Below are 57671 nucleotides of genomic sequence, written 5' to 3'. Positions count from 1 at the left end.
TACCTGAAAAATCTCTTTAATTTTTTCATCTATATGCAGCTGCTCTCGCAATGCTACTTCTTCTATCTCCTTTCTTAGTATTTGTTCTTCCAGCAACTCTTTTTGGGTTTCTTTCAAAACCAGGTTCTGTAAAATATGCTTACGTTTTTGTTTGTTCCACACAGCTACTCCTATGAGCAATAATGTCATGGCCAATAAAGAAGCAATGGCAATATAAAGGCGTAGACGATTGGTAAGTTTTTGCTGTTGTATCTGAGTTTCAAACCGTTTTTCTGCCTGTTGTCGAGCTGTGGTCAGAGAGTCCTGGTATTTTCGGTATTTGTACTGATCTTCTGCTTGAGAGATTTTACGGATTATCTCTTTGTTTACCAAACTATCTTCCATTTGTTTGTATAGTTGGTAATGTGTGTAGGCCTTTTTAAAATCTTTGAGAGCTTCGTATGTTTTGGCACTTAAAGCGGCAACATCCCTGATGGCTGCCAAGCGAGCAGATTTTTGTGCTTTCGCCATTCCTTCCTTAGTAAAAACCAATACCTTATCGTATTTCTTTTGTTCATAGGCTACTGTACCCAATCCCAATAAAGTTTCACTTAACAGGGCATTTTCCTTTGTTTTTTTTCTCAAATGCAATGCTTTTCTGAAATATTTTTCTGAAACTTTATATTGCTTTTGGCTTAAATACACATTGGCTAAGCCCTGATAAGCAGCAGATTGTGTACTTTGTTCATTGGTTTTTTTTGATATACTGAGCGCATTCTGGTAAACCTGTTTTGCATGAAAGAATTCGTTTAATTGATGGTAACACTCACCCATGGCCACATAGTTGCTTCCCAATCCGTACTTATTCCCCAAGCGTTTATCAATCTTTACGGCTCTTAAGTAATATTGCAATGCTTGAGTATAGTTACCCAAGGATTTATACACATTGCCAATTTTACCATAATTAAGTGCGACAATCGTTGTGTCGCCAAAATTTTCGGCAACGGTTAATGATTGTTGGTGATACTTCAATGCCCTTGAATAGTACCCCATGTTTTGATAGGCAACCCCAATATTATTATAGCTCATTGCCTCAAAACGCTTTTCACTATATTTCATCCGTAGCTTCAACGCCTTGTAATGGTGTTTCAAGGCTTTTTTATAGTTGCCTTGCAAGGTATACACATTACCCATGTTGTTATAGCTATGTGCGATCAGGTTTTGATCCCCTACTTTTATTTTTACTTTCAGCGATTGCTGATAGTATTGCATTGCTTTAGTGTAGTTTCCTTGATTTTTGTTTACTACTCCCAAACCGTTGTAAGCATTTGCAATCCCTACCGGGTATTTTGCTTTTTGGGATATACTTAGTGTCTTGTGAAATAATCTTTCTGATTCCTTATAATGGTTTTTCATATAAGTAATCCAACCTAAACAGTAGTAAGCATCGGCTATGCCTTTTGGATAGTTGTTTTTCTGAGCCAGGTTGATAGCCAAGCTAGCATAGTAAGCTACCTTACTTGAATCGTTAAAACGATATTGTTTTGCCAATGAGTTGTACAAATTGATCTTATTTTTATCTTGTTTTGCCGCTGTTAGTAGATGTTTTAGAGAGTCGATAGTAGGTTGTTGTTGAGCAAAAGCAGGGTTTGTATACGCAAGAATGAAGAGCATAGAAAGCAATAGATGATATAGCATAAATTAACCAGTTTAATAGATTTAAAAAAGAGTATGTGGTATAGTCAGGAAGCAAAATATTTTATTACCTGATACTAATCTCTCATAAAGCTATACTTTTACAGGTGCTTTACATAAAAAAAACCGGGATTAGGGGTAGACAAACACAAGGACAATCTTGGTTTTTACTAAAGCTAATTCGCTTATAGTCAATATATTACAAAGGATTGCAAAAACATTGGGGGAAGACATCATATTCAGCAAACAATCTACATATTTCGCATAAAGTCTGACAAATCCTGATCAGATATTTTCATTTTTTTCCGCAGGCGAAAGCGGGCTTTTTTGGCACTGTCTAAAGTAATGTTGAGAATAGAAGCCAGTTCGCGTGACTCAAAACCCAGGCGCAACAACGCACATAGTTTGAGGTCATATTCGGTCAAATCAGGAAACTGTTGTTTAAGTCTTTTATAAAAATTAGGATGAGCCATTTCAAAAGTCTGGGTAAAGTTTTCCCAGGACTCTCCCTGTGACAACTCTTTTTTAATCCGTTTGACTACCTCTTTCAAACGGTTGCTCACTACCACATCTTTAGTCGTTTTTATCAACTCTCTTATTTCACGCAAGGTAAGTTCAAGCCCTTGTTGGTGCCTGATGTGATACAATGCTTGTTTGGTAAGTTCATGGTCTTTTTCTTCTATATGGTGTCTTACTTTTCGCTGTTCCTCCTGGTCTACCTGCAACTGTTCTTTGAGAATTTGCCCTTCTATCTCTTTACGCTGTAACTGCTCATTAAGTAATTGTTGTTGTACCGCTTTTAACTCCAGCACTTGTGCATTTTGTTTGCGCCTGTTTTTTTGGCGGCTCAACAACAACCCTACCCCCAGCAACAACCCCACTGCCCCAAACAACAAAGCATAAAGCCAGGCGCGGGTCGTTCGTCGTTTTATCTCAAGCGTGTTCAACTTCTGTTGTTGTTGTCTTTTCAAAGAATCTTGTTGTTGTTGAAACCTAAAAGCACTTTCTATGCGGGTTATTTTTTGCACTTCCTCTTTGTTCATGATCGAATCTCCCGCCTGGTGATAAATCTCAAACACCTGATATGCCTTTTGGTAGTCTCCCTGGGCTTTGTATACGTCTTTTAAAGTATAGGAACTGGCCGATATCTTGTCTAAATGGCCTGTTTCCTGAAACACTTTCATTGCTTTATCAAGGTATGTTACTGCTTTGGTATACTCTTTCAACCCATAGTATGCCTTGCCAATCATCATTTCTGTAGAGGCCATTCCCATTTTGCTTTTTAGCTTACGCCTGATGTTCAAGGCTTTTGTAAGTTGCGAGTGGGCAACATTGTATTTTTTTAGCTTATAATAATAACAGCCGATGTTGTGTAGTAGCCTTGCCACGCCATATTGATTGTTCAGCTTACGGTAAATACTCAATGATTGTTGATAATACCTGAGGGCGGTAGGGTAATCTTTTTGTATTTTATGCATCATTCCAAGGTGGTTATAAACACTGGCAACCCCTCTTTCCTGCTTAAGCTTTATTCTTATGTTTAATGCCTTCATAAAATAGGTTTGTGCTTGTGTATAGTCTTTCAGGTCTATATACAATAGCCCAATATTGTTACAAACCACTGCCACAGTTTTTTCATGGTTGGTGCGTTCCCAGATGTTCAAGGCTTTTTGGTAGTGATCCAGCGCCTTAGGAAAGTTTCCTTGATTAAAAAACACCCCTCCCAAATTATTATAGTTAGCCGCTACCCCAAAGTCATCTTTAAGCTGTTCTTTCAATTTAAGTGCCTTTTGGTAACTTTTGAGTGCTTGTGTATAATGCCCTTGATTTTTATAAATCCCTCCCAGTACATTGTGTATATTTGAGTTTACATTAGTGTCTTTTAACTGCTCGGCAGTAAATAATGCTTTGAACAAAGTAGCTTTAGCCAAAGAATCATAAGATAAACTTTCGTAGAGTTGTGCCAGCCAATAGTGTGCATTCATCTTACCTTTTAGGTAGTTATTTTGTCTGGCAAGTTGCAACGCTTTTTGTACATAAAAAACAGTTTGACTTGAGTCTGTTTGCTTGGCGTACACCTTTGCCAGTTGGTTATATACGGCTACTTTTTTGTGAGGAGAAACAGATTTTTCCAACGCTGCATTCAGAGAATCTATTTTCGAGAGCCGAGTTTGGGCTTTTGCCCAAAAACTACTGCAAATGATCATCAAGATCATACAAAACTGGTGAAACCTTACCATAGCTTTTATTTTGTGGTGAATAGGTGTTTTCTGGCAATTAAACTTGAGAGAATGTATAACAATTCACGGGATTTAAAATAGACAAACAAAGGGGATACATAATTTATGTATTCCAACCAGCCGATGATTTATCGGCTGATTAGAAAAAATTTACACATTCCGCATAAAATCTGACAAATCCTGATCGGATATTTTCATTTTTTTCCGCAGGCGAAAACGGGCTTTTTTGGCACTGTCTAAAGTAATATTGAGAATAGAAGCCAGTTCGCGTGACTCAAACCCCAGGCGTAACAAAGCACATAGTTTGAGGTCATATTCGGTCAAATCAGGAAACTGTTGCTTAAGTCTTTTATAAAAATTAGGATGAGCCATTTCAAAAGTATGGGTAAAGTTTTCCCAGGACTCTCCCCGTGACAACTCTTTTTTAATCCGTTTGACTACCTCTTTCAAACGGTTGCTCACCACCACCTCTTTAGTCGTTTTTATCAACTCTCTTATTTCACGCAAGGTAAGTTCAAGCCCTTGCTCGTGCCTGATGTGATACAAGGCTTGTTTGGTGAGTTCGTGGTCTTTTTCTTCTATATGGTGTCTTACTTTTTGCTGTTCCTCCTGGTCTACCTGCAATTGTTCTTTGAGAATTTGTCCTTCTATCTCTTTACGTTGCAACTGCTCGTTTAGTAATTGTTGTTGTATAGCTTTTAACTCCAACACTTGTGCATTTTGCTTGTACCTGTGTTTTTGGCGGCTCAACAAGGACCCTACCCCCAGCAACAACCCCACTACCCCTAGCAACAAAGTATAAAGCCAGGCGCGGGTTGTTCGTCGTTTTATCTCAAGCGTGTTCAACTTCTGTTGTTGTTGTCTTTTCAAAGAATCTTGTTGTTGCTGAAACCTAAAAGCGCTTTCTATACGGGTTATTTTTTGCACTTCCTCTTTGTTTATGATCGAGTCTTTCGCTTGGTGATAAATCTCAAACACTTGATATGCTTTTTGGTAGTCTCCCTGAGCTTTGTATACTTCTTTTAAAGTACCCGCACTGGCTACTATTTTGTCTAAATATCCTGTTTCCTGAAATACTTTCATTGCTTTATCAAGGTATGTTACTGCTTTGGTATACTCTTTCAACCCATAATATGCTTTGCCTATCATCATTTCTGTAGAGGCCATTCCCATTTTGCTTTTTAGCTTACGCCTGATGTTCAAGGCTTTTGTAAGTTGTGAGTGGGCAACATTGTATTTTTTTAGCTTATAATAATAACAGCCGATATTGTGTAGTAGCCTTGCCACGCCATATTGATTGTTCAGCTTACGGTAAATGCTCAATGATTGTTGATAATACCTGAAGGCTGTAGGGTAGTCTTTTTGTATTTTATACAGCATTCCAAGGTGATTATAAACACTGGCAACCCTCTTTTTCTGCTTAAGTTTTTTCCCTATCTCTAGCGACCTCCTAAAATAAGCCTCAGCCTGTGTGTAATTCATCTGGTCTATATACAATAGTCCAATGTTGTTGCACACTGTTCCAACATTTTTTTCCTGATTGAGGCGTTCCCGAATCCTTAACGCCTTCAGATAGTGGCTTAGAGACATGGGAAAATTTCCCTGTTCTGAATAAACATTTGCCATGTTGTTATAACTGACGGCCATACCAGAATAATTATTAAGTTTTGTATCTAACTGAAGGGCCTTTTGATAGCTTTTAAGGGCCTGTGCATAATGCCCTTGTTTTTTATAAACCCCACCCAGTGTATTGTATATATTTGAGATTTCAGTGGTATCTTGTAGTTGTTCGGCGCTAAACAATGCTTTGAACAGGGTTACTTTAGCTAAAGAATCGTAGAATAAACTTAGGTAGAGTTTTGCAAGCCAATAGTGTGCATCTATGGTTCCCTTTCGGTAGTTGTTTTGCCTGGCCAGTTGCAACGCCTTTTGTACATAAAAAACTGTTTGGCTTGAATCTCTTTGCTTGGCGTATACCTTTGCCATTTGGTTATATGCCGCTACTTTTTTGTGAGGAGACGCAGACTTTTTCAACTCCATATTCAAAGAATCTATTTTCGAGAAACGAGTTTGAGCTTTTGCCCAAAAACTACTACAGATGATCATACAGATCATACAAAACTGGTGAAAACTTACCATAGCTTTTATTTTGTGGTGAATAGGTATTTTGTGGCAATTAAACTTCAGAGAATATAGTTTACATAATAAATTACCGGATTTAACGTAGACATTCCAAGGGATTTTGGACAACTTATTTAAGCTTAAATCACTGTAAGTAAAGTGGTTACATATCATTTAACTGCAACAGGTAAAAAAACTCAAACATCCCGCATAAAGCTTGACAAGTCCTGCTCGGAGAGCTGTAACTTCTTCCGGAGACGAAAGCGGGCTTTTTTGGCACTATCTAAAGTAATGTTGAGAATAGAAGCCAGTTCGCGTGACTCAAACCCCAGGCGCAACAGCGCACATAGTTTGAGGTCATATTCGGTCAAGTCAGGAAACCGTTGCCTAAGCCTTTTATAAAAATTAGGGTGAGCCATTTCAAAAGTCTGGGTAAAGTTTTCCCAGGACTCTCCCTGTGACAACTCTTTTTTAATCCGTTTGACTACCTCTTTCAAACGGTTGCTCACTACCACCTCTTTAGTCGTTTTTATCAACTCTCTTATTTCACGCAAGGTAAGTTCAAGCCCTTGTTGGTGCCTGATGTGATACAAGGCTTGTTTGGTAAGTTCATGGTCTTTTTCTTCTATATGGTGTCTTACTTTTCGTTGTTCCTCCTGGTCTACCTGCAATTGTTCTTTGAGAATTTGTCCTTCTATCTCTTTACGTTGCAACTGCTCGTTTAGTAATTGTTGTTGTATAGCTTTTAACTCCAGCACTTGTGCATTTTGTTTGTACCTGTGTTTTTGGCGGCTCAACAAGGCCCCTACCCCCAGCAATAACCCCACTACCCCTAGCAACAAAGTATAAAGCCAGGCGCGGGTTGTTCGTCGTTTTATCTCAAGCGCGTTCAGCTTCTGTTGTTGTTGTCTTTTCAGAGAATCTTGTTGTTGTTGAAACTTAAAAGCACTTTCTATACGGGCTATTTTTCGTATTTTCTCTTTGTTTACCACAGAGTCAGCCGCCTGGTGGTAAATCTCAAACACCTGATATGCCTTTTGGTAGTCTCCCTGGGCTTTGTATACTTCTTTTAAAGTACCCGCACTGGCTACTATTTTGTCTAAATATCCTGTTTCCTGAAACACTTTCATTGCTTTATCAAGGTATTTTACTGCTTTGGTATGCTCTTTTAACCTATAGTATACCTTGCCTATCATCATTTCTGTAGAGGCAGTACTTATTTTGTTTTGTAGTTTGTGCTTGATAGCCAGGGAAGCTATAAACTTTTGGTAAGCACTTTTATATTTAGTCAATTCATAGTAGCACCAGCCAATATTATGCAGTGACCTTGCCATGCCATATTGATTGTTCAACTTACGGTAAATGTTCAATGATTGTTGATAATATTGAAATGCTACATTATAATTTTGACTTATCATATTCATCTTAGCCAAATTACCATATACATTCGCGATTCCTTTTTCTTGTTTGAATCGCTTTTTTATTTCTAATGACCTCATTAAATAGACTTGTGCTTGTGTGTAATCCCTCTGATTTATATATAATAGCCCAATATTATTACATGCTACACCTACCTCTTTTAGATGATTGGTCTGTTCCCAGATGTTCAAAGCTTTTTGGTAGTGGTCCAGGGACATAGGAAAGTTTCCCTGATTTGAATACACATTTGCCATATTGTTATAATTAGCCGCTACCCCAAAGTCATCTTTAAGCTGTTCCTTCAATTTAAGTGCCTTTTGGTAACTTTTGAGTGCTTGTGTATAATGCCCTTGATTTTTATAAATCCCTCCCAGTACATTGTGTATATTTGAGTTTACATTAGTGTCTTTTAACTGCTCGGCAGTAAATAATGCTTTGAACAAAGTAGCTTTAGCTAAAGAATCATAAGATAAACCCTTGTAGAGTTTTGCAAGCCAATAGTGTGCATTCATCTTACCTTTTAGGTAGTTATTTTGCTCAGCAAGTTGCAACGCCTTTTGTACATAAAAAACAGTTTGACTTGAGTCTGTTTGCTTGGCATACACCTTTGCCAGTTGGTTATATACGGCTACTTTTTTGTGAGGAGAAGCAGATTTTTCCAATGCCACATTCAAAGAATCTATTTTAGAGAGACGAGTTTGGGCGTTTGCCCAAAAACTACTGCAAATGATCATCAAGATCAGACAAAACTGGTGAAACCTTACCATAGCTTTTATTTTGTGGTGAATAGGTATTTTGTGGCAATTAAACTTGAGAGAATGTAGGTTACATAATAATTTACCGGATTTAACGTAGACATTCCAAGGGCTCTTGGACAACTTATTTAAGCTTAAATCACTGTAAGTAAAGTGGTTACATATCATTCAGTTGCAACGAGTAAAAAAAAAAAATTTAAATATCCCGCATAAAGCCTGACAAATCCTGCTCGGATATTTTCATTTTTTTCCGCAGGCGAAAGCGGGCTTTTTTGGCACTATCTAAAGTAATGTTGAGAATAGAAGCCAGTTCGCGTGACTCAAACCCCAGGCGCAACAGCGCACAAAGCTTGAGGTCATATTCGGTCAAGTCAGGAAACCGTTGCCTAAGCCTTTTATAAAAATTGGGATGAGCCATTTCAAAAGTCTGGGTAAAGTTTTCCCAGGGACTTCGCCGTGAAAACTCTTTTTTAATACGTTTTGCCAAGTCTTTTAGACGAGTTTTCGCTGGAGAATCATTTAGTTTAATCATTTCCTGAATTTCTTTCAGTGCCACTTCAAGCAGTTGGGTGTATTGAATCAGATACAACGATTGTTTGGTGAGTTCATGGTCTTTTGTTTCAAGTTTCTCCCTGATCACAAGTTGCTCATGTTGATCTGTTTCCAATTGCTGATGCAAAATTTGTCCCTCTATTTCTTTGTATTTAAGCTGTTGTTGTAACAATTGTTTTTCTGTATTTTTAAATTTAAGCAATTGCTCATTTTTTTTATGATTGTTCTTTATCAGCCATCTGAGCCAAACAGCTCCCAAACATAAAACACCCATTCCAACGGCTAAAAACAATACCTGTATTTGTTTATAGCGGTTTTGCTCTTGCAACAATTTATTTTCTTTTCCCTTCGCCTTTAACAACTCTTCTTTCTCTTTTAGACCATAATTTACCCGTAAAAACGCTGTTTGTTTTGCTTTTTTTATATCATTCAACTCTTGTCGAATCCTGCTATGTTTTTGATGGTTTTTCAATGCGCCAAAGAAATCTCCTTGCAATGAATCGAGCACATATTGATGGCGATAGCTTTCTAATAATATATCCTTGGCATTTAATTGTTCTGCAATTTTTACGGCTTCACTAGCATATTCTCTTGACTTTGGGTAGCGTTTCAAACGGGTCATTACTTTGCTTACATCATTGGCTACATAGGCCTTGTAGTACTTATCGTTGATTTGTTTGAATATGGAATATGCTTTTAAATAATGACTCAGAGCCTTTTGGTATTGCTGTTGCTCAAAATAGATGCTCCCTACTCCATGCAAGCTGGTTCCCTGTTGGTGAAGCATTCCTTTTTTTTCAAAATACATCAATGCTTCGTTGTATACTTCCAAAGATTTTTGGTAGTCCTTGTCAGCAAAATATAATACCGCAATATTGCTTTTGATGTTCATCTCAAAGGCTTTGTGACTTACCTTGACTGCCATACTTAAAGCTTTGTTGTACAGCTTCAACCCTTGTTCGTATTTTTCTAGTTTGGTATATACACTTGCTATACCTGTGAGGCTATATAACAACTTGGTGGTGTCACCTAACTTCGAATGTATCTCTAAAGCTTGATTGTACAGCTTAAGAGCCTCTTCGTGCACGCTCTGAAATTCATATACCTGCCCCTGAAGGCGATATATATCAGCAATGTTACTGGCATCACTTATTTCTTTAGCAAGCTCAAGCGCTTTTTTGCTATACAAAAGTGCTTGACCATAATCGGCTAAATTGCGATTAATTTGTATAAGGTTGATATAGATACTTACCTGATGTTTTTTCTGAGTTGACAGTTCTAAAGCCTCCAGGTAGTGTTTTTGAGCTTCGGCAAAGTTTCCTGTATTGCTGTATACATTGCCTAAGTTATTGTGTATTTTCACCTTCAACTTGACCAAATCTTGCTCTTTACTTGTGCTTACTTTTTTCAAAAACTCAAAAGCTTTTTTATAAGCTGTGGTAGCTTGTTTACTTTCATTTTGGTCGTCCATCATATTCCCCTTGAGCAAGTATACTTTTGCCAGGTCTTTAAAACTTTGTGCTTCTTCATAAAACAACCTTGCCTTATTTAGGTGAGTCTGGGCTTGTGGGTATTTCTTAAGTTTGGTGTACAATACTGCCAGCGTTTGATTACTTGCAGCAATTTGAGATGCTTTAGCTTGATGGGTGGCTATGTTCTGGGCTTTTTTTGCATACTGCAACCCTTTTTCGGGGCTAATGCGCCTATAAAGCATAGCTAATTGGTTGAGTATAGTGATTTGCTGGGTATGATCGGGGCGGTTTAACAAAAGTAGTTGAAGGCTGTCAATGGTTTTTCGCTGAGCCGGGCTTTGGTGAGATAAAAAGAAAAACACAATAAAAATGCTGCATATTGAAATCCGGAAATACAGTAGCATAGCAGTGTTGTAAATATGTATAGTGGTATATTTTAGCGTAATTCAATAAGTGAAAAATACTGAATAATTGTTATATTGCTAGAAATAACATCAACTATTTTTAGGCGAATAGTAAAATACAGTGTCCACTGATATACAACAGCTCACAAAAGCTCAATATCTTCCTACAAAAAACAATACCAATCTACCTACCAAATATCATATGAAAATTTAGCTGGCAGATTGGTATACACTCCTTGGTTATTTAACCAATTTATACACTTCTTTTCCTATTTTCAAGAAATACAACCCCTTACTAAAAGAGGAGAAGTCAATCATTCCTTGATACTGAAGTGTTTTCAAGACTTGACCTTGTGCACTCAAAACTTGAACTTGTGTCCCTTTTTTCACCCCTTTTACATAAAGTCTATCATCTACCGGATTGGGGTAAACAATAATTTTTTGTGATTGTTCTAATGTTGTAAATGCAGGCTCAGCAGTTTTCACTTCGGCCTTGGCAGAGCGATAAGACGCACCATTAATGGGACAGCCAACACATTGTGCTCTAATCCAGAAAATGTCAAAGGAAATATTTACTCCATTGACTGGATCAAGGCGTAAGCGGGTGATCTTGCCGTTCCAGGCAGCGTTAGCTCCCACATTAAAAGTAAGGGTTTGATAGTTACCATTGCCTGTATAATTTATAGAAACTACCTTACTTCCTCCATAAGCCCCATCGGTATTGGTAGTAAAAAACAACTGCACCAAGGTATTGACTGAAGCCCTCATGTGTACCTGAATGGTTTTGACCCTATCGGCGTTAAAGTGGTAAGGGTTATTTCTGATTTGGGCATCGCCACTGCCCGAAGATACCCCCTTCAGAAAACCGCCTTCGACTCTTAAATTGCTTACATTACTACTGCTTGTCCATCCTTCAAGATTGCCGGGAGTATTAAAATAAGCGCCCAAATCGCTGGCATCAAAAGGGTGTCGCCCTGCATTTAACTCGTCCAAATCTGACATTTCGTCGCCATCCGTGTCAATCTTTGCTACTGTAAAGTTAGTAGACCATTGAATGGTCACCTGTTCATCGGCTTCAGTACCAATCAATCGTGCTTTAGCCACTACTTTAAGGTACACATCAGTTCCGTTCTTATAATAGCCCGTGCTGGTTGCGCCTTGCAAAGCACTATAGCTACTATATGCTGGTACATTGCCCCCGTTTAGCTGAGTAGTAGTGATACTCAAGCCGCCTAACTTCCCAAAGTCTTTAAAACGTAACATGTAGTCGTCTCCCTCAAAAGCATCTGCCATTCTTAATATCACCTTTTTCTTGTTGGGCAATGACTCATAACGATAGGTATACAAAAAACCTTCATTGACAATTAAGGGCAATTGATGGTGTTCTTTATAAGAATGAGCGCCTGGAATATAATACACCGAAGCATCCGGTGTGCCACTTTTAGTACGGGTCACCACTACATTAGGGTTGCTATTGGCTTTTAGTTGATAAGAAAGTGCAGCAAAAGCAAAGTGATGGTCACTGCGATAGGCTCTGATCCAGTTGGTAGGTTTGTATTCATCACCTACCAGCAAAAAAGGATGATTGCTGACAATAGAAGTGTTGGCTTTGCCACTGATAGTGCCACTCAAATCACGGATCGCCATCGACCAAATCCGAGGTTGAAGGTTATTATGAGCAGTTATATAATCTGGTATTGGTTTAATGTCATAGTTAGGGAGCAAAATACGCGGGGTTCCGCCGTGGTTCAGGGTATTGCCCGCAAAGTAGTGATTGACATGTTTGTTGCCTGCCCCAATATTATCAAACAAATTGGCTTGGGAGTGATTCCAACCCACTAAATGGCAATTGTGCAACTGTCCAGCCCCATCGTACACTAGATAGGCAAAGCGTTCAGTATTGGCTGGCCACAGGTTGAGCCCAGCATGGGCTACAAACAACGAATTGCTGGCAATGCTATAGCTGGCAAACATCGTAGACTTTTTGTTGGCTACAAACATGTTCTTCTCAAAAATGAGGTTATTACTCTTTTTGTATGTCGACCTCTGACGACCAGTACCAGTGTATACCCCCAAATCATTGGCATACCATAAGCAATTGGTCAGCCAGTGTCTGTCTGTATGGTCCCAACCACCATTGCCACGAATAGAATGATCACTATTGAGTTGGTCAAATATGTCAAGTCCATTCATACAACTATGCGCAGTATTTCGGTCAAACTTGATAAGGGGAGCTTTGTAAGGTTCCAATGCACTAAAACGAGGATCACTTGCCGATTCACCCATAGGTTTTTGAGGAAAGGCAAACCAATAGCCAGTACCCTCAGTACCTGCGGCTATATTTTGCTCAAAAGTATTTTGAGGGTTGGTAATCCAGAAACTGGCTGGAGTACGATTTTGAATTGCATTAATGGACGGATTTGTTGCATCTTCAGAAAAGGTAAGGTGCTGCCCTGGAGCGGGACGCTTGGTTAATAAAACTACATTTTTACGGATGACATTGAAACGTTCGCTGCCATTTTCCAGAAAAACACCATGCCCAATATGATCATAACAAAAGTTGTTTTCGACCAAGGTGCTTTCTGTGCCATGAATGGTGATTGCGCGGTTGTAAGACTGGTGTACACTTGAGTTTTTAAGGTACTGACCAGCCCCTACATTGCCCAACATATGCCAATGATAAGGATAGCGCCCCAGAATAGCTTTTTGCCCCATATTAAAAAGCTCCACATCCTCTACATAAGCTTTGCCATTGTTCATAATCATGATATGCCCTCCATAGCCTTGGGCGTTTCCTTGTGGGTGCCCTTGGATTTTGATACTATGGCTTAACAAACCTACTTCAGGGCGTAAGTCGGCAGACCAGTTTTTTACTGCATGCGATGGCCTGCTGTAGTTTCTCACAGCACCCTGATGGTTATAACTAAGGTTTTGAGTAAAACGTAATAGCTTCCCACCTTCGCCTACGGCTTCTATAGTTCGTTTTTCGGCTTGGTTCCAATTATTAGTTTTAGAGGTAACCACTATTTGGTCACCTGCTTGCCAACTAGTGGCTTCGGTAAGCCTGATGTGGGCGTTCCCTAAGTCATCTTGTACTTTAGTCCAGCTTTTCTTTTGTACTCCATGCAAATGAAGTATGCCTCCTCCCATTACGCCTATAAAGTTGTTGCCCATATTAGGGTTCGCATTGCGGGCACTATAAGGAGCATTTAGTGTGATGCTCATTTTGTGGGGCTGAGGCACGCGTTCTTGCCCAAACTCCATCCGGGCATTGCCACCCATAATCATTATGCTATTGGTGGTAATGTTGGCATGAGAGCTTATACTTGCTTGTAAATGCCCGTTTACAGTAATGCTTTTTACCTGAAAATTGCCCACGGGCACCACTGCTGTACCTGCGCTGATGGTGACTGCATCGTTGGCGTTGGGTACTCGACGAGGCGACCAGGCATTGGCGTCACGCCAGTCGTGTACCCGCTGCAAACGAATGTCGTCTACAAAAGCGGTATGGTCACCCGCAATCAGGTTTACCCCTGTAAACTTGAAGGAGTGCCAACCTGGGTTGAGGTATACAGGCAAACTATGCATTTGGGTATAGTTACTACCAGGAATGGTAGCCTCCGAAATTTTTGCCCCACTGATCTCTACCCTTACTGCTTTGGTGTTGCCCGCCCGAACAGCCGATTTGTAGATAAGACGATAATAGCCCCAAGAAGACACATATATGGATCCTTGGACACTGCCACTGTTTTGTAAAAACAAGACCTGACTGCCTTGAGGCGCATTGGGGTTGTTTTTGGTAAACCCTGTATTGTTGCCCGATACGCCACCGCCATTGGCGAAAGTCATTCCCGAATGAGCACCATTGATGTACATAAAACCGCGTGAATCGGTGATATTGATTTGCTCGAAACCACCTGCAATTAATGCTGAGGCAGGGTTGGCTACTGAACTAATTTGAGCTTTTGTGGTGGTGCTATCCAAAGCTACCAAACAAAAGGCAAGACTACACAGCTTGAAAAAATGCCTTAAAAAAGAGAATGACCTAATGTTAAAAAAAGAATTTACACATTTCATAATAAGTGTATTAGAAGAATAAAAAAAGTGCTGGAGATGACCTGCTTTTGGGTAATAAGAATGTAACATACCTAGTGCACCAGGGACTAAGTTACTCACATATTAGCTTCGCAGAGCTCGCCACAGCAGAGCTGTAGGCTCGGTTATTTGGCGTCCCCGAATCAAGTTCGGCTCACAGCTCCGAGCTTGTTCTCGGAGGACTCTGAGCTTTTGCCCCCTGACTCCCTCGTAAAAAAGTTAGATAGCTAAGGTTCCGATATGCATCGGAATTCAGAAAGCGAACTATCCGTCATTTTCACGACTTGTCAGAAAACAAAACCGAGCTTTTCGCGAGCTCAACGTAGTTAATTCATCCAAATTAATAGGCAACTTATTTAATCCCTAATGCACTATGCAGGCAATATCCAGTATCTCAAAAATTTAAATAATCAGTTATTTGCCAAATTCAGAAATTAACCTTAGGTGAGCCTTTGGCAATTGGCTTGATAAATAGTGAGTATTTAATGAATATCCTTGTCGCTGGCGATTACTTGCGTTTTGCCTCGATTGACTTCAAAACGATGGCCAAGACAAGACCGGATGCTGTTAACTTTTACACAATCAGCCCTTTTCTCATGTAAGGTGAGTTGTTTTTCGAAGGAAGATTACCCTGATGTGTTGATAAGTCAAAGTAGCCGATCCTGGTTGGTTAAGACAAGTTTCCTGGGGGGATTTCTGAAGGACAATAAATGGGACAATGAACAGTTAAACTTCTTTCAAAGTACTGGTTGTCAGTGTATCACCACAACATTCAACGTTTTACTGTAGTACCTGCATACCAGATTATGCTTACTTTCAACCATCAGAAAAAAGCGGGTAATTATAATGATTTTCAAATGTACTACTGACTAACAAACTTTCCAGATGTACTCAAACCCGCTCTATTGATGTACATAATTGCCCAGCATTTTCAACACTGACCAAAATTGAATAAAATCAACGCCTGTGTTTTTAGAGTGTTTTTAATACTTTAATCAAAGCATCCACATTGGGTCGTTTTCTGTAATCAGGATCGCTTTCAATATATTTGATGATACCACCTTTGCCCACTAATACCCTGGCAGGCATTGGCAATGCCCATTCTTGGTCGCCATGATATTGGTTCAGGTTGATATTGAATTGATCTCTATAGAGCGATTTTAAGGGCTCTTTCATAAACCACTTAAGCCCTATTTGTGCAGCCAATTGATTATTGGAATCATAGAGAATACCATACTTTAGTCTTTGAGTGCTAATTATTTTTTGAGAATATACTGGCAACTCAGGAGAAACGGCGAAAAGTTTTGCTCCTAAATACTCAATCTCCTGGACGTGTTTGTTAAGATTCACCAGGTCGGCGTTACAATATGGACACCAAAACCCGCGATAAAATGTGAGTATCAACGGTCCTTGTTTCAATAATTCCTCAGAAGATTGTATGGACCCGTTTTGATCATGAAGAGCAAATAAAGGAATTTGGTCATTGGTTTTTAGCACGCCTTCCTGGATACCTGAAGCTACCAACTCTTGGGTGGCTTTGTGCATTATTTTCAAAGACTCTGCTGACATATTCCCTTCAATGCGTTCAACAAGCGATTGAAGTTTTTCTTGAAAATTCATTGCTGTATATATGATTAATGATACTGTACTTATTGATTTTGACGATACAAAATAATTGATAATCTTTGGTAATTAAAAACAGATTATTTTGATAACAATAATCTAAAAAAACGATTATGAATCTTCAGTTTATAAAATACTACCTGGTGCTGGCCGATACCCACAACTTTACCAGGGCAGCCGAGAAAATGAATGTTGTGCAATCTACTTTTTCCGCAGGAATAAAGAAGTTGGAAGAACAACTGGACTGTAAACTGTTTTACAGAGACAAACGAAATGTTCGTCTGACACCTGAGGGTGAAAAACTTAAGGATATGGCGAAGGAATTGATGGCTTGTTGGAATAAGATTGAGTTAACCTACAATCATCATGAAAGCAAGAACTTATCAGTGGGGTTACTGAAAAATATTTTGATGGATGCAATCCTTCCGAAATTCAATAAGTATAAAAACCAATACCCTGAGTATGCAATCAAAATTATTGATGGTAGTGCCGAGGAATTAAAGAAACAACTGATACAAGAAGAGTTAGATTGTGTGATTGCGAAGGAACATGACATTACCGACCCCGCTTTCTTTAGTAGCTTTTTGTATGAAGAAAGGTTAATGCTTACAGTTCATAAAGGACATGAGTTAGCTTCGAAACAAAGTATTTATCTGAAACAACTCGATGGTTTGCCATTTATTACCAGAACTGCCTGCACTCTGTATAATGATGTATATACAAAGCTGGCAAACGAACATATAAAGATTAACCCTGTTTTTGCCACAGAAAATGATGAGGTGGTGAAAGGGTTGGTAACTTCTGGTGTGGGGTGTACTCTCATGAGCAAACCCAATAAAGTAGAAGATAACCTGGTTTTTATACCCATTCGGGATGCTGAATTTATAAGCAATATTGTGATTTATTGGCATAAAGATAATCAAAAGAAAAATCTCGATTGTTTTTTAAGGTTATAGCAGTTATTACCTACCTTATAAAAGATTTTTTTAACTTCCGTTAAACTTACTTAGGAATGGTGAGAAATTAAATTACCATTCTTGAGGTAGAGGTTTTGTTTTGAGACGAGGCTATTTTTTGCGCCCATAGCAGCGCTACGGGCAATAACCGATGGCTACAACTTTGCTGTGCTGAGCTCTGCCAAAGGCTAAAAATAACGAAGTATCAAGGCGAAAAATAACCTCTCGGAGTGTAAATTTATTTTTGAACAATTCCTTAGTAACTGACCTTTCGCAGGTCAAAAATTTGTTTTCTGTGAAAAAATACCACTCAGCAAAATATGCTCATAAAAAGCAATGATTCGAGTATCTGTGAGCCATTACTTTTTTCTACAGGTAAAAAAGTAACCAAAACCGAAGCCCTTTTTGGGGCGAGCTCTGCCTTTTCGGCTAAACCCCGCAGCTGTAGTTTGTTTCGCCTAAATCTGTTGCACTACGCCGAAACAGCTCAAACTCGCTTCGCTCAAACAGTGATCTGTTTTTACGGCTTCGTTTCACAGATTCTTAACGGCAACAAACTAAGGCTGAATCCAGCTGACGCAACCTTAGTCCTAAACTGTATTTTTTTGCTTAAAAACAAAAATACATACTGCGAAAGGTCAGTTAGTAATGTAGTCAAAATAACTTCCCCATTTTAACTGTATATTTTAGTCGCTAGACAAGGCGAAAAAATATTTACTTAAATTTGCTGACATTATTTCGGCAACATTACTTAGGTGAAATTGCACATAGTTTTTCTTCAGGCTTTGCCCATACTTTAGGTATAATGGTCAGCCCCTACCTGTAATTTGTTTCACCTTTTTCCTTTTTTGTTTTACACAATTTATTACTCACTTCCAGACCTTTGTGCCCATAGTTATTTGTTATGTAAAAATCATCAAAGAATATGAGCATCCAAGTTTTTACAGTTGCTTCTTTAGAAGCAAAGGAAGGAAAACTCGAAGAGCTAAAACAAATTTTAGTTGGTTTAGCAGAGAAAACCCGCCAAGAGAAGGGCAATATCGAGTATTTAATTATTGAAGACCCCTCTAAGCCCCACTCCCTTTTTTCCATTGAAAAATGGGAAAATGAAGAAGCAGAAAGCAAGCACTGGAAAACGCCCCACTTGAAAGATACACTTGCCAAAGCAGAAGGGTTATTGGCTGGCGAGCCTACCATGCATATCAATAAAGGAAACCTGTTATTTTAAGCAATTCAATGGATTCATTAAACTTAGTTGAAAAATCAGAAGGCTTTATAAAAGCTTTTGAAGCAGGCGACACAGAGAAAATGAAGAGCTATTTGGCAGATGCTGAAGCAGTTTATAGAATGCCTTATGCTTCAGGGATGTTTCCAGATGTAATTGAAGGTAAAGAAGGGTTTCATGAATTTACAAAAGACTGGCCCTCAATTTTTGAAAAAATTGATCTCGAAATTGTCGAAATAATTCTGGATGAAAACGCTGGGAAAGTAGTTGTAAGAACGAAAGTGGAGTTAGTGGTTAAAGATGTAGGACCTTATCAAAATGCACAGATTTTCATCTTTCGTTTTAACAAAGAAGGCAAACTAACAGACGTTAGCGAGTATTATAACCCTGTTCCTACAGCCATTGGGTTAAAAAAGTTTGGAGCACACGCTAGTTTACTAGATAGCTTGCAAGCAACCAGTACCTCAACCATTAAGTAAATGCCAAATACCCTATTAGAGTAAAGTCAGAGGGCAAAAATCACCGAAATAACGGGGCCGGATGAGGCACCAGGTGACTTTAAGTAAACGATTAATTTATTACAGAATAAAGACTCATGGATTTATCAAAAAATATCAAAGGAAAAGTAGTAGTCATTACTGGAGCAAGCAGTGGCTTAGGCGAAACAACTGCACGCTATTTAGCCGCTAAAGGCGCAAATGTAGTTTTAGGAGCACGTAGAGTAGAGCGTTTGGAAAGCATTGTAAATGAAATCAATGCAGAAGGAAGCGGAAAAGCCATTTTTGTTAAAACTGATGTCACTAACAAAGAGGAAGTACAAGCCCTCATAGATAAAGCAGTAAGCACATTTGACAAACTTGATGTAATGGTTAATAATGCTGGTCTCATGTCTATTGCGCCAATCAGCGAACTAAAAGTAGATGAGTGGGACAAAATGATTGACATCAACATAAAAGGGGTTTTATATGGAATAGCCGCTGCGTTGCCCGTTTTCCAAAAGCAAAAGTCAGGGCATTTTATCAATATATCCTCTATTGCTGGCGTGAAAGTATTCAGCCCAGGAGGTACGGTTTACAGTGGAACAAAATTTGCCGTTCGCGCAATTTCAGAAGGCTTACGTCATGAAGTTGGAGGGAGTATTCGAACCACCACCCTTGAGCCAGGAGCCATTGAGTCTGAATTAAAGCATGGAACAACACATAAGGAAAGTTCAGAGGCAGTGAATGCCCTTTATAGTAACATGGCCATTTCTTCAGATTCTATTGCAAGAACCATTGCTTTTGCCATAGAGCAGCCTGCTGATGTTGACATAAACGATATTGTTATACGTCCCACAGTGCAAGATTTCTAAATAAAATTTGATTTAACTGATTAGTTTGGGCAAGGCTGTGAAATGTTTCCATATTTTACAGTCTTGTTAATTATTGATGATGTTACATTTCACTGAGATAAAAAACTATAACCATTACATTGGTTATAATACACCGAAAAAGGATTTAATTGATGTTGTAAGATATGGCGACTTTAAAAACCTTCGTTTGTCTTGTTCAGGACTCTCGACAGACTTTTACATGATGGCTTTTAAACGTGGAATGACTGATCTGGAGTGGTTCGGAAATACCGAGTTTGACACAAAATCTGGTTTTTTGTATTTAATCCAGCCTCATCAAGTCTATAAGTGGGAGACCGACCACCCCTGGGAAGGCTATCATATGATGGTTTCGCCCATTCTATTGCAAGAGTATAATATTGATTTTAGCTTTTTTCAGTATGAAATCCAAGAAGCACTTTTTTTAACCAAAGACGAGCAAACACAAATTGAAACACTGTATACCCAAGTCCATACTGAATATCAAAAAGACAATTACGAATTAGATTTGCTCATGGCCTATAGTAATCTAATTTTCACCTATGTAGGCAAATGCTACAAGCGTCAGTTTGAGACAAGGCAGCCTCTTTATAATAAGATCGTGGTTCAGTTTAAAAAACTATTGAACGCTTACTATAACAATCACCCACAACAAATGCCTTCTGTAAAGCACTTTGCCAATCAGCTAAATTTATCCTCAAATTACTTTGGCGACTTAATAAAACACAATACAGGTCAAACCGCTTCTGAAATCATTCAGACAAAAATCATTACAGAAGCAAAACGACAATTACGCCTAAGTGATAAAACAATTGCTGAAATTGGATATGACCTGGGGTTCGAATACCCAACTTATTTTACTCGCTTGTTTAAAAAACATACTGGAAAAACACCCTCACAATTTAAAAAATAAAGGCAAACACGGGTCATAATTGCTTACAGGTTATTTATATCACACCACTTTTTTCAATGCCTCTCACTTTTGTCATATTCAGCCTGGATAAACACCGGGAAAGGGTGTAGGCGACAGTGCGCGTCTATTTTTAACAAAACCCACAGAGAAAACACCTATTCTTTGTCAAACTCACATAAGGCACCCATACAGGCTAAATCTAAAAAAACGGCCATTTAAAGCCACTAAAGCCATCTACAATGCGCCCAAACAGGGTGATCTTTCCAGCCTAATCTCAAAGGGAAGTTGTGAGGAGTTATTAGCCATTTTTTAATTGTCGGCTTCTTTTGCCCTCTGACTTCTCTTTACAAAAATCGCGTAGCTTTGGCTATGCTCTATTTGTAAAGATCGCCAGCAAACAAAATAAACTCGAACTAAATAACAACTTACTTAATTTACAGTGTACTTAGTTTGGATTCACAAACCCCAAATCAATGGTGATGTTTTGTGCCATGCCTGCCCTACACCCAGTGCCGGGCAGGTGGCATCCTTTACCCACAAACCCAATATCTGGTGTGGGTTTCTTGTGGAAATTGTTGATAGTTGCATACTATCATAAACTTTATGAGTCCCCGTGTTGAGTGCTTTCTGTCGTCCAAACTTAAAGGTGCTTTGGCGGGGCTTTTTTGTATCCTTTTACGGCATCTTCGATGTGTGATTATGTAGTACAAATATCATCAATCGTAGTGAGGAAACGAGGGGAAAGAATGGTGGTTTTGTAGAGTTACTTAGTCACTAAGAGTTTAACCTTGCAGAAGTCAGAACAGCACTCTGTTTTGGGGTACATTTGGTTGTTTAATTTTTTTCAACAAAACAATCCAAAATTATGGCTAAGAAAGTGCCAGTAAAACCGCATAAAAGGTCTCCACCTTCGCCTACCCCGAGAAAAGACCCGAGTAAACCAAAACCAGGTCCTAAGAATGTACCGGTAAAACCGCATAAACGGAATCCGCCCTCCAAATAAAGGATGGCTGCTTATGTTTACTAATCAATGTATTGAATCAATTGCCGATGGAATTGATTCAATACTTACTACCAGCCAACAAAAAGTATTATCCGAGTTTGGAGGCTTTGAGGGAGCATAGAAAAAGGTTTGGAGTTGAGGCTTCCGGGCTTACTCTTTTGCCCCACTGCTGTTTCAAGTCTTCCCACAGGGCGACTTGAAACGATTGATTAATAGAAGTCTCCCGGCTTCTCTGCGAATGCAGCCTTACCCAAAAGCAATCATTTTCAAACGTTACTTTCTTCGCTGCATTTTGCTGCGCAAAGAAGCTGGAAAACTGCTGTTTATCAGGGCTTTCAAGTCTCCTTCGGAAGACTTAAAAGAGCGATGATACTCGGCTAATGTGCTTAAGGTATTCGCCACAAATTTCTTCTCCTATGTTGGGCGTATTGTATAAGGTTTAAAAGGATGCCATCAAAACATCGGGCAAATATAGCCCGATGCCTACTTTTATTTATTCACCATTGCTTCGGCTGCCGCCACACTTACCTGCCCGTTCATGAGCATGGGCAAAAGCCAGTCGCGGAGGGAAGTGAGTTGTTGGTTTTGTTTAAGGTTTGCTAAAATATTATTTAAAGGAGCTTTAGTAAACTTATCAAATTGTTGCAGTAACTTCTCATTGGGAATGACAAATTTTAATTCTTTGATTTTATCTTGTGATAAATTATCTCTAGCAGACCCCGAACTGAGAGTTACCAAATAATCATACAGAGTTTCAAGACCAAGTTTTAGATAAACCCGTAGATTACTGTGTGTATCTATTGCACAAATAGCTTGATTAGTACAAGCCTCAATATCCATAAAACTAACTTTACCAGCAGTGGCTCCGTACATCGCTATTAAGATTGTTCCTTTTTTAAAAACTTTTGCACTCGAATTATTTAAACCTTCTTTTGTGATAAACTTTTGAGAAGACACAATAAATGGTTGATTTAACTCCCCACTATTTATCCAAGGAATATTACCATTGTGATAATATTCTTTTTTTGACCTTAAGGGAGTTCCACCAGAACTCGTCTTTGCAAAGCTACTGATTTTTTTCACCTCCCACCCCTCTGGAACCTCTCTTTTCAACTCCTCATTATACACCATTTTACCACCCGACGATTTATAAGGCTTGCCGTTGGCATCGGGAAAGTCGAACTGCACAAACCAATAATCGTAGATGAGTTTTGCCATTGCCTCCAGTTCGGCATTTATTTGGTTGTTAAGGGCTATTTTGGCATCTAAATCTGAGAGGACTTTGGCTATTTGTTTTTGATACAATTTATTTTCTGTAAGAGATGTCATTAGATTAAATAATCTAACCTTATCTAGCTCCCCTTGCCCCGTACTTCCATCCATAAAAGTTTGAACAAGTTCCTCTATTGAAAAAATAACATAACTTAAACATTTTGCTTCAAAGTGGTTTTGAAACCTTAAAATTAAGATATGACTATCAGTGATAACTTTTTTGTCTTGGGGAAGTTTATCAACGAAAGCACACCTGCCAGCTGTTCCCTGCCCAGTAGAGTTTACTAAAATATCACCTGTTTGTAGAAATTTATGTTGACTGATGCTTCTAGTATCATCAGTATATCTTGCTAGTGTATAATCGATATTATGATTTCTGATACATTTTTGGTTAAGAACAATGATAGAACTTTCATCGACATATTTTGGTGTGATGCCTTTTCCTGAATAGCTAACTAAGTCTCCTAATTTACGCCATTTACTCATACCTCAACCCTTTCATATTTTCTACTATTTCTTTTTCCAACGCCTTGCTTTCGGCAAACATGCTGGCAAGGTTGGTTTCAAAACCCTTCATTTTCGTGGCAAACGCTTCGGGTGTAATGTCTACGTATTCAATTTTCACCTCAAAGTATTGTCCCGCGCTCAGCGAATAGTTTTTGGCGGCAATGTCGTCGTAGCTTACTATTACCGAAAAATCGTCTAACTCTTTTTTGGCGTTAAAAGTCTCAATAATCTGGTCTTCTTCTTCGGTAGACAACACTGTTCTTTGGCTTTTGCCTTCTTTTACCTTTTCGCCCAGCCCCGAGGCATCAATCAACACCACTTCGTCTTTATTGGCCCTGTCCAAAAAAACTATAGATACATTGGTGCCCGTATTGGCAAATATATTACTGGGCATACTGATTACCCCGGCCAGCATGCGCTCGTCTACCAGGCGTTGGCGTATTTTTTTGTCTATGCCGCTTTGGGCAGTTATAAACCCGGTGGGCACCACTATAGCCGCTTTGCCGTTGGGCTTCAGCGAGTGCATAATGTGTTGCAAAAACAGCAGGTAAATCGCCATCGACTCCTTCTTTTTGTTGGGTACCTTGGGCACCCCGGCAAAAAAACGTTCACGGTTGGCTTTGGTGTCCAAGGCATCTCTCATATCTGAGAAATCGAGCTTAAAGGGTGGGTTAGACACGATGTAGTCGAACTGGCGCAAAGCATTGCCCTCCTTGTGGTAGGGTTCGCTGATGGTGTTGCCTTTTACGATGTTGGGCAGCGAATGCACCAAGTCGTTCAGTATGAGGTTGAGGCGCAGCAAACCCGACGATTTTTGCGAAATGTCTTGCGAGTAAATCGTGCAACGGTTTTCGCCTATTTGGTGGGCAAGGTTCATGAGCAGCGTACCCGAACCCGCCGAAGGGTCGTAGCAGGTGACATTGCTTACCTCGCCGTGTACCATACAGCGCGCCATTATTTTTGCCACCGCATGGGGGGTAAAGTACTCGGCATATTTGCCGCCGCTGTTGGTGTTGTAGTCTTTGATGAGGTACTCGAAAATGGTGGCGTAAAAATCAAACTTCTCCTCAAAAATGTGTTCAAAACTAAAATCAACCAGCTTGTTTACTATAGCCCGGCAAAAGTCGTCGCGCTTATCGGTTACATAGCGGCTGAGGTTGTCAAACAGCACAATGCGTTCGTCCTGGCCTGTTTTTACCGAAAATATTTCGTTGTTTGCCTTGGCTATGTCCTGTAGGGTAGCATCAAAACTGTCGGCAAAATTTGCCTCGTTTTGGCGGGCATACAAGGCGGGTATCAGGTGGGCAGGCGCCAGCCGGGCAGTGTTGGCGGGCAGTTGCAGCAGCAGCAGCTCGTAGTCCTGGGCGGGGGTAGCTGCCAGGGCTTCCAGGGGTTTGTCGGCGTTGGCTATGCCCTCGTCCAGTTTTTTTACCTCATAGATAAATTTGTCGTTCAAAAACTTATACAAAAATGTTTGGGTAATGATCTTAAATTCGTTGCCGTCGTTGCCCAGCCCGTAGCTGGCGCACACGCTCTTCAGGTTGTCTATCAGTGCCTTGGTCTGGGTTTCAAATGCTAAGGTTTTTGTCATCTGTATATTTATATTCTTCCATTAAATTCATTAAAATATTCGGTGGCCAGCAGGGTATTCACCTTTTTAAGGGTAGTGGCGTCTGCCCCAATGCCCTTTAGCTGCTTTGCTACCAGGCTTAGCATTGCCTGTTCGGCAAAACTCTCGTTGCCCAGCATTTGCTGGTTTTGCAACACCTTTTGGTCTACGGCTCCCTTGAGGGTTTTCAAAGCTTCCATCAGTTTAAAATCTTTTACGTTCAGCATTTCCTGTTCGCGCAGCCGCTTGTATAACCTCAGGTATTTCTGGTCGTTGTCAAACCGCGCCTGTATCAGCCTGTTTTTGCGTTCCAGTTCGCGGGCAGCGTCATATACCCTGCGTAGTGCTGCCATGTTTGCCTGCATTTCTTCCTTGCTTACCTCGTGCAGGTTTTTTTGCTTAAACAAACGTTTCAATTCATCCATCAAAGATACAAATTCCGGGTCGGCCTGGTCAAAATTATCGGCTAAAGCTTCGCGGGTTTTTTGCAACACATTCTTAAGCTCATCGGCCAGCAGCATTTCCTCTTCGTTTACCTTGGTAAAAGCAAACCAAACGTCCTCCAGGGCCGTGTTGAGCAACTGGCTGCTGTCGTTTTCTATAGCCTGGGTTTGGTTAAGCAGGGCAAGGCGGTTGCTGGCATTGCGCGACAGAATGACCAGTTTCTGAAAGTCGAGGTGCTGCAGCATTTCATAGTTGCCCGAAGCCCTTATCTGGTTGTACAGTTCGCGGGCATTGTGCAACGCTTTGGTAAGCACCCGCATGGTGTCGGGGTCATCTATTTGGTTTATCTGGCGGTCAAACTCTTCGGTGTTGTCAGTGTCATACAAAAACAGCACTTCCTGTATTTCATCTATCTCCTCGTTTATTTCTTCGGCAGACTTAAAAATGTTCGAATAATGAGTCATTTCGTCGCCCAGCTCGTTTTGCAACTCGTCGAAATAAGCCCGGTTGGTTTTGTCAAACTCCGACTGGATATCGGCAAAATCTACCACATAACCATACCTAAAGTCTTTGTAGGTACGGTTTACCCTGGTAAGGGTTTGCAGCAGGTTGTGGGTGCGTATTACCCGTGTCAGGTAAAGCTTTTTCAGGCGTTTGGCATCAAAGCCCGTCAACAGCATATTGTATACAAACAACACATCAATCTTACCATCCTTAAAATCCTCTACCTGGTCTTTGCGGGTTTGTTTGTCGCCTTCGTCGTGCAGAATCAGGGCAGCCGTTTTTACCTTGCGGGCATCTTTGCGTTTTTGGGTAGCCTCCGATATTTTATACACTTCGGCATCTTCGGCAACCATTGTCAGTATTCCGGTGTTGCCTTCCTCAAATGTTTTCATGAGTTGCCTTGCCTGTTCCGACGAATCGCACACCACCATTGCCCCTATAGTAGGGTCGCCGTGGGTAGCCCTGGCTTGTTCTATGTCTTTTATAATGTATTCGAGCAATGGTTCAACAAACTGAGGATGGGCATAAATGTCTTTTTTGTTGAGGCTGCCCTTATACACCAAGGTGCGCTTTAGCTCGTTGAGTATTTCCTGTAGCTGTAGTTTATAGCTGGTTTCTATTTCTTCGCGGATAAGGCGCAAGGTGTAGCCATCGGCTATAGAAGCATTGTAATAATATTTGTGGATATAATCGCCAAAAACCGATTTAGAATCGTAGGTTTTGTCTGTGCCCAACAAAGGCGTTCCAGTTAACCCTATTTTTATAGCATTGGGGTCCGATTGGTTCAAATTTGCCAAAAAACTGCCTTTGGGGTTATAGCTACGGTGTACCTCGTCGAGAAAATACACCCGTTGAATGTCTACTGCATAGTCGTTGCTGCGGGCCACCTGGGGGTCGTCCTTAAACTTATGAATGTTTACCACCGTTATTTCAGGCTTGCCTTCGTTGTTGTGAATAGCACTCGCAGATTTGATAGTTTGCGCAAATTCGTCTCTGGAGCTTACCTCATGTACCCGCAAGCCCCGTTTCTCAAACTCGCCTTTTGCTTGTTTCAGCAGGTCGAGGCGGTCGACAATAAAGTAAAACTTTGCCACCTTGTTCTTTGCCCTGAAATAGTCGGTCAGAAACTTCACATTATAATAGGCAAGGGCGGTTTTGCCGCTGCCCTGGGTATGCCAGATAATGCCCTTGCGTATGCCCGCTTCGAGCTTGGTTTCTATAGCCTTGGAGGCAAACATTTGCGGATAACGCATGACGTGCTTCTCCAGCCCATGGCTTTCTTTGACATACGCTATAGCGTAGCGCAGTATAAAGGCAAGCCTGTTGCGCTGTAGCAGCGAGGTACAAATACGGTTGGTGGGCGTGTCGGGCTGTTTGTTGGTAGCAAACTCAGGTGTACCTTTGATAGTTGTCAGGTTGTTGTCTTGCAACACCAGGTCTTCGGTGGCACTGCTTACGGGGCGCAGCAACCGGCCCAAGTGGTGGGTTTCTTCTTCTCTGAAATAATTAAACACGGGTTTGCCATAACTGCTGCTGGCGTAGTAGCTTCCGGCAAGCACCACCAGCGAACCCTCCTGATACTCCATGTTGTTGGTGTAGAGCATGAGCTGGGTAAGGTTCATAAACTTTCTGAACTTTTTGTTGGCGTTGCGCCTTTCCATACGCTTATGCTCTGCCGCAATGCCGTTTTTGTTGTTGGGCTTTTTTACCTCTATAAATACCAGTGGCATGCCGTTAATCAGCAATATTATATCGGGGCGAAAGTTTTCGTCCTTGTTTTCGTAAGGCAGCTCGGTTACTACATGAAAAGAATTGTTGTCGAAATTGTCAAAATCAATCAATCTCGTGCCCGATTGGTCAACCAACATTTGATAAAAAGCCCTGCCCAATTCCTCGTTTTCCAGGCTCAAAGCTATTTTATCATAGAGTTGCTGTAGGTCGGCATCTGTCATTTTACGGTTAATCTGCCGGATGCTTTTGTCGAAAATATCTCTGAAAATATTGGTCGATTTATCCCAGGTGTGGGCCTTAAGCGAAAGGTACTCGTAGCCCAGGCTTATAAGGTGGAGTATGGCGGGTATTTTTACCCTGGTATCTTCATTGAAAGTCATGTAGGTGTTTGCCTTTAGTTGGTTGCGGTAGCATACCACAGTTTGTTGAATCTGATCAGGGGACAGCTCCTTGTTGCCCAGTTTGCAATATACGAATTTGCCCGAAACAAGCTAATTGTAAGGTGGCAGATTTATTTATAGTCCACAGCATTCGGTCGATAGCCGATAGTTTCTACAGCTTCAAGCTATTAGCTTTTAGCCATTAGCTTGAAGCTGTTTTACAAGCAACTAATCAAATTCGTAATACGTTGATTTTTAACTATTTATAAATTTGGTAGACGTAAGCCGTTGGGTGAGCTTATGCAGCTAATATGTTACTGAAAAATAGTAGTTCAAAGTCGTATTGTCAAACAATTATACCATCACCAACATAAAAGGCGTTGGCTGTTGATTGAAGGAAAATGGTCATAAAATTTATTCGGAAGAAAAGTTGAAGTATACAACCTAGAATACACCAAAACTTTTTTTAAAGCCTCTAAGCAATGTTTTCACCCTCTTGAGTACTTTCGTAAACTCAAGGGCACTTGTGAGCAATGGGGTAGGCAAGTAACTTTGTCCTCAGAGTTGAAGCAATAAGGTTTCTTTTTCGGAAAAAACAAAAGCTAACGTAATGGCTAACGTCAAAACGGCTTTGAATGAATGTTCAGGGGCGATTAGGAGGAAAAGCTAACAGAAGGTAAGCAGGGGCGCATTTTTATACCATTTTTAGAGCCATTATTTTTGTAGCATTAGGTCGAAAAAACTTTGTCCTATCATTTTTTTTCACGCGCCATTATGTTTGTAAAAGATTTTTGAAAGAGCAGAAAAAACAGCGACTGCTCGACAAAGGTTCGCTGTGTGATTTTAATAAAAAAAATACAACTTAATGACTTTATTAACCATTCTAAAGTTGGTCAATTTGGTTATAAGCATTGTCAATAACACTGTTGCCATTGTGAAAAACCTGAGAAAACCCAATGAGGAGAATAATGAAGAAAAGAAGATTGTTAAAAAGAAAAAAGCTGAATAGATTACCCTATCAGCTCTTTTTAATTTTCGTGATGCATTGCCCAGGAGTGAAATGTCGACAAACAGTTAGAACTCTGGGCTCCTTATAATGGAGTAACACCTTTTATTTAAAACGAAGTTAGGCAATTTTCTGTTCATTTGGAAGCAGAATTTTGCCTTTGCTTTGTAACATTACTTGCCGCAGGTTATACCTCACAGCTCTTCCAGTCTTTGCCCGGTAGCAAAAAATCGATTATAAAACATGTGATGTGGATATACAAGTCTGATTGAAAACCCATACAAACTCACTTGTAGTGGTCTTAATGACAAGGCCAACACAATGCACGTTCTTCGCTATCGTTCCCCGCTCTCTTGGTCAGCTGTGCTTAAAGAGGAGGGACAAGCTTGGTGATGGCTTTTAGAGGTAGACATACAAAGAATTTAGTGTACGGATAATGGCAACGATTTGGTATAACTGCCGAGCAACGAGCAGAGTTGAGCCTCGCTTGTTCCATGCTTTTGCAGGTTGGCTTTTATTTGTTGGGCAAGGGGCAAATAGTCGGTAAGCAGGAGGCAGTGCTTACTTTGACAAAGCCTTTTTGAGGCGTTGCGCTGGGGGGTATCAAACTTAAATTCGCGGCTAAAGCTTGCAACATGGCTTTCATACCTTGCAGGGCAATTGTGGACTTGAGCCTTGAACACGAAAAAAAATGAGAGACTACCACAAGGCAGCAGTAGAGGGCTATGGCCTAAAGGTAAGCGACCCAACCAAAAACAGTACACGTGAATAATCCTTTCTTTTTGGATCATATAGCATCACTTTTTTTTGACAATAAGGGCAGTCATTTTCTTGCCCCTTATATTTTGCTGTTTATGACGAAAAATTTAGTTTTAGCCCTCATCAAATACAAGCCTTCTTATGACTGTAAGCCAATACCTTCAAAAATTCAAAAAATTAAATGTGAATCACGCAGAGAAAAACAAAAAAGGCAGCGTGGCACCACATAAGCCTATTTTGTTGTTGAGTATAATTAGGTTAATTGAAGATAAAGTCATTACATCTCATCAGATATATCTCACGCCCGAGCTACTGTCAACTTTTAAAAAGTATTGGGAACTACTTGCCAACCCTAACTATCACCGGGAAATTTCTCTTCCTTTTTTTTACCTAAAAAGTGATGGGTTCTGGACACTCGTTCCCAACCTGGGACATGAAGAGTTCTTTGCATCTAAGAAAACAATCAAGACTTTTCACCAACTGACTACTAAGGTAGCCTATGCCGAGTTAGATGAAGCATTGTTTCAGTTTTTACAAAACAAGCAACATCGCCAGGACTTTTGCCAGATATTACTCAATACTTACCTTGCCTACAGTAAAAACAAATTTACTGAGCAACTCAACTATAAGCAATATATTCAAGAGGTAGGTAAAAGTATTGTAGAAGAAGATTTTGAGGCATACTATACGCGTTTGAATCAGGTAAAAACAAGGCTCAAAGCCGGAAGTAAAGCCAGGGAACAAGTAGATGAAGAAGAGTTTATACGAACAGCTAAGTTTTCAGAGTTTATTTTAGAAATATATAATTATTCGTGCTGTGTTTCACAATTAAACATACAGGTAAGCCCCAAAGTCAAAAGAAAAATCAGTATGGTAGAAGGCTGCCACATAGAACCCTTTCATGTCCATGGCAACAATAGCGTAAATAACGGCATTCCGCTTACCTATACCATACATAAGGCGTTTGATAAGGGTTTGATTGCCATTGATGATCAATACCGGGTAATTGTGAGCAATAATTTTAAAGAAAATAAGACCTCACCCTATCATTTGCATCAGTTTCATAAACAAGAAATTCTATTGCCACAAAACCCCCAATATTACCCAAGCCTGAAAGCTCTCCAGGCACACAGAGTAAAATTTGGATTTCCCAGGTCATAAACCAATCCTCGCCCAAACCCCTCAAAACCAACTAATCATAAACCCCACTGGTGAAGAAACATAGCAGCTTCTTTCAGCAAAAAGCTATCACTCCTTAAAACAGGGAGATTTGATAAACACCCCAATAAAAAAAGCCGAATAAAGTATCCGGCTTTTTCTGAGAGATTTTAGGAATCTATTGCGTACTAAACACAGTTTTAAAAATCTTTGAGTCAAAATTAAATTGTTCTCTGGGCTGCCTTCTATCACAGTGGACTAAAAGTAGTGAATGCCCTTTAGTGATCTTTCATAAATAATTTGAGCCATTAAAGTGTATCTATTGCCCTCATTCTTCTCAAAAAAAAAAGCCTCATAGCTTTGGCTATGCACCGTTTTTTTTGAATTGTCTGAGAACAATATATTTTCTTAAATTGGCACATCTTATTTTTTCCAGATCACTTACTAAATTGGTTATATGGTTTGTTTTCGTTCCAATATTTCCTGATAAGTAGACAGCCTTCGTGCTTACAACCAGAGAAGCTTCACTTTATAAAAAAGGTTACTTGGTGCGCTTGTAAATAAATGACGCACCACCCCTTCTTTCATTACAAGATTACCTAAATATTTTTTTTACGTTTATCTTGCTTTCCGCGCTTTTACCGTTCAAGTCGCTCATTTTAACCGTCAGCACCATCAAACGAGGAATTTTTGCCGATTTACCGTCGTTATCGTAGGAATAATGACCACGCAGACGCACATTAAACATGAGCATTTCGTTGGCAGGCACATTACGCAAAGTTCTGCCATAGTCTACCATATGTTTCTTTAGGTCTTTTTCCAGCTTTGCATACGCCTTCTCTGTCAATTGTTTGTATTCAAGACGTGCCTTCTCACGCTTTTCTTTGCGTTGTTTTTCGCTCAGCCCTTTGGTATTATCATCGTCACATTCGTTCACTATCACAGTTCCCCCTCCACTTACCACGCTATAGCTGTGTCCGTGTCCTTTGTGTCGTTTGGGCTTTCTTAACCTGAGGTCATAAATCACCCCAAAACCTTTCAAATGAGCGTAACTGCTTCTACTGCTTCGATAAAAACTCTTGCCATCGGTATTTCTACGCTCAAACAATTCATCTAATATCTTCTTAAATACTTCTAGTTGTAGCTTATTTGCGGGTGGTATGTCAAGCGAAGATACCTTCATTTTCTTTTCGAGTGCTTTTCCCTGGTTGGCTTTCACATCTTTGTAAGTAACCTCTACTATCAACGAATTTTTCTCCTTGAGTTCAGGTTTTTGTCTAAACAAACGGTTCATATTCAACACTCTGTCATAGGTTACCACAATCTTGTCATTGTCAGACAATTGACTCAACAACGAACTATAGTCTCGTATGAATACCTTAATCAGGTCCAAAGCTTTAGCTCTACGGCCATTCAACACACTGTCAATACTTACCCCACGCACTTGTTTCCGTTTTCTTACCCTATTGCCTACTACTACTGGCGCCAGTGCTACCGCCTGTTTGTCTAACCAGTAAATCACCTCACCCGATTTATAATTATCAATATTGATCACCTTTACCCGGTCGCGCATCACTTGTTTTGTGCCTTCGTCAGACAAGTACACCACACCATCGCTTATATTATTAAAAAACACTTGTGGTATTCTAAACAACACCCCATAGTTGGGAATATAAGTACCTCTGATGCTGCTTGTACCGCGTATCATATGGTGGCGATGGTCGTCGAGTGAAGTTTTAAACAAAGTAGACAACACTTTTTCGGTGACTTTAATGTCACGGTTCATTCTTTCTTCATCTATCTTTTGCGCCCAGGCAAACTGCATACTGGCAAGACCTGCCACAAAAGCCAATAAAAAAAGCTGGGTTATTTTATGAATATGTTTCATTTTGTTTTTGTATTTCTTTGTTAAATAATTCGGTTCTTCAATTAATTAATACTTTTGCAATACTACTTGACTTTGTGCATTCTCAGCGGTCATTCTCCCCGCTTTTACATTTTGTAGCACGCCCGCTTTTACACTTACTTGTACACTATGTGGCACATTGGGGTCATCTTTGGTATACCACATTTTGGGCAACGACACCTGCAACACTAGCCACTTGTTGGCGGCAATGCCCTGTAGCACCTTGCCATACTCTACCAAATATTGCTTTATTTCTTGCTCAAACTTTTGATATGCCTTGCCATAAGCTTGCTGCCGCGCTGCTTTTACTTGTGCATAGTTGCCACTCTTGCGTGCCCTTATACTGTCTGAATCTATCACTTTGTTATCTTTAATTATTACATATTTTTCATCATGCGACACATTTACTCTTTGGTTTAACTGAAGGCTATAGAGCACTCCCATATCTCCTAATTGATGGTACCTTACGCGGTTGTACCCCTGAAAAGACTGAGAAACGCTGCGTTTGAACAAGCCCTCTATAATGCCCGACATTACTTCTAATGACCGATTAGTCGTATTCAATCTGGTTTCTTTGCTAAAATTTACCTTGTCTGGATTGTTGCTCCAGGTTTGTTTATCAATAGAGGCTACCAAAAAACGGGGCATCAATACACTGTATTTTTTGCTTCTGCTTTGGTAATAGCGTTTGTTACGATGGTCGTATACCAGCTCTATTTTTTCGTTGCCTGTCAGTAGCGTCATTAAGCCACTGGCTTTTGCCAAAAATGACTTCATAGCGGCTTTTAGGTCGGCTTTGCGTTTTTTCACCACCTCATTTCTATCTACAAGTGTATACTTATAATCAGGTTTGCTGCCCGAACGCATATAATGCACTAACCTGTCGTTGATGTTGTATTTACTTTTGTCAAGTGCTACTCGTGTGTTGCCTCTAAACTTGACATACAATTTTCCCGTTTTGCGGTTACGCCTCACCCGACGGCTACGCACCCCAAGCATTACTCTGGGTAACGTTATTACTACTCCATACCCTTTGATATAAGCCGCAGTGGTGTTGGTTTCTTGCCCAAGGTATACATACCCATGTATGTTCATCCTTGCCGGGTTGCGCAACTCTTTGAACGATTGGGTCAATTGCTTTTCGGCTTTCCTCAGTTGGGTAGCCATTGCCTGGTTTACTGGTGTCTGAGCATTGGCCCACAGGCATAGTACTAGCAGCCCAGCTACCATTAGCCAGATTTTATACGGTTTTCTCATGTCATTATTAATTATATGGTTTTTTGGGTATTCAATAGTCCACAGCACTCATGGGGTTCTAGGGACTGGGTTCTAGGGATTAGGTACACCCTGCCTCCTAAGTAATCATACTTTTTATATCACGCTGACTTTTAGCAACTTATAAAAATCGCAATTAGAAGTCCCACCTTGTAGATTCAGCCAATCAACGTTTGGTCACATCATCAACGGCTGACTTTCTGTTTACTTTTTCTATCACCTTTGCCAGCAATCGGTCACTTTGCAATTGTTTACTGTTGGTATTATCGGCAAGGGTACGAATACTCAGGTGAATATTTTTCAAGTCGCTTTCACGCTGATCGTCCACATAGCGGGCGTAGTCGGCAATGGCTCTGCCCACGTAATCTTTTTGGTTTTTGTTAGACAACCTGATCAAATCAACCATTGTTTTTAGGTGGTCTTTTTTTAGGTTATCCAACATCATTTGTACTTCAGTAATGCTAAACCTTTGGTTAGAGGCTACCTTTTTTCGTGTGGGCAACGCCTTCAATCGCTGATTTTGTCGTACAATTTTGTTTTCCAGTCCACCCAGTTTATCCGACAAACTATCGCCGTAAGACGCCATATAAGCCGACAATAGTTTTTCTACCTCTTGGCGGTCAATGCCTTTGTTAATAATAGTGGGAGGCACTTTCCTGGGTTTTACCGTTGGCTGGGTAGCTTCTTTGCCAAAGCTGATGGCAAGCCCTTCGTTGCCCGACTTTATTTGCAGGTTGGTGAGCGCCCCCATCAAAAACACCAACACTATAGCTGCTGCCACCCCAATCAGGGTGCGGGCAAAACCCATCGTCATCAGTTTAGCTTTTGGGGCAGGTGTTTGCGCTATAGGCGTAGCGGCAAAAGCATTGTTTTCATCTATCAAAATCAACGGCTGCCCTGCCTCTTTGTCGCTCAGTTTACCCATGATACTTTGGGTACTTCGCATTTCCTCCAGCGTTGCCTGAGCTTCAGGGTTTTCAACAAGGTAAGCCTCTACTTGTTGTCGTTCTGCCCCCTTCAGTTCATCATAGAAGTAAGCCATCAATGTAGCTTCATCGGGTGTATAACTTTTATGATTCATAGTGTATAGTTTCTTTGTTAATGTTCCACTTGTTCAATACTTTTCTGAGCGCATTCAAACCATAATACATTCTTGATTTAGCGGTATTTTCTGAGATGGCTAATGCTTCGGCAATCTCTTTGAACTTAAGCCCCTCATACTCTTTCATAATGACTACTATGCGTTGTTCTTCGCTCAACTCTTTGAGCGCCCGGTGCAATACCTGTTCAAGTTCAGTTTTTTGGTACTGTTGGTCAGGGTTGGCAAAACGGTTGGTGTCTTTTTCGTATTTGCCCCAAGGTGGTGCCTCCTCCCCTGCTTTCTGCGCTGACTTAAACAAAGATACAGTCCAACGGCGTTTGTTGCGGCGTTCTTCTTCGTGACAGTTGTTACTGGCTATGCGATACAACCACGACCTAAAACGGGCGGGTTGTTCCAGCTTTTGCAGATTTTTGTACACCGCAATAAAAGTGCGTTGGGTAGCTTCCATTGCCAAATCGTGGTCGTTAAAGTATTTATAAGTAAAATTATAAATGCGATTGTTCCACAGATTTACCAAATGGTTAAATGCCTTCCGATCTCCATTGCGTGCCTTATTCACCAACATTTCGTCATGCACCATTTGCATTATCTATCAAGGGGTTTAAGTGTGCTCAGTACTTTTACTATCTCTTTTTGTTATTGGTGAGATGATGTGGGCTTCAAAAAAGTTTTAAAAGGAGGATTTTTTTTCTGAAAAAGTGCATTTAAAAAATCTTATCTGCAGTAATAAAACAGCAATAACCAAGGCAAAAGCAACTTAATCACCTCATCCTAAGCAATTTACTATTCTCCTTTTTGTTTTTACAAATCAAGAGAAATGACAGGCCTATTACGATCAAAAAGTTGACGGTCAAAAACTCAAACCAATAAAAAAAGCTTGCAATGTGTTTCAGCAAAATTAAATACTGCTCACCATAGATTTAACACATATTTATATTATTTTAGAAGTGATTTCACCCACTAAACTATCAATCAATTTTTGCAATACATTACAATATGTCGGAACAAACCACAATCCCTACAAGACCACTAGTCTCCTCAACTCGCGAGACCCTCAATTTAACTCTGGAAGTAAAGTCTGGTACACTGCCCAATGATTTATGCGGCTACGTATACATCAACACTCCCAATGGTACTGTCAACTCTGCCTTGCCTTATCCCAAAACCCACCCTGACGGCAAACCCAACCAAGAGTACAGTTCGCCGCTTTTGGGTGGTGGTGGCTATATTTTTAAGTTTGACCTTACCCAGCCAGGCACAATCACCCTGAAGGCAAAGCTGCTAAAGCCCCCTTCTTATTATGCAGACAAGGCCACCAAATATGGCACCACCGGACACACACTGCTTGGTTTTAAAAACCTGGGCATCGCCCGATTATCTTTTGTATTGGGGGCTGCCGAACAAATAGCTACCGCTATAGTGCCCGTAAAATTTAAAAATGATCAGGCTACGCGTTTGTTGGCTACCGCCGACCTGGGCAGGGCTTATGAGTTTAACCCCAAGCTACTAAACGTTACCCAACCCATTGGGCAATTGAGCGATTATGTAGCTGCCACTCCTGCCATTGTTCCCTGGATTTTTAAACTCATTCAAGGTACTGCTCACCCTACCTTTGACCCTGTCACCCAAGAACTTTTCACGGTAAACTATACCAAGTCGGTAAAGACCTTGCTTCAGGCTTCGGGGTTATGGCCTTTGTTGCAAAGTGCTCCTGAAACAGTAGAACAGCTATTGGAAGAATGTATAGATGAACTAGAAGAAAAAAACACCCACAGCAAAAACAAGCTTAGCTTTGAAGATTTCGTTGAGCACCTGGAAAAAAAACTTAGCCAAAAACAAAGTAAGCTTCAGGAAGCCGCCCAATCGGTCAAGACTCATGTAGAAGTAAACCAAAGCATATTTGATAAAATAAAAGCGTTTTTTATTCATCTCATCAATAAAATATTTGGCAAAGAGGCAAAGGCACTGGAAGAAAAAGTAGAAGATACCATTGTAGAATCTATAGAGTCAAGCACGTCTATAGAAGATGAGGTGTACCTGCTTCGCTTTAGCGACACCAAAACCCACGACCGATGGAAGGTGGTAGACGAAAATGGGGATAATATAAAAATTCTTCAATGCATGCACCAAACCAGCATTAGCAAAGATTATGTGCTCTTGATTGATGCAGCCTTTAAGCTTTCGCTGGATGTGTTGATGAATAATCCCTTTCCTAACAACGAAAAGTTGAACAGGTTTTTGCGACAAATTACTACCCAGCCTCAACTTGCCAATACTCCTCTATACATTATCAAGCGTGCCGACCTGATTGCAGGCAATGAAACCGTGGTAGCCAAAAGCCTGACACTCAAACCTGAGTTTATTCATTTTACGGCAAACTATAGCAATGATAATCAACTGATTACAATTTATACTGCGTCCAATGCAGCGGCTTGTTTGGCCGAGTGGGTCAGGTGTTATGATGAACTTATGCCGGGCACACCTATTGAAGAAGGAACTGAGGGTATTTTATGTGTGGGGTCGATGGATGTAGGTAGGGTAGGAAAAATTGTCATTGATGCTGAAACGGCTACCATTAAAGAAGAAATCATGACCTATGAAACCGGTAACCCAGACAAAAACGGGGGTACTGCACCGCATACGTGGCTTTCGGGGTTTTATACATTCAGAGATTTTATTTCTGCCGAACAACCAGTCAACGAAATCAAAAATATTTATTGGCAATTTGGCGCCCTGGAAAAACGCCGACTTACCAAGTTTATTTTTGACTTATACAAAGATTACCCTAACCGCATAGTACCTGCCGAAGACATAGAGAAGTACAGCGAACAGGGAGTACCCTTGCAAATTGCTCGTTTGAATACTGACACTATGAAACTAGAGGATTATTATCAATATCCTGACAACTATACCTTAGGCGCTATTCAGTTTGTACCTAAAAAAACGGCTACTCCGGGGGTAGAGCCCAGCATGGACGGCTACTTGTTTACGACTATGATCAATGGGATAGAAGAAGCAGGCGATCATATTAACTACCTGCGTGAGGTATGGATTTTCGACGCCAGCAATCTAGCCCAGGGACCTACTTGTGTATTGACTCATCCAGATTTTGACTTTGGTTTTACACTACATTCTTTGTGGATAAATGACATAGGAGGGGATGATTTGGCAGACCATTTGAGCACTGATATAGTAGACGAATATCAGCATTTGATAGATGGGGTACCCCCTCAACATAAAGCTGCTGTACAAGCTATTTTTGAGAAAGAGGTATTTCCGAATTTTACTTCAAAATAATGTGACAAGTCAAACAAACTTGTCTTATCTACCTCCCCATTGCCTCACCTGCCAGGGCTTGCTTATAACGTAAGTTTACCCAAACCCTGGTAGAATTAAGCGGTCTGTGGCGGAGCATCAACAAAACATAAATTATAACACGGTTAGGTACTATGAAGAATATAGCGAACTATCAGATTACCGACACGCTTTACAAAAGCGATAAAACGAGTGTATTTTTGGCTTCCAATGAGGAAAACGATCAATTTGTGCTAAAAACTACCACCAACCCTTACCCTAGCCCCGAAGAACTCAAACGCTTTGAGCGAGAATTTAAAATTAGCCAAGACCTGGAAATGCCAGGCATACCCAAAGCACTGTCTCTTATTCCGCAAGGCAACAGCTTGGCTATATTGCAAGAGTATATTGCGGCACCTACGTTGGGCAATGTCATCAAAACACAAAAGCTCAGTGTAAGACAAGTGTTACAAATAGCCATTTATTTGGCCTCTACTCTTGAAAAAGTGCACAAAAAAAATGTGATTCACAAAGACCTGAATTGCAACAATATTTTGCTCAACCCTGAGACTTATCAACCTACCATTATTGATTTTGACATTGCTACCCAGCTTTCGACAGAAAAAACCGATATAGGCAATGTAAACAATCTACAAGGTACCCTTCCTTATATTTCGCCAGAGCAAACCGGCAGAATGAACCGTAGTATTGACTACCGAACCGATTTGTACTCGTTTGGCGTGGTGTTGTACGAAATGCTTACAGGCAATTTACCTTTTCAGGGCAAAGAACAAATGGAAATTATCCACGCCCATATTGCCCTCAAGCCCAAACCACCTCATCTTATAAATTCAGAGATACCCCCGTTTTTATCTGAAATTGTACTTAAGTTGCTTTCTAAAAACGCCGAAGATCGCTACCAGTCTGCCAAAGGGCTAAAAAGCGATTTATCAGACTGCCTGGAAAACCTGGACAACAACAATGCTCACCAACTTGTATTGGGCAAAGGCGATTACTCTGATAAATTTCAGATTTCGCAGAAATTATACGGAAGAGAACAAGAGCGCGAGAAGCTATTGTCGGCTTTTGACAAAACATGTGAAGAGGGCAACGCACAGCTGGTACTTATCAAGGGGTATTCGGGCATAGGTAAGTCGGTATTGATACAGGAAATACAAAAACCTATTACCCAAAAAAACGGGTATTATATCAAAGGTAAATTTGAACAGTTTCAAAGAAATATACCTTACCTTGCTATTATTCAAGCTTTTGATGTATTAATAGATCATATACTTACTGAATCTCAACAAAAGCTCACAAAATGGAAAAACGACTTGTTGACAGCCCTAGAGGGTAATGGACAAGTAATGGTAGATGTAATACCTAAATTAGAATTGATTATAGGCGAACAAGCTCCGGTAGAAAAACTCCCTTCTACTGAAACCCAAAACAGGTTTAACTATACATTCGAAAACTTTATCAAAGTATTTACTCAAAAGGAGCACCCCATTATGCTTGTCATTGATGACTTGCAGTGGGCAGATAACGCCAGTTTGCAATTGCTTGAGCTGTTTTTGAAAAATGCCCAAAACCAATATTTATTCATTGTAGGGTCTTACCGCGACAATGAAGTTGATCAAACTCACCCTTTGACAGCTACCCTCAAAGAAATAAGTAAATATGCTGAAATACAAAGCATTGCGTTGTCGAACCTGCGTATTGAACATATACAGTCTATTGTAGCTGATACGCTTAAAACCGACATCGAATCGACCGAAAGTTTAGCCCAGCTCATTTTTAACAAAACAGAAGGGAACCCATTTTTTATCAATCAGTTTTTAACTAGCTTGTATCAGGATGGCTTATTGTTTTTTGACTATACACACTATCAATGGCAATGGAATGATGCCAAGATAAAGTCGCAAGACATGACGGATAATGTAGTGGAGTTATTGGTCAAAAAAATTGAAAAACTGCCTGCCCAAACCATTGATTTACTGAAAGTTGCCGCTGCCTTTAACAACCAGTTTGACAAAGAAGCACTGTTGGCATTTTACCCGGAAAGCAGCCTGGAAGAAATAGAAACAGCACTCAATGAAGCGCTCAAAGAACAATTGATTTTGAGCAATCAGAAGGGGTATAAGTTTCAACACGACCGCATCCAACAAGCCTCTTATTCTTTAATTGCCCCAGAAAATATAGCTCAAGTACACCTCAATATTGGTCAAACATTGCTGGACAATACCCCCGAAGAACTACTGGAACAAGAGGTTTTTAGCGTGGTCAATCAATTAAATAAAGCTCAATCGCTTATTACTACTCCTGCTTCTATTGACAAACTCAGACAGCTCAACTTTAAAGCTGCCCAAAAAGCCACCAGTGCTACCGCTTATAATAGTGCTATAAATTACCTGAATACAGCCTACGATTTACTCCCTACGGCTCCATGGGAAAACTTATATGATTTTACGTTTTTGCTACACAAAGAGCTTATCGAGGCAGAATACCTTAACGGAAACTTTGACAAAGTGGAGGAATACGCACAAAGCACCCTCCAAAACGCGCACACTTCGGTTGAAAAAGCCGATATTTACAATACACTGATCATACAAGCCACCCTACAGGCAAAGTATACAGAAGCTATAGAGGCTGGAAAAAAAGCCCTAGAGTTGCTCGATTTTGGTATACCAGCAGATACCGACCTGGAAGCAGCCATTGGTGCCGGGTTTGGGGCTGTAGCACAGCATTTGGGAGAACGAAAGGTTTCCAGCATTGTGGATGCTCCAGATGCTGAAGTAGCTGAAGATATTTTGGTTGCCAAGATCTTGTCTAATATGGCCTCGCCTGCTTATTTGTCTAACCCTAATTTATGGACATTTATCATTGTACAAGCTACAGCGCTTGGGCTCAAAAAAGGCAATGTACCTGAGCTTTCTACCATTTATAGTTCTTATGGAATTTTATGTGGAGTAGTTTTTAGTGATTATACCACGGGGTATGAGTACGGAGAGCTTGCCTATAAGCTAAGTGAAAAATACAATAATCTTCAGCAAAAGTGTAACTCTTGTTTTGTGTTGGGCTCTTTTCTAATATACCCTGTAAAGCCCGCCCACCATATTATGCCTGTATTAAAAGAAGGAGAACAACTGGGTTTTCAATCGGGCGAACTGCAATTTGCCACTTACAATACTATGATTGCTCCTAATGTAAGCTTTATAAAAGGCGATGACATTCAAACATTTATAGAGCATAGTGAAGCTAATTTATACATTAGTCTAAAGTACCAAAATAGCTTTGCCACAGACATTATTTTGCCTATGTACGGCCTGGCAAACGCTTTGTCAGACTCGGTATACACGCCTCCCAATCACTTACCCCAGGAGTTTGATACCATACTGGAGCTTACTACTAAAAACCAAACGTTTGTAAGTATCTATATGAGTCACCTGTATCAAGCAATTGCTTATTTGGTGATGAATGATACAAATAACGCCATAAAAAGCACAAACGAGGCCTTAAATTGGCTCCCTTACAATGTAGGCAATGCTCAGTATATGTCTACCCAGTTTTATTACCCGCTTATTCAACTGCAACAGGTAAAACAAATGCCGGATAAAAAAGAGGAGGTACTGAACCAAATCAAAGATTTTATAGACAAACTAAAGTTATTGAGTGAGCTTAACCCGGCAGATTTTCATAATAAGTACTTACTGATTAAAGCCGAAATAGCACAAATAAAAGGCGAGCATCTGGAAGCCATGGACTACTATGAAGAGGCCATCAATAAAGGGCAGGCACAAGGCCTTACTTTTGAGAACGCCATTGCGGCACAGATGGCTGCTTTGTTCTACGAAAGTATCAACAAACACCGCATAGCTCAGGTATATTGGCAACAGAGCCATCAGGCTTATAATATATGGGGGGCAAGCAAAAAAGTAAGCCAGCTAGAGCAAATGTATCCCTTTTTGCTCAAAGGAAACACGGGCTATAAAGACTCTCAAACTATAGTAACTACTACAGGTAAATCGGGAAACATTGGCAAAAAACTCAATTTTGATACTATTCTCAAAGCGTCACAAATGCTTTCGGAAGAGGTGGTACTATCATCATTGTTAGAAAAAATGATGGCAACCCTCATAGAAAATTCAGGAGCCCAACGAGGCTTTTTGTTTTTGTACAACCAAGACCAACCTTATTTAGAGGCTGCCGTAGACGTAAGCACTCAAGCCATTACCACCCTACAGTCGATTCCGCTGGAACAAGTAAATGCTCAGGAAGTAATTTTGTCGGAAGAGATCGTAAACTATGTGGTGCGTACCAAGCAAACCCTGGTGCTAAACGATGCCAGTAATGAAGGACAATTTACCCACTTACCATACATCAGTACCACCCATACAAAATCGCTTTTATGCACCCCTTTGCTCAAAACAGGTCATATTGTAGGTATTCTTTACCTTGAAAACAACCTCAGTACAGGCGCATTTACCAGCCAACACCTGGAAGTGCTCAATATCCTGTCTTCTCAAATGGCTATTTCAGTAGAAAATGCCCTCTTATATGAAAACCTGGAAGATAAAGTAAAAGAAAGAACCAAACAGTTAAATATTGCCTATCAGCAAATCAAACAAAAAAATGATGACATTACCGCCAGTATCAATTATGGACAGCGAATACAAGCCGCTATTTTGCCCAATACCCAACGTATAAAAAGTATTCTGGACGATTGTTTCATTTTATTTAAACCACGTGATATTGTATCTGGTGATTTTTATTGGTTCAATCAAAAAGACGATAAAGTAATTATTGCGGCTATAGACTGCACCGGACACGGAGTACCAGGGGCGTTTATGTCTATGATAGGTCATGCACTGTTAAGTGAGATAGTATCGGTAAAAAACATAGTGACACCTTCACAGGTATTGACCCAGCTGGATAAAGGGATTCAAGCGCTGCTTAAACAAGATAAAACCAAAAACCGTGATGGAATGGACCTTGCCCTGTGTGTTTGGGACAAAACCAATAAAGTACTTACGTTTGCGGGTGCCAAAAACCCATTGGTGTATATACAAAACAATACGATACACGCCATCAAAGGCAATAAGTTTAGCATTGGTGGAGAGGTTAGAAAAACCGAGGTCACGTTTGAAGAACATAGTATAAACATAGACGCCCCTACTTGCTGTTATATAGCGTCTGATGGGTACCAGGATCAGTTTGGAGGGCAAGAAGATAAAAAGTTTATGAGGAAACGCCTAAAAAACCTATTACTTGACATACACTCTCAAGATATGGATAGCCAAAAAAACATCCTTGATCAGACCCTTCAGGAATGGACAGGTGCTAAGCATCAAACAGATGATGTACTGGTAATAGGTTTTAAAGTAGAATAACACTTAGATTTTATTCAAAGCGCCTAAAAAAAACAAAAGACCTTGAAGAAGCACTTTTGCTAAGTGTACAATAAAAAACAAACTCTGTCAAGGAATGATCAACTGCTGTACCTCTTGCATAGACTCTTCAAGCGATATAAAGGTTTCGGTACGTTGAATGCCAGTGACTTTCTGTATTTTATCGTGTAGCACCTCGCGTAAATGCTTGGTGTCTCGACAACGTATTTTTACAAAAACGCTATAGATCCCCGTGGTGTAGTGCATCTCTACTACTTCGGGGATTTTTTGCAACTGTTTGGCTGCATCTTCATACAAGGAACTCTTGTCCAGATAAATCCCCAGAAAGGCAGTAATGTCCCAACCTAGCTTGGCATAGTCAATCATCAATTGTGACCCCTTGATAATTCCCATCTCCCGCATTTTGCGCATGCGCACATGCACTGTAGCATCTGACACAAACACCTTTTTGGCTATTTCGGTAAATGCCATGGTAGCATCCTGCGTAAGCAAGGCCAATATCTGCCGATCTACATTATCGATTTCTAAATTTTTAGCCATTATTTTTACCAATATTAAGACTTTCTACATAATTAATTCATAAAATTAAGGATAACGTAAAAATAAATCAATTTTATTAAGACATTTGGAATATAAAATCTTTTTCCCCTATCTTTGTAATGTCAATAAAGATAAATGACAGACCAAAAACTTGACATACTTACAACTTACACCTAAGTAGAAATATGGTGTTAAAAATCATCCCCCTGATTTGTCAGGAATGACGCGAATAAGACAACAACGCCAAGACCTATGTGATACAAATTATGTGTAAAAAATGTTGAAAAGTTGTAAGTATCAAAGTTTTTGGAATAAGTACACACACACTGTAAGGTGATGAAATTGGCAGACATGCCCTCCCGTCTCGGGGGTGAAGACAAAGGGACAAATTCCAGCAGGGACTAACCGCTTCGTGGAGGTTCGAACCCTCCCCTTACAGCTTTTTAAATGGCTTCAAGTAGGAAGCTTCAAGCGACAAGTTTACCCCAAAAGAGGGGTAATAACAAACACACTGTAAGGTGATGAAATTGGCAGACATGCCCTCCCGTCTCGGGGGTGGAGAAATGAGTACTTTTCAATTTTTGTGTCAGGCAAAACATGAAAGGTATTCTGAAGGGATAAATTCCAGCAGGGACTAACCGCTCCGTGGAGGTTCGAACCCTCCCCTTACAGCTTTTTAAACGGCTTCAAGCAACAAGTTTACCTCAAAAGAGGGGTAAATAACAAACACACTGTAAGGTGATGAAATTGGCAGACATGCCCTCCCGTCTCGGGGGTGGAGAAACGAGTACTTTTCAACTTTTGTGGTAGGCAAAACATGAATAGTATTCTGAAGGGATAAATTCCAGCAGGGACTAACCGCTCCGTGGAGGTTCGAACCCTCCCCTTACAGCTTTTTCAATAGCTTCAAGTAGGAAGCTTCAAGCGACAAGTTTACCCCAAAAGAGGGGTAAATAACAAACACACTGTAAGGTGATGAAATTGGCAGACATGCCCTCCCGTCTCGGGGGTGGAGAAATGAGTACTTTTCAATTTTTGTGTCAGGCAAAATATGAAAGGTATTCTGAAGGGATAAATTCCAGCAGGGACTAACCGCTCCGTGGAGGTTCGAACCCTCCCCTTACAGCTTTTTCAATAGCTTCAAGTCATTAGATACCGATGCATATCGGTGCAACAAGTTTACCCCAAAAGAGGGGTAAATAACAAACACACTGTAAGGTGATGAAATTGGCAGACATGCCCTCCCGTCTCGGGGGTGGAGAAATGAGTACTTTTCAATTTTTGTGTCAGGCAAAATATGAAAGGTATTCTGAAGGGATAAATTCCAGCAGGGACTAACCGCTCCGTGGAGGTTCGAACCCTCCCCTTACAGCTTTTTTGATTATATATATGTGAGTTATCCTACAATCAGTTACTTGCTTATGCTTCTCCAATAGTTTGGCTATTGGGGACATAAATATTTATATAATACACACTGTAAGGTGATGAAATTGGCAGACATGCCCTCCCGTCTCGGGGGTGAAGACAAAGGGACAAATTCCAGCAGGGACTAACCGCTTCGTGGAGGTTCGAACCCTCCCCTTACAGCTTCATAAGTAGTCTATTGAAGAGTCCATTATCTGCATAATGCTTATTTTTAACAAACATGCCTGACCCACCAGAACGGGGTTGGGCATTTTTTTTGTTAACCGCCCATCAAAATACGCCAAGAAAAGATACCTTAAAAAAGCAACCTACTGCCAATGGTACAACAATTAGTTGAGGGGGTGGTATGCTTGTGGAAAAGTTTTGCTAAATTTACTTTTTAGTAAACCTACAAAAATAACCTGATCCAGTTGGATTACTTTATTTTTTCCGTTTTACTTACAATACTCCGCAGTGATTTTAGTCAAAGTTGATTACTGATTACCTTCGGTGAGCTCACCAGAGGCTCGGTTATCAAATGGTTATAAGTTTAAAAACTATTTAATTTAGACGTAAAACTGAAACCCTTTGAAAAATAAAGCAAGTAAACAAATTTAATATACGCCATTGGTTTACAATGATTAATAGGGTAAACATTTACTCGAATCCGCTATGGACTACGGACTAAATACTATGGACTATTGACTTAGGACTGACACCAATATAAAAAGTAAAAATAAATATGCAGGCTTTTCTACATCAATGCATTACTCAGCTGATTGACCACCACGGTACCGAGGGGCTAAAAGGGCTTTGTGTGGTAATGCCTACCCGTAGAAGTTGCCATGTATTGCGTCACTTTATGGTTGCTCAAAAAGTCGACGCAGAAGATTTTCCTACCATTCTAACCATAGACGATTTTGTAACTGAAACTACCCAAACCGATACATCGAGTGCCATTGTGCTGTTGCTGGAGTTGTACGATGTTTTCCGTAAAATTGACCCTGAAATTAAGCTGGAAAAATTTACTAGTTGGGGGTATGTACTGCTGAAAGACTTTGAACAAATTGACCGTAATCTGGTAGATGCAAAAAAATTGTTTAGCAACCTGAGCGACATTAAAAACATTGAGCGCTGGAACCTGGGCGAACAACAGATAACTACCAAAATATCGCGTTATTTTAAACTATGGGAAAACCTGCAAGAGACTTATACGCAGTTTCAGGAAAGACTCACTTCTAATGGACAGGCATACATGGGCATGCTTTACCGCAAGCTGGCCAATGAGATAGACGAGTTGCTTATACAACCTGACAAGTACAATCAATTTGTGTTTATAGGGTTCAATGCTTTGACTAAGTCTGAAGAAAGTATTTTTAAACAATTGGTAAAAAAAGGCAAAGCAGAGGTATTCTGGGATACCGATGATTATTACATGCGCGAAGGCATTGAGAATAAGGCGGGAATGTTTCTCAAGCAATATAAAAAAGACTGGGCGGGCGATGCCTGGAACTTTCAGGGAAACCACTTGCAGGAAACTAAAAAAGAGGTACAAGTAATAAGTGTGGCCAATGCCAGTTTGCAAGGCAGGGCTACCAATCAGCTGTTAGAAAACTGGGCAATTAACCCGCTCAAAGCCAATACAAACGGACAAGGAACAGGCGGAAGTGATACCGCCATTGTGCTGTCGGACGAAAATATATTGGTCCCATTGATTCATTCATTGAGTAAAGAATATGCTGGAATGAATATTACAATGGGGCTTGCTTTGCGCAATTCGGCTTTGTTTAACCTGGTAGACGCATTGTTTGAGCAAAACCAAACCAAAATAAGGGTGGTGCTTGAGCAGGAAGAAGAAAAAGAAGAGGAAGAAAAAGACCAAACCGCAACTGATGACAAGAAACCCGAAAAGGTCTCTAAGTTTAGCTACCGAAGCATTATTAAGTTGTTAAATCACCCTTTTATCCGGCAGTTTGAGCGCAAGGTTGAAGCAGAAATTACTACAGAAGGTGAAACCCGCCCTGGTTTTATTCAGGAGGTGGTGCGTTTTATTAATAAAAATAACCAGATTTTTTTATCACAGGCAGCACTGCTCGACTTTACAGAAACGCCTTTGTTTAAAGAAGATAAAACCGACGATGAGCTTGCCCGCATTCACCAACAAGCCCCTGCCTTTCGTCAGCTATTTGAGATTTTGTTTAGCAGTTGGAAAAACGCCCTTGATGCCATTGCTTGTTTTGAGCAATTGATGGAACTTCTCAACTTTGAAACCAACCAGTTTGAAATTAAGTATGCCGAACAGTTTCGAGAGATTTTAAATGACTTAAAGTTTTTTATTCGTACCCGTCGTGGCTTTATCAGTATTCATACCTTCAAAATTTTTCTTTACCAGGCGTTTCGCGAAGCTAAGGTAGCTTTCGACAGCGAAAAATCTACCAGCTTGCAAGTATTGAGTCTGGTAGAAACCCGTAACATTGATTTTGACAACGTGATTTTGTTATCGGTCAATGAAACGATCTTGCCCAAAGGCAAAAAAAGTAATTCTTTCATCCCCTTTGATATTTCGCAAAGCTATGGACTGCCTACTTATGTAGACCAGGAGGCTATGTTGAGTTATCATTTTTACCGTTTGCTACAGCGTGCCAAAAAAGTAGCCATTTTACACGTGTCACCTTCTGATACCTATGGAGGCTATGAAAAAAGCCGTTTATTGCTTCAGCTTCAACACGACTTGTCGCAGTACAACCCTGAGATAAAAGTAAAAAATCAAGTGGGGCGCTTTCGCAAATCTGACGAATACGAAGAGCAGGGGCTGGTCATTCAGAAAAACACCCAGGTAATGGACAAACTGATGCAAAAGTTCAAAGAAGGTTTATCACCGTGGCATATCAACGCATTCATTAGTTGTTCGCTTAAGTATTATTTTAACCAGATTGCCGAAATAGGTAACTCAATTGTAGTAGAAGAAAGCCTGGGAGCAGATAAGTTTGGAAGCATTGTACACGAAATACTAGAAGATATTTACCGGGAACTGTCGGCAAAACACAAAGAAATAGAAGCCCCGCATATAGAAGCCGAACTGCCCGAAGTACAAAACCGGGTAAATGAAAAGTTTTTGCAAGAAGAGTACGCCAACTACCTGCAAACTGGTGAGAATTTCATCACTAAAAAGCTTGCCACCAACTTTGTGACTAACTTTCTGAAAAATCAGGCAAAAGAAGCTAAAGAAAATGGGGCGCCGTTTGAAATTTTGAGCCTGGAAAACAAAAACCGTTGGACTGACCCTCAAGAAGCTTTTAGCCCGGTACTATCTGCCCAGTTTGAGGCGGAGGTAAATGGGCAAGTGACAGAGGTAAAGATCAAGGGGATTACTGACCGTATAGACAAAATTGGCGAAAAGGTACGTATTATTGACTATAAAACAGGGTTGGTAGAAAAGAAGGATGTAAAGCTAAGCAATGATGACCTGGAGCGCTTGGTATCGGACACCAAAGCCGACAAAGTAAGGCAGCTTTGGTTGTATAAATATATTTTGTCTAAGCTAATTATAGAAAAGGGAGAGTATTACATTGGCGAACACAAGCTTACCGAAAAGGAACCTATCAGTGCAGGTATCTATAGTTTGCGTAACCTCAAAGAAGGACTGCTAGAGCTCAAAAGTAGTGTAAAAGATCAGGAATTGTTTTCTGAAACCCTACACGAATATGTGCACAAGTCAGAAATATATTTGCAAGAGATTATTCATAATATGGCAGACGAAACCCAACCTATAGAACGCACTCCAGATATTAACACTTGCGTGTATTGTGCCTACAAGGGTATTTGTGGCCGATAAACCCTATAATACTCACAGACCGCGCTGGAAGCAATGACCGAAAACTACCGAGTAGAACTGTCTGGTTTTAACATAGAAAACTGTATTGTCGGTCAAGGTGTCTTTCATTGACTTTACTAAGCGTAACTTTGAATATTAGATTATTTCAGGATTTAACTATACAACAGGATTATTCCCACCATATCACCATTCGCCAAACAAGTTTTTTTATTTTTTTAGAACACTTTATTTCCTCCGTTTTACTGATGAATAAAGCGTTGGTCAGGGTGAGGTATTTTCAATCTTTTATCTTGAATACACACCAGATATTTACCCACTAGGTGCTCCTCGGCTAAAATACTTACTTACAAACCATTACCTCTTGTAATAATTGCAACTAACAAGGTCGAATATGTGTCTTAAAGACAAAACATGTTGTATATTTTGCAAACAAGATCTCAGCATAACAAAAATGGGTGATGTAACTCCATATAATCGAACAAAATTTATTAAACATTCAAATTAATGCAGTACAAAAAATACAGTAGCAGGCTTTTATACATGTTACTTTTTCAAGCAGCAATCATTTGTCAGGGCTTTAGTCAAACTTATTATCCTTACCGGAAACACGAATACAGACACACCAAAAAGTGGGGCTTTTCTGATAGTTTAAAAAAAATGGTTATTTCGCTTCAATACGATCAAGTAGACCCATTTAATGACGGAGTAGCCCGGGTAAAAATTGATGGTAAATACCGGTTCATTGATAAGAGGCAACGGTTTATCAATGATATAAAATACGATTATGCCACAAACTTTGACAATAAACGGGCTATAGTGAGGCGCGGTAATGGATGGGGAGTGATAGACAATACAGGCAAGCCCGTGACAGCGTTGATGTATGACTATGTCGCGGGATTTAGAAATGGCTTGGCAATTGTTAAGTACAATGGCAAGTACGGGTTTATTAACTACGAAGGTAAACTCGTCATCAAGCCTGAGTATGACTATGTACACCCTTTTGGCAAAAAGTATACAGGCGTACAAATCAGAGGTTTTTGGGGGTTTATCAATAGGCAAGGTAATATCGTGATTCCGACAAAGTACAAAGATGTAAGCAATTTTAGTGAAGGGTTGGCGTTGGTAAAATATGAAAATCTCTACGGGTTTATCAATACCGAGGGAGAGCTTGTCATCAACTATCAATTTGATGCTGCAGTAAGTTTTCGCGAGGGCCTGGCAAGAATAGAAAAACGAGGATATTCGGGCTTTGTAGATAAACAAGGTTGGCTAATTAAGCCTAAGTATATGGGAGTAGTCAGCTTTCGTGAAGGATTGGCCAGAGTAAAAAACGCGGCATTTTGGGGTTTTATAGATAAACGTGGCGACACAATCATACCCTTTAAGTATGAAAAAGCCTCTAGCTTTTATGAAGGGTTGGCAGGTGTGAAAAATGGAGGAAAGTGGGGGTTTATCAACAACAAAGGAAATATGGTGATTCCTCAAAAGTACGACAGAGCAGATGTACCCCGCAATGGTTTGATTAGGGTGAAGATGCAGGGAAAGTGGGGATTTATCAACAAAAAAGGAGAAGAAGTAATTTCTATTAAATACGAGTTTGTCAATGGTTTTAAATATGGACTTGCCAAAGTAAAATATAAAAACGAATGGATTTATATAGATAAAAATGGTACGGAGTATGTAGATTATTGAAAAGCTCAATTTGTATTTGTATTATTGTATTTTTAATACACAGGTGTGTCAAAAAATAAAGCAATGGCACGATTTTTTACTATAGAAAACACATTAATTGTATTTTTCTAAGAGTAGGCATTTCGCAAGACTTAAGATGTCATGATGAGTAAAATTAGAAAAGCGTTCATTTGTATACTAGTAGCATCATTTGCATGCACACTAACCGCAGAAAATGGGTTTGCGCAAAAAAACACGAAAAACCCGGCCAAAAAAGATACCACCAAAAAGAAAAAACCTCTTTTTGTGGTTATCAAACCCTCATTAATTCCTTTCCGAAAAGACTCCCTATGGGGGTATGCTGATACCAACAAAAGACTAAGAGTAAAACCTCAATATTCAGAGGCGCTTCCTTTAGTAGGTGGAATGGGCAGAATCAGAAAAGGTAAAAAATGGGGTTTTGTCAATAAACAAGGGAGGGTTACTATTCCCCCAAGGTACGACCGGGTCAATGATTTTAAAGGCAATGTTGCGATGGTAGAGTCTAACCTTAAGTGGGGCTTTATTGATAAACGAGGCAAAGTAGTAGTGCCTATCAAATATGATTTTGTCTATGACTTTAGCGAAGGGCTTGCTGCCATTGGGCTCAACGGAAAACTAGGTTTTGTAAACAAAAGAGGGCAACTGGTTGTACCCACTGTTTATGACGGAGCCAGTAGCTTTAATGAAGGACTTGCTGCTGTAGGTAAGATTGTAAATGACCAGGCTAAGATGGGTTTTGTTGACAAGCGAGGCAAATTAGTGATAGGCTTTAAATACGAAAATGTTTACGACTTTAACGAAGGACTAGCACTGGTTTACCACAATGGTAAATGGGGCTATATCAACAAAAACGGCATTGTTGTAATTCCGATGCAATTTGAACTTGCTTATGACTTTAGCGAAGGCTTGGCAAAAGTAAATAAAAATGGTAAATGGGGTTTTATTAATAAGAAAAACCGCGAAGTAATTCCATACAAGTATGATGAGTCATCGCATAGTTATGGTACTTTCAAAGATGGTATCATTAGAGTAAGGTTAAACGGTAGAGAAGGTTGGATTGATCGCAGAGGTCGTGAAATGGTAGCGTTGAAATACCGTGATGCCAATGACTTTAGCGAAGAACTTGCTGCCGTAAACTACAATGGTAAATGGGGATATGTAAACAAAGTGGGGCGAGTAAGAATTCCATTGAAGTTTGACAAAGCCCAAAACTTTAGTGAAGGCTTGGCCGCAGTAAGGTTGCGAGGCAAGTGGGGGTTCGTAAACCATAGAGGAAAAGTAATCATTCCTTTTAAATACTCAAGAGTAAAAAGTTTTAAAGAAGGCGTAGCAGAAATTAACATTGGTGGCAAAAAAGGGTTTATTGACCGAAAAGGCAAGCAATACTTTTAGCCCTACCTGTTCTTTAAAAGAAAATATACATCAAAAAACGGACGCCCTTAACAGAGCATCCGTTTTTTATTGATTAAAAAAATTAGATCTATTTTGCTGCCTACTTTACCACCAACATTTTTTTGGTCTCCACTTTTCCTCCTGCTTCTATGCGATAAAAGTATACGCCTGGCACTAGTCGCGAAGCATCAAACTGTACCCTAAAATTACCTTTCGGATGATTTTTATTGTCTACCAATATCTGAATCAACGATCCTTTACGATCTATAACAGATAACCTCATCGCAATATCATCTACCAAGTAAAACCTAATGGTGGTAAAATTAATGACCGGGTTGGGTGTATTTTGGTACAAGTAAAATTTAGGCAGGTTTTCGGTGGCACTTCCTTTAAAAGCTTGGTTGATAATGGGCTGTTCTTGTCCATTGGTGCCAGTAATCGGGTCATACTTTTTAAGCAAGTGGTCTTCCAACTGCGCATCATTCACCGAAAACCAATCTTTCAATACCGAAGTATACACCTGGCGATAGTCATATTGTACACTTAAGTTCCCCCCCCTATTCAGATTATTCAGGTTGGCATTGTCCCCAATCACTCCCCCTTCGGCACCATTGCCAAAAATAAACATAGGAGCAGCTGTGCCATGATCAGAACCATAACTACCATTGGAACGAACCCTCCGCCCAAACTCTGACACCGTCATGCCCAGTACACGATCATCTTGTTTTAAATTTCTTAAGTCGGTGAAAAAGTCGCGCATCGCCGTAGAGAGATGAGAAAGCAATACGGCGTGTCTTCCTGTATCAGTAGCCCCTATTTCTACCTGTTGGCTATGTGTGTCGAACCCACCCAATTGTACCATAAATACGCGGGTTTTAGAACCTCCTGCAATCAATCGGGCAATAATTTGGAGTTGCCGAGCCAATCCATTGTTTTTGTTTACGCCGATGGGAGCATTACCCGGAAACTGCAAACGATAGTCTATTGTATTATTACCTTTGTCATACACTTCTTTCACCCTGGCAGCATATTGATGCGCCTTTTCGTTCATTTGCTTCAGGTAAGTCAAACTTTTACCGTAATTGGTGTTGATGTCAAGGTTGGAAGCCAAAGTAGAACGAGTGCCTTTGTTTACCAGGTCAAAAAATGAGTCAGGCGTACGAAAAGCAATGCTGGTAGTAATGCCTTCGTTGCGGCTAAAACCAATAGAAGACTGAGCGCCTATTTCAATGGCCAGTGGATCAGGCATTTGATCGGTGGGATAAGCCAAAGGATAGTCTGGAAACGCATCATTCAGGTAACGCCCCATCCAGCCCGATCCAGTAGGGTTGGAAGGATCTCCGGCAGTAAGCCACAAGTCACGCCCTTTGAAATGTGATAACGACATATCGGGATAGCCTACATTCTGAATAATCGTCACTCGCCCTTCGTCATACATTTCTTTGGTATCGCGCATGACAGGGTGCAACCCAGTGCGACTGGTAAGCCCCCACAGTTTTTTTTCGGGCAAGGCAAGGTTACTTCTATAGTTATAGTATTGGGCATATTGGTCCATGGGCACAATGGTATTGAGTCCATCGTTGCCTCCCGACAAGAAGACCACTACAAGTATTCGATCTTCTTTGGTACCCTGGGCAGCTAATGTGGTAAGGTAATTTGACAGACCCAGACCGTGGGCAGGCATACTACCTATAAAGGCAGAAGCTCCCGCCATTGTTTTTATAAAGCGTCTTCGTCTCATATTGTGTATGTGTAGAGTATTTTAAATCAAAATTTAGCAGGAGTTTAGTACAAGTGGTATTCTTCCAGACGAAACAAGGTAACCAGCATAGTTTCTAAACGAGTAGCAGCTGTAGCCTGATCGTTTTGCCATACCGTACCCCAATCGCTCCCTAAGGCACTACTCAATGCAGTTAGTTGTTCGCTGCTTAACTTGACCGGAAACAAATAATCACAGAGCTCTTGTACAAGGGTAGCGGCATTGGTCACATTCGTGATATTACCATTAGTTACTCCATTTTGAATATAGGTTACCGCATCGAGCTTCAGGGTTTGTGTACCAGTTTCGGTATTGGTATTGTCAAAAATTTGCACGCTCACTCCTTTGGACAGTTCGTCAGAGTAACAAAACCTCAATGGTAAAGTCAAGGTAGTGATCCAGTCCTCATGATAAATGGGGGACTGATGATATGCTTTCCATCCGGCTACTTCGGGTGGGTCGTAGAGCTTTTGCTGGATCTCTTCGCAATAGCGGCGCAACTTGTTAATAAAGCTGTAATTTTCAAAAGTATTGGCAGCACCCAGGTTTTGCCCAAAGTGACGTACAGTACCTATGATAAAGTCTACCGGGCTTTTAATGATGGCTCCTACCGAGCTTGCTACTTCATAAAAATGAGCACTTTTAAGCAAATTATCTAATACTGGCTTAAGGGCAAAGTTATTGGCAGTCATTACCGATGCCATTTGAGGAATGATGTTTTGCTCTACGCTTTCGCTGATTTTTGGGTATACAAAGAAACGATACAAAGAGCGACACAAATAAGTGGCGGTGGCACTTTGCGAAAAAATCATATCAATCATGTCGTCCAACTCATTGATACCATCGGCACCACTCCTACCTGTAATAGTTTGGTTATTAAACTTATCACTGAATGTTTTGTTGTTGGTGTCGTGCACTCCATCTCTAAACTCTGTAAAAGGGGGCAAAGCACCACGTTCGGTAGGTTCGAGATAAGTATGCCTAAACCCGGTAAGTACTCTTGCTGCAGTAATGACATCATCTTCGGTATAAGTAGTATAGTCACCCTCAGCTATTTGAGGTCCTTTGCCTATAGTGTACAGTTCAAGCAGCTCTCGCCCAAAATTTTCGTTTACCCTGGTTTTGGTGTTCAACCCTCCATCTAAGAATAACAGCATGGCTGCATCTTTTGACATTCTCACCGAAAACTCTTTGAGGTTATATTGCCCAAAGGCACAACTGCGATAGAGTTTGTTTTGATGGTATAAAAATGGGAAGGCCATTCCATTATTGGAGATAATGGTGGTAAAGTGTACATGCAACCACAGGGTGATTTTTTCTATCACTGTTTGTTGAATGTTGGGGTCTAGCATACGACGCACCCACCAGGAAATCACATATTCCCGACGTTTGTCGTTAGAGGTGGGAGGCGGTGAATCTTGATCGACCGTATAGACTTGATCTAACCCCATGTCGTTTCCTGAGGGGTCGAGCGGGGGGGCAGGGTGAGTAGGAGTACTTTGTCCCATCTGACCAAGCAATTGATCAACAGCAGCATCTACCGACCCAAGATCAAGGTAGGTTTTTACCTCTTGTCGAGTGGGAAAAACAGAGGCTCTGCGAAGTAGGTGAGCAGCCGTTTGGGTGCTCCACGTTCCAGTATACTTTTCTAAACTCATAGCAAACTTTGTCTAAGCAATGTTGTGTAGGTTTACCTTCAATAATATCAATATAAAAACTAGGTGCCAAGCTGAAGAAATTCAATCGAAATAACGTAATGTATAGCTACTAAGATACAAGATATTGGAAACGAACGCTAAGGATTTTAGAAGACATCGGACAAAGCACGTTTTAATAAACTGATAATGAAGCATTTGTACTTAATTTTGTGTAAGTTTTACATAAAAAAAGCGTATTGAGTTTTCTTACTCAACACGCTTATATCACTACAAGGCTACACAAAAATTGCGGAGTATTGACTTTAATAAACCTTTCCCTTAATTCAGTACTCAGGTTTATTTACTCATTTTGTCAATGATGCCATCGGTGATTCCAGAAGCAGAAAATCCACCATCATGAAACAAGTTTTGCATAGTGACCATGCGGGTAAGGTCAGAAAACAATGAAATGACGTAGTTGGCACAATCTTCTGCCGAAGCATTGCCTAGTGGCGACATTTGGTTGGCATACTCATAAAAGGCATCAAAGCCATCTATGCCAGTGCCCGCAGTAGTTTGGGTGGGCGACTGAGAAATGGTGTTTACCCGTACCTTTTTGCTGGCACCATAACGGGCTCCATAGCTACGGGCAATAGACTCCAGCACTGCTTTTGCCTGTGCCATATCTCCGTAAGTGTCAAAAGTACGTTGGGCAGCAATGTATGACAGCCCTACGACTGAGCCATATTCATTGATAGCATCCATTTTTTCGGCGGTTTGCAACATTTTATGAAATGACAAAGCCGAAATATCCAAACTCTTTAAAAACCAATCATAATGCAGGTTTCCATAATCACGTCCTTTGCGCACATTGGGGCTCATGCCTATAGAATGCAACACAAAGTCGAGCTTTCCCCCTAAGGCTTCTATCGACTTCTCATACAATGCTTCTATGTCTTCTACTTTGGTGGCATCTGCCGGAATAACTTCTGTGTTACAAGTCTCTGCCAACTCGTTAATTTTACCCATACGCAAAGCTACCGGGGCATTGGTAAGTATAAACGAAGCTCCTTCTTCTTTAGCTTTGAGGGCTACTTTCCAGGCAATTGAGTTTTCGTCTAAGGCTCCAGTAATAATGCCTCTTTTCCCTTTTAATAAGTTATATGCCATATTCCTGTCTTTTGGCTCAAGCTACATTGTGTGTGTTTGCCCCAA

Annotated in this window: 31 protein-coding genes (1 of these 31 only partly in view); 12 read left to right on the top strand and 19 right to left on the bottom strand. The window is 40.3% G+C overall.

Features of this window, described 5'->3' with window-relative positions:
• The 7 genes from M23134_RS21260 to M23134_RS21230 form a co-directional block, all read right to left on the bottom strand.
• Positions 1–1677 carry the 5' portion of a tetratricopeptide repeat protein gene (locus tag M23134_RS21260; RefSeq protein WP_082226640.1) on the bottom strand. The gene continues 435 nt to the left of window position 1, outside the view, so only the first 1677 of its 2112 coding nucleotides appear in the window; the start codon lies at positions 1675–1677; its stop codon lies beyond the left edge, outside the window.
• A 248-nt stretch (positions 1678–1925) separates the two neighbouring features.
• A complete protein-coding gene (locus tag M23134_RS21255; RefSeq protein ID WP_002699783.1) occupies positions 1926–3914 on the bottom strand; it encodes a tetratricopeptide repeat protein in 1989 nt (662 codons plus the stop codon).
• A 150-nt stretch (positions 3915–4064) separates the two neighbouring features.
• Positions 4065–6053, bottom strand: coding sequence for a tetratricopeptide repeat protein (locus tag M23134_RS21250; protein ID WP_002699781.1), 1989 nt, complete (start codon positions 6051–6053; stop codon positions 4065–4067).
• A 179-nt stretch (positions 6054–6232) separates the two neighbouring features.
• On the bottom strand, positions 6233–8221 hold the full coding sequence (locus M23134_RS21245) for a tetratricopeptide repeat protein (RefSeq protein ID WP_002699779.1): 1989 nt from the start codon (positions 8219–8221) through the stop codon (positions 6233–6235).
• A 184-nt stretch (positions 8222–8405) separates the two neighbouring features.
• Entirely contained in the window at positions 8406–10637 is a 2232-nt protein-coding gene (locus M23134_RS21240) for a tetratricopeptide repeat protein (RefSeq protein WP_002699778.1), read from the bottom strand.
• Positions 10638–10877: 240 nt separating this feature from the next.
• Complete coding sequence (locus M23134_RS21235; protein ID WP_198145069.1) at positions 10878–14714, bottom strand: G8 domain-containing protein; 3837 nt, start codon at positions 14712–14714, stop codon at positions 10878–10880.
• Positions 14715–15704: 990 nt separating this feature from the next.
• Positions 15705–16352: a peroxiredoxin-like family protein gene (locus M23134_RS21230; protein WP_002699772.1), complete on the bottom strand. Its 648-nt coding sequence runs from the start codon at positions 16350–16352 to the stop codon at positions 15705–15707.
• Between the two features lie 116 nt (positions 16353–16468).
• On the opposite strand from M23134_RS21230, the gene M23134_RS21225 reads away from it, so the two are divergent.
• From M23134_RS21225 to M23134_RS21200, 5 genes are all read left to right on the top strand, one after another.
• Positions 16469–17311: a LysR family transcriptional regulator gene (locus M23134_RS21225; protein WP_002699770.1), complete on the top strand. Its 843-nt coding sequence runs from the start codon at positions 16469–16471 to the stop codon at positions 17309–17311.
• A gap of 925 nt (positions 17312–18236) precedes the next feature.
• Positions 18237–18539, top strand: coding sequence for a putative quinol monooxygenase (locus M23134_RS21215; protein ID WP_002699767.1), 303 nt, complete (start codon positions 18237–18239; stop codon positions 18537–18539).
• 8 nt (positions 18540–18547) lie between these two features.
• Positions 18548–19015 carry a nuclear transport factor 2 family protein gene (locus tag M23134_RS38610; protein WP_002699765.1) on the top strand — a complete coding sequence of 156 codons (468 nt, stop codon included), beginning with the start codon at positions 18548–18550 and terminating at the stop codon, positions 19013–19015.
• Positions 19016–19131: 116 nt separating this feature from the next.
• A complete protein-coding gene (locus M23134_RS21205; protein ID WP_002699760.1) occupies positions 19132–19887 on the top strand; it encodes an SDR family oxidoreductase in 756 nt (251 codons plus the stop codon).
• A gap of 76 nt (positions 19888–19963) precedes the next feature.
• Entirely contained in the window at positions 19964–20818 is an 855-nt protein-coding gene (locus M23134_RS21200; protein WP_198145068.1) for a helix-turn-helix domain-containing protein, read from the top strand.
• 456 nt (positions 20819–21274) lie between these two features.
• Here M23134_RS21200 and M23134_RS42530 read toward each other — a convergent pair whose 3' ends face one another.
• From M23134_RS42530 to M23134_RS21185, 4 genes are all read right to left on the bottom strand, one after another.
• Positions 21275–21406, bottom strand: coding sequence for a hypothetical protein (locus M23134_RS42530; RefSeq protein WP_002699758.1), 132 nt, complete (start codon positions 21404–21406; stop codon positions 21275–21277).
• Between the two features lie 904 nt (positions 21407–22310).
• Complete coding sequence (locus tag M23134_RS21195) at positions 22311–23579, bottom strand: restriction endonuclease subunit S (protein WP_002699753.1); 1269 nt, start codon at positions 23577–23579, stop codon at positions 22311–22313.
• Positions 23572–25191 carry an HsdM family class I SAM-dependent methyltransferase gene (locus M23134_RS21190; protein WP_002699751.1) on the bottom strand — a complete coding sequence of 540 codons (1620 nt, stop codon included), beginning with the start codon at positions 25189–25191 and terminating at the stop codon, positions 23572–23574. The genes M23134_RS21195 and M23134_RS21190 overlap by 8 nt, the downstream gene beginning before the upstream one ends.
• Before the next feature lie 8 nt (positions 25192–25199).
• Positions 25200–28268: a type I restriction endonuclease subunit R gene (locus M23134_RS21185; RefSeq protein WP_045114031.1), complete on the bottom strand. Its 3069-nt coding sequence runs from the start codon at positions 28266–28268 to the stop codon at positions 25200–25202.
• An 865-nt stretch (positions 28269–29133) separates the two neighbouring features.
• On the opposite strand from M23134_RS21185, the gene M23134_RS41280 reads away from it, so the two are divergent.
• Together M23134_RS41280 and M23134_RS21175 are read left to right on the top strand one after the other, a co-directional pair.
• Entirely contained in the window at positions 29134–29277 is a 144-nt protein-coding gene (locus M23134_RS41280; protein WP_002699747.1) for a hypothetical protein, read from the top strand.
• Positions 29278–30216: 939 nt separating this feature from the next.
• Positions 30217–31194 (top strand): HNH endonuclease, encoded by a 978-nt coding sequence (locus M23134_RS21175; protein WP_157558577.1) that lies wholly within the window; start codon positions 30217–30219, stop codon positions 31192–31194.
• Between the two features lie 592 nt (positions 31195–31786).
• On the opposite strand, the gene M23134_RS21170 is transcribed toward M23134_RS21175, so the two are convergent.
• The 4 genes from M23134_RS21170 to M23134_RS21155 form a co-directional block, all read right to left on the bottom strand.
• Positions 31787–33079, bottom strand: coding sequence for a hypothetical protein (locus M23134_RS21170; RefSeq protein WP_002699740.1), 1293 nt, complete (start codon positions 33077–33079; stop codon positions 31787–31789).
• 45 nt (positions 33080–33124) lie between these two features.
• Entirely contained in the window at positions 33125–34354 is a 1230-nt protein-coding gene (locus M23134_RS21165) for a hypothetical protein (RefSeq protein ID WP_157558576.1), read from the bottom strand.
• Between the two features lie 184 nt (positions 34355–34538).
• A complete protein-coding gene (locus tag M23134_RS21160; protein WP_002699738.1) occupies positions 34539–35453 on the bottom strand; it encodes an anti-sigma factor family protein in 915 nt (304 codons plus the stop codon).
• On the bottom strand, positions 35443–36060 hold the full coding sequence (locus M23134_RS21155) for an RNA polymerase sigma factor (protein WP_002699736.1): 618 nt from the start codon (positions 36058–36060) through the stop codon (positions 35443–35445). Before M23134_RS21155 ends, M23134_RS21160 begins: the two co-directional genes overlap by 11 nt.
• Positions 36061–36470: 410 nt before the next feature.
• Between M23134_RS21155 and M23134_RS21150 the strand changes: the two genes are divergently transcribed.
• On the top strand, positions 36471–38771 hold the full coding sequence (locus M23134_RS21150) for a carotenoid oxygenase family protein (protein WP_002699732.1): 2301 nt from the start codon (positions 36471–36473) through the stop codon (positions 38769–38771).
• A 152-nt stretch (positions 38772–38923) separates the two neighbouring features.
• The gene (locus M23134_RS21145; RefSeq protein WP_002699731.1) at positions 38924–44158 is read left to right on the top strand and encodes an AAA family ATPase; all 5235 of its coding nucleotides are present in this window, start codon (positions 38924–38926) and stop codon (positions 44156–44158) included.
• A gap of 87 nt (positions 44159–44245) precedes the next feature.
• On the opposite strand, the gene M23134_RS21140 is transcribed toward M23134_RS21145, so the two are convergent.
• Entirely contained in the window at positions 44246–44716 is a 471-nt protein-coding gene (locus M23134_RS21140) for an Lrp/AsnC ligand binding domain-containing protein (protein ID WP_002699730.1), read from the bottom strand.
• 2146 nt (positions 44717–46862) lie between these two features.
• Between M23134_RS21140 and M23134_RS21135 the strand changes: the two genes are divergently transcribed.
• From M23134_RS21135 to M23134_RS21125, 3 genes are all read left to right on the top strand, one after another.
• Positions 46863–49955, top strand: coding sequence for a PD-(D/E)XK nuclease family protein (locus M23134_RS21135; protein WP_002699723.1), 3093 nt, complete (start codon positions 46863–46865; stop codon positions 49953–49955).
• A gap of 540 nt (positions 49956–50495) precedes the next feature.
• A complete protein-coding gene (locus M23134_RS21130; RefSeq protein WP_198145067.1) occupies positions 50496–51647 on the top strand; it encodes a WG repeat-containing protein in 1152 nt (383 codons plus the stop codon).
• Between the two features lie 141 nt (positions 51648–51788).
• A complete protein-coding gene (locus tag M23134_RS21125; protein ID WP_002699715.1) occupies positions 51789–53060 on the top strand; it encodes a WG repeat-containing protein in 1272 nt (423 codons plus the stop codon).
• A 100-nt stretch (positions 53061–53160) separates the two neighbouring features.
• On the opposite strand, the gene M23134_RS21120 is transcribed toward M23134_RS21125, so the two are convergent.
• From M23134_RS21120 to M23134_RS21110, 3 genes are all read right to left on the bottom strand, one after another.
• Positions 53161–54801 carry a DUF1501 domain-containing protein gene (locus tag M23134_RS21120; protein ID WP_045114029.1) on the bottom strand — a complete coding sequence of 547 codons (1641 nt, stop codon included), beginning with the start codon at positions 54799–54801 and terminating at the stop codon, positions 53161–53163.
• 44 nt (positions 54802–54845) lie between these two features.
• Positions 54846–56477 carry a DUF1800 domain-containing protein gene (locus M23134_RS21115; RefSeq protein ID WP_002699711.1) on the bottom strand — a complete coding sequence of 544 codons (1632 nt, stop codon included), beginning with the start codon at positions 56475–56477 and terminating at the stop codon, positions 54846–54848.
• Between the two features lie 336 nt (positions 56478–56813).
• The gene (locus M23134_RS21110; protein WP_002699708.1) at positions 56814–57626 is read right to left on the bottom strand and encodes an enoyl-ACP reductase FabI; all 813 of its coding nucleotides are present in this window, start codon (positions 57624–57626) and stop codon (positions 56814–56816) included.
• Between the last annotated feature and the right edge of the window lie 45 nt (positions 57627–57671).

Source organism: Microscilla marina ATCC 23134 (genome assembly GCF_000169175.1).
GTDB classification, from domain to species: domain Bacteria; phylum Bacteroidota; class Bacteroidia; order Cytophagales; family Microscillaceae; genus Microscilla; species Microscilla marina.
Note: the sequence above shows the minus strand (reverse complement) of the source record. Positions and strands in the feature narration are given on the sequence as shown.

Excerpts from the sequence above, each read along its gene's own strand:
- M23134_RS21255 (WP_002699783.1), bottom strand. The coding sequence starts at position 3,914 with ATGGTAAGGTTTCACCAGTTTTGTATGATCTTGATGATCATTTGCAGT.
- M23134_RS21250 (WP_002699781.1), bottom strand. The coding sequence starts at position 6,053 with ATGGTAAGTTTTCACCAGTTTTGTATGATCTGTATGATCATCTGTAGT.
- M23134_RS21245 (WP_002699779.1), bottom strand. The coding sequence starts at position 8,221 with ATGGTAAGGTTTCACCAGTTTTGTCTGATCTTGATGATCATTTGCAGT.
- M23134_RS21240 (WP_002699778.1), bottom strand. The coding sequence starts at position 10,637 with ATGCTACTGTATTTCCGGATTTCAATATGCAGCATTTTTATTGTGTTT.
- M23134_RS21235 (WP_198145069.1), bottom strand. The coding sequence starts at position 14,714 with ATGAAATGTGTAAATTCTTTTTTTAACATTAGGTCATTCTCTTTTTTA.
- M23134_RS21230 (WP_002699772.1), bottom strand. The coding sequence starts at position 16,352 with ATGAATTTTCAAGAAAAACTTCAATCGCTTGTTGAACGCATTGAAGGG.
- M23134_RS21225 (WP_002699770.1), top strand. The coding sequence starts at position 16,469 with ATGAATCTTCAGTTTATAAAATACTACCTGGTGCTGGCCGATACCCAC.
- M23134_RS21215 (WP_002699767.1), top strand. The coding sequence starts at position 18,237 with ATGAGCATCCAAGTTTTTACAGTTGCTTCTTTAGAAGCAAAGGAAGGA.
- M23134_RS38610 (WP_002699765.1), top strand. The coding sequence starts at position 18,548 with ATGGATTCATTAAACTTAGTTGAAAAATCAGAAGGCTTTATAAAAGCT.
- M23134_RS21205 (WP_002699760.1), top strand. The coding sequence starts at position 19,132 with ATGGATTTATCAAAAAATATCAAAGGAAAAGTAGTAGTCATTACTGGA.
- M23134_RS21200 (WP_198145068.1), top strand. The coding sequence starts at position 19,964 with ATGATGTTACATTTCACTGAGATAAAAAACTATAACCATTACATTGGT.
- M23134_RS42530 (WP_002699758.1), bottom strand. The coding sequence starts at position 21,406 with ATGCAACTATCAACAATTTCCACAAGAAACCCACACCAGATATTGGGT.
- M23134_RS21195 (WP_002699753.1), bottom strand. The coding sequence starts at position 23,579 with ATGAGTAAATGGCGTAAATTAGGAGACTTAGTTAGCTATTCAGGAAAA.
- M23134_RS21190 (WP_002699751.1), bottom strand. The coding sequence starts at position 25,191 with ATGACAAAAACCTTAGCATTTGAAACCCAGACCAAGGCACTGATAGAC.
- M23134_RS21185 (WP_045114031.1), bottom strand. The coding sequence starts at position 28,268 with ATGACTTTCAATGAAGATACCAGGGTAAAAATACCCGCCATACTCCAC.
- M23134_RS41280 (WP_002699747.1), top strand. The coding sequence starts at position 29,134 with ATGACTTTATTAACCATTCTAAAGTTGGTCAATTTGGTTATAAGCATT.
- M23134_RS21170 (WP_002699740.1), bottom strand. The coding sequence starts at position 33,079 with ATGAAACATATTCATAAAATAACCCAGCTTTTTTTATTGGCTTTTGTG.
- M23134_RS21165 (WP_157558576.1), bottom strand. The coding sequence starts at position 34,354 with ATGAGAAAACCGTATAAAATCTGGCTAATGGTAGCTGGGCTGCTAGTA.
- M23134_RS21160 (WP_002699738.1), bottom strand. The coding sequence starts at position 35,453 with ATGAATCATAAAAGTTATACACCCGATGAAGCTACATTGATGGCTTAC.
- M23134_RS21155 (WP_002699736.1), bottom strand. The coding sequence starts at position 36,060 with ATGCAAATGGTGCATGACGAAATGTTGGTGAATAAGGCACGCAATGGA.
- M23134_RS21150 (WP_002699732.1), top strand. The coding sequence starts at position 36,471 with ATGTCGGAACAAACCACAATCCCTACAAGACCACTAGTCTCCTCAACT.
- M23134_RS21145 (WP_002699731.1), top strand. The coding sequence starts at position 38,924 with ATGAAGAATATAGCGAACTATCAGATTACCGACACGCTTTACAAAAGC.
- M23134_RS21140 (WP_002699730.1), bottom strand. The coding sequence starts at position 44,716 with ATGGCTAAAAATTTAGAAATCGATAATGTAGATCGGCAGATATTGGCC.
- M23134_RS21135 (WP_002699723.1), top strand. The coding sequence starts at position 46,863 with ATGCAGGCTTTTCTACATCAATGCATTACTCAGCTGATTGACCACCAC.
- M23134_RS21130 (WP_198145067.1), top strand. The coding sequence starts at position 50,496 with ATGTTACTTTTTCAAGCAGCAATCATTTGTCAGGGCTTTAGTCAAACT.
- M23134_RS21125 (WP_002699715.1), top strand. The coding sequence starts at position 51,789 with ATGATGAGTAAAATTAGAAAAGCGTTCATTTGTATACTAGTAGCATCA.
- M23134_RS21120 (WP_045114029.1), bottom strand. The coding sequence starts at position 54,801 with ATGAGACGAAGACGCTTTATAAAAACAATGGCGGGAGCTTCTGCCTTT.
- M23134_RS21115 (WP_002699711.1), bottom strand. The coding sequence starts at position 56,477 with ATGAGTTTAGAAAAGTATACTGGAACGTGGAGCACCCAAACGGCTGCT.
- M23134_RS21110 (WP_002699708.1), bottom strand. The coding sequence starts at position 57,626 with ATGGCATATAACTTATTAAAAGGGAAAAGAGGCATTATTACTGGAGCC.